The sequence below is a fragment of the Escherichia sp. WS1451 genome, assembly GCF_046487365.1.
In the GTDB taxonomy this organism is placed as follows: Bacteria; Pseudomonadota; Gammaproteobacteria; order Enterobacterales; family Enterobacteriaceae; genus Escherichia; species Escherichia coli.
This window is the reverse complement of the sequence record NZ_JBJQJP010000001.1, coordinates 344398-402068: the sequence shown is the minus strand read 5'-3', so window position 1 is coordinate 402068 and position 57671 is coordinate 344398. Positions and strand designations below refer to the sequence as shown.

Sequence of the window (57671 nt, the reverse complement as noted above, 5' to 3'; positions counted from 1 at the left end):
GTTCGTCACCTCGCTGGGTATTCAGTGGAACCCGTACACCACCCAGATCGAACCGCACGACTACATTGCCGAACTGTTTGATTGCGTTGCTCGCTTCAACACCATTCTGATCGACTTTGACCGTGACGTCTGGGGTTATATCGCCCTTAACCACTTCAAACAGAAAACCATTGCTGGTGAGATTGGTTCTTCCACCATGCCGCATAAAGTTAACCCGATCGACTTCGAAAACTCCGAAGGAAACCTGGGGCTTTCCAACGCGGTATTGCAGCATCTGGCAAGCAAACTGCCGGTTTCCCGCTGGCAGCGTGACCTGACCGACTCCACCGTGCTGCGTAACCTCGGCGTGGGTATCGGTTATGCGCTGATTGCGTATCAATCCACCCTGAAAGGCGTGAGCAAACTGGAAGTGAACCGTGACCATCTGCTGGATGAACTGGATCACAACTGGGAAGTGCTGGCTGAGCCAATCCAGACAGTTATGCGTCGCTATGGCATCGAAAAACCGTACGAGAAGCTGAAAGAGCTGACTCGCGGTAAGCGCGTTGACGCCGAAGGCATGAAGCAGTTTATCGACGGTCTGGCGTTGCCAGAAGAAGAGAAAGCCCGCCTGAAAGCGATGACGCCGGCAAACTACATTGGTCGCGCCATCACCATGGTTGATGAGCTGAAATAAACTCGTATCAGTGCCGGATAGCGATGCTGTCCGGCCTGCTTATTAAGATTATCCGCTTTTTATTTTTTCACTTTACCTCCCCTCCCCCGCTGGTTTATTTAATGTTTACCCCCATAACCACATAATCGCGTTACACTATTTTAATAATTAAGACAGGGAGAAATAAAAATGCGCGTACTGGTTGTTGAAGACAATGCGTTGTTACGTCACCACCTTAAAGTTCAGATTCAGGATGCTGGTCATCAGGTCGATGACGCAGAAGATGCCAAAGAAGCCGATTATTATCTCAATGAACATTTACCGGATATTGCGATTGTCGATCTCGGATTGCCTGACGAGGACGGTCTGTCACTGATTCGCCGCTGGCGTAGCAACGATGTTTCACTCCCGATTCTGGTATTAACCGCCCGTGAAAGCTGGCAGGACAAAGTCGAAGTATTAAGTGCCGGTGCTGATGATTACGTGACTAAACCATTTCATATTGAAGAGGTGATGGCGCGAATGCAGGCATTAATGCGGCGTAATAGCGGTCTGGCTTCACAGGTCATTTCGCTACCCCCGTTTCAGGTTGATCTCTCTCGCCGTGAATTATCTATTAATGACGAAGTGATCAAACTGACCGCGTTCGAATACACCATTATGGAAACGTTGATACGCAATAATGGCAAAGTGGTCAGCAAAGATTCGTTAATGCTCCAACTCTATCCGGATGCGGAGCTGCGGGAAAGCCATACCATTGATGTACTGATGGGACGTCTGCGCAAAAAAATTCAGGCACAATATCCGCAAGAAGTGATTACCACCGTTCGCGGCCAGGGCTATCTGTTCGAATTGCGCTGATGAAAAAATTACTGCGTCTTTTTTTCCCGCTCTCGCTGCGGGTACGTTTTCTGTTGGCAACGGCAGCGGTAGTACTGGTGCTTTCGCTTGCCTACGGAATGGTCGCGCTGATCGGTTATAGCGTCAGTTTCGATAAAACCACGTTTCGGCTGTTACGTGGCGAGAGCAATCTGTTCTATACCCTTGCGAAGTGGGAAAACAATAAGTTGCATGTCGAGTTACCCGAAAATATCGACAAGCAAAGCCCCACCATGACGCTAATTTATGATGAGAACGGGCAGCTTTTATGGGCGCAACGTGACGTGCCCTGGCTGATGAAGATGATCCAGCCTGACTGGCTGAAATCGAATGGTTTTCATGAAATTGAAGCGGATGTTAACGATACCAGCCTCTTGCTGAGTGGAGATCATTCGATACAGCAACAGTTGCAGGAAGTGCGGGAAGATGATGACGACGCGGAGATGACCCACTCGGTGGCGGTAAACGTCTACCCGGCAACATCGCGGATGCCAAAGTTAACCATTGTGGTGGTGGATACCATTCCGGTGGAGCTAAAAAGTTCCTATATGGTCTGGAGCTGGTTTATCTATGTGCTCTCAGCCAATCTGCTGTTAGTGATCCCGCTGCTGTGGGTCGCCGCCTGGTGGAGTTTACGCCCCATCGAAGCCCTGGCAAAAGAAGTCCGCGAACTGGAAGAACATAACCGCGAATTGCTCAATCCAGCCACAACGCGAGAACTGACCAGTCTGGTACGAAACCTGAACCGACTGTTAAAAAGTGAACGCGAACGTTACGACAAATATCGTACGACGCTCACCGACCTGACCCATAGTCTGAAAACGCCACTGGCGGTGCTGCAAAGTACGCTGCGTTCTCTGCGTAGTGAGAAGATGAGCGTCAGTGATGCTGAGCCGGTAATGCTGGAGCAAATCAGCCGCATTTCACAGCAAATTGGCTACTACCTGCATCGTGCCAGTATGCGCGGCGGGACATTGCTTAGCCGCGAGCTGCATCCGGTCGCCCCACTGTTGGACAATCTCACCTCGGCGCTGAACAAAGTGTATCAACGCAAAGGGGTCAATATCTCTCTCGATATTTCGCCAGAGATCAGCTTTGTTGGTGAGCAGAACGATTTTGTCGAGGTGATGGGCAATGTGCTGGATAATGCCTGTAAATATTGCCTCGAGTTTGTCGAAATTTCTGCAAGGCAAACCGACGAGCATCTCTATATTGTGGTCGAGGATGATGGCCCCGGTATTCCATTAAGCAAGCGAGAGGTCATTTTCGACCGTGGTCAACGGGTTGATACTTTACGCCCTGGGCAAGGTGTAGGGCTGGCGGTAGCCCGCGAAATCACCGAGCAATATGAGGGTAAAATCGTCGCCGGAGAGAGCATGCTGGGCGGTGCGCGGATGGAGGTGATTTTTGGTCGCCAGCATTCTGCGCCGAAAGATGAATAAATATGTCCATACTTCACGCATTACGTTAAGCATCCGTTATAATCGGTTGCAGATACCAGCCTGTGGATGCTTAACATGGAATACCAACTCACTCTTAACTGGCCCGATTTTCTTGAACGTCACTGGCAGAAACGCCCGGTGGTGTTAAAACGCGGCTTTAATAATTTTATTGACCCGATCTCTCCAGACGAGTTGGCGGGTCTGGCGATGGAAAGCGAAGTCGACAGTCGACTGGTCAGTCACCAGGATGGCAAATGGCAGGTCAGCCACGGCCCGTTCGAAAGCTACGATCATCTCGGTGAAACCAACTGGTCGTTACTGGTACAGGCAGTGAACCACTGGCATGAGCCGACCGCCGCGCTAATGCGACCGTTCCGTGAACTACCGGACTGGCGTATTGATGATCTGATGATCTCTTTTTCTGTACCGGGCGGCGGCGTCGGCCCGCATCTCGATCAGTACGACGTGTTTATCATTCAGGGTACCGGTCGTCGTCGCTGGCGAGTGGGCGAAAAGCTGCAAATGAAACAGCACTGCCCGCACCCGGATCTGTTACAGGTCGATCCGTTCGAAGCCATCATCGATGAAGAGCTGGAGCCTGGCGATATTCTTTATATTCCGCCAGGATTCCCGCATGAAGGCTACGCGCTGGAAAATGCGATGAACTATTCCGTAGGTTTTCGCGCGCCAAATACGCGGGAACTGATTAGCGGATTTGCCGATTATGTGCTGCAACGTGAACTGGGCGGCAACTACTACAGCGATCCTGATGTTCCACCTCGCGCTCATCCTGCGGACGTTCTGCCGCAAGAGATGGATAAACTGCGTGAGATGATGCTCGAATTGATCAACCAGCCAGAACATTTTAAGCAATGGTTTGGCGAGTTTATATCCCAGTCACGTCATGAACTGGATATCGCGCCGCCAGAGCCGCCTTATCAGCCGGATGAAATCTACGATGCGCTGAAACAAGGTGATGTGCTGGTGCGCCTGGGGGGTCTGCGCGTATTGCGCATTGGCGACGATGTGTATGCCAATGGTGAGAAGATCGATTCCCCGCACCGTCCGGCACTGGATGCGCTCGCCAGCAACATTGCGCTGACCGCGGAGAATTTTGGCGATGCGCTGGAAGATCCGTCATTCCTCGCGATGCTCGCGGCGCTGGTCAATAGCGGATACTGGTTCTTCGAAGGGTAAGTTTGGATTTAAGCCGGATGCGGCATCACATGCCGCATCCCTTTTCGCTTACTTCCGTTGCGCCGTTAACTCGGCAATACGGACGATCACCTGCACCGCTTTTTCCATACCTTCCAGAGTCACAAACTCATGCTTACCATGATAGTTGTAACCGCCAGTGAACAGGTTCGGGCACGGTAATCCCATAAACGACAACTGCGCGCCGTCGGTACCGCCGCGGATCGGTTTCAGTTCCGGTTCAATATCGCAGTCACGCATCGCCTGCTGGGCGATATCGAGAATATGCGGATGCTCAACCACTTTCTCGCGCATATTGTAGTAACTGTCTTCAATCACCAGTTCAATGTAGCAATCAGGATGTAACCCTTTGCCCACTTTTTTGGCGATCTCCATCATTTTACGTTTACGCGCTTCAAACTGTTTACGGTCGAAATCACGGATGATGTAGTGCATATCGGCCCGTTCAACGGTGCCTTTCATGCTCGCCAGGTGATAGAAACCTTCATAGCCTTCTGTCATTTCCGGGCTTTCATCCGCCGGAACTTCCGCATGAATACGTGCCGCCAGCGACAGCGCATTTACCATCACGCCTTTCGCCGTGCCCGGGTGAACATTGTTACCGACAATTTTGATATTGACCGACGCGGCGTTGAAGTTTTCAAACTCCAGTTCGCCTACGCCACCACCATCAACGGTGTAAGCCCAGCGGGCATCGAAGGCGTCAACATCAAAATGCTTCGCCCCTTTGCCCACTTCTTCATCCGGGGTAAAGGCGACGCGAATATCACCATGCGGAATGTTTTTTTGTTGCAATACCGCCAGCGCGGTCATGATTTCTGCAATACCTGCTTTGTCATCGGCACCTAACAAGGTTTTACCATCGGTGGTAATCAGCGTCTGACCCAGTAGCTGATGCAGCACCGGGAACATAACCGGTGATAAAACTTCATCGCCGATACCCAGCGCAATATCGCCACCGCGATAGTTTTCAACAATTTGCGGATTCACATTTTTGCCGCTGCAATCCGGTGAGGTATCCACATGAGAAATAAAGCCAATCGCCGGGATATCGCCAGGGACGTTAGCCGGTAACGTCGCCATCAAAGTGCCCTTCTCACTTAAGGTCACATTGATAAGCCCCATCTCTTCGAGCTGCTCTTTCAGCAGATGCAATAACTTCCATTGGCCTTCCGTGCTGGGAACCTGTCTCACCCCTGCCTTTGATTGGGTATCCAGAGACACGTAGTTCAAAAATCGCTCAAGTAGTTTATCCATGTAGTCACCCTCACTTTTTGTGACAACATTATTAAGAAGCAAGAAAAGACAAATATTGCGTCAGGTCACTTTTACCCCTGCAAGCGGGAATATTTATCAGCATTACCTTAATGAATATAAAGCTAAGCCAGTAATTCACAACAAAGATTGGCGATTCAAGCGGTTTGCCGTAGAATTACCGCCCTCATTAAGAGTCACCAAGGTGGTTAACCACAAACCCCGCATCGGTAAGCCATCCGTTGCGTTTACATGGGACAGAGTAAAAAATTGAATAAACAACCGAGTTCGCTTTCACCGCTGGTGCAATTGGCGGGAATTCGCAAATGCTTTGATGGTAAAGAGGTCATTCCCCAGCTGGATCTGACTATCAACAATGGCGAGTTCCTCACGCTGCTTGGCCCTTCTGGCTGCGGTAAAACAACCGTTCTTCGCCTGATTGCAGGTCTGGAAACTGTTGATTCCGGACGCATCATGCTGGATAACGAGGACATCACCCACGTTCCGGCGGAAAACCGCTATGTGAATACTGTTTTCCAAAGCTATGCACTTTTCCCCCACATGACCGTGTTCGAAAATGTGGCCTTTGGGTTGCGCATGCAAAAAACCCCCGCTGCTGAAATTACGCCCCGCGTGATGGAAGCCCTGCGGATGGTGCAGCTGGAAACCTTCGCTCAACGCAAACCGCATCAGCTCTCTGGTGGTCAACAGCAACGCGTCGCCATTGCTCGCGCGGTGGTTAACAAGCCTCGTCTGTTGTTGCTGGATGAGTCGCTCTCAGCGCTGGATTACAAACTGCGTAAACAGATGCAGAACGAGCTGAAAGCGTTACAGCGTAAGCTTGGCATTACATTCGTGTTCGTAACTCACGACCAGGAAGAAGCACTTACCATGTCGGACAGGATCGTGGTGATGCGCGATGGTCGCATTGAGCAAGACGGCACGCCGCGTGAAATCTACGAAGAGCCGAAAAACCTGTTTGTTGCTGGGTTTATTGGCGAAATCAATATGTTTAACGCCACTGTCATCGAACGTCTCGACGAGCAGCGCGTACGCGCCAACGTTGAAGGCCGCGAATGTAATATCTACGTTAACTTCGCCGTTGAACCGGGGCAAAAACTGCATGTTCTGCTGCGCCCGGAAGACTTACGTGTTGAAGAGATTAACGACGACAACCACGCTGAAGGGCTGATTGGTTACGTTCGCGAGCGTAACTACAAAGGCATGACGCTGGAGTCGGTTGTTGAACTGGAAAATGGCAAGATGGTGATGGTCAGCGAATTCTTCAATGAAGACGATCCTGACTTTGACCACTCTCTCGACCAAAAAATGGCCATTAATTGGGTAGAAAGCTGGGAGGTCGTACTGGCTGATGAAGAACACAAGTAAGTTCCAGAATGTAGTGATTGTCACTATTGTCGGTTGGCTTGTGTTGTTTGTCTTTCTGCCCAACCTGATGATCATTGGCACCAGCTTTTTGACCCGCGACGACACCAGTTTCGTCAAAATGGTCTTTACGCTGGATAACTACACGCGTCTGCTCGATCCGCTCTATTTTGAAGTGCTATTGCACTCGCTGAATATGGCGCTGATCGCCACCCTCGCCTGCCTGGTGCTTGGCTATCCGTTTGCCTGGTTTCTGGCGAAGCTGCCACACAAGGTGCGTCCGCTGCTGCTGTTTCTGCTGATTGTTCCGTTCTGGACCAACTCATTGATTCGTATCTACGGGCTGAAAATTTTCCTCAGCACCAAAGGCTATCTCAACGAGTTTTTGCTCTGGCTGGGCGTTATTGATACACCAATTCGCATCATGTTCACGCCCAGTGCGGTGATTATCGGTCTGGTTTACATTCTGCTACCGTTTATGGTGATGCCGCTGTACTCCAGTATCGAAAAACTGGATAAGCCGTTGCTTGAGGCGGCGCGCGATCTCGGTGCCAGCAAGTTACAGACTTTTATCCGCATCATTATTCCACTGACGATGCCGGGGATTATTGCCGGATGTCTGCTGGTGATGCTGCCAGCGATGGGCCTGTTCTATGTGTCCGACCTGATGGGCGGTGCGAAAAACCTGCTGATCGGTAACGTCATCAAAGTACAGTTCCTCAATATTCGTGACTGGCCGTTTGGTGCAGCCACCAGCATTACGCTGACTATCGTAATGGGCCTGATGTTGCTGGTTTACTGGCGCGCTTCTCGTCTGCTGAACAAAAAGGTGGAACTCGAATGATCGGTCGACTGCTTCGCGGCGGTTTTATGACCGCTATCTACGCGTACCTGTATATCCCAATCATTATTTTGATTGTGAACTCCTTTAACAGCTCGCGCTTTGGCATCAACTGGCAAGGTTTTACCACCAAATGGTATAGCCTGCTGATGAACAACGACAGCCTGTTACAGGCAGCGCAGCATTCACTAACAATGGCGGTGTTTTCGGCGACGTTTGCTACGCTTATCGGTTCACTGACGGCAGTTGCGCTGTACCGTTATCGCTTTCGTGGTAAGCCGTTCGTTAGCGGAATGCTGTTTGTGGTGATGATGTCACCAGATATCGTGATGGCGATTTCGCTGCTGGTGCTGTTTATGCTGCTGGGTATTCAGCTTGGCTTCTGGTCGCTGCTGTTCTCGCATATCACCTTCTGCCTGCCATTTGTGGTAGTGACAGTGTATTCGCGCCTGAAAGGTTTTGACGTGCGAATGCTGGAAGCGGCGAAAGATCTCGGTGCCAGCGAATTTACCATTCTGCGAAAAATCATTCTGCCACTGGCAATGCCAGCGGTAGCGGCGGGCTGGGTGTTAAGCTTTACCCTGTCGATGGACGACGTGGTGGTTTCTTCGTTTGTCACCGGGCCGAGTTATGAAATTCTGCCGTTAAAAATTTATTCGATGGTCAAAGTCGGCGTATCGCCGGAAGTTAACGCGCTGGCAACCATATTACTGGTGCTGTCGCTGGTGATGGTAATTGCCAGCCAGCTTATTGCTCGTGATAAAACGAAAGGTAACACAGGGGACGTTAAATGAAAAAATGGTCACGCCACCTGCTCGCGGCGGGTGCTCTGGCACTGGGCATGAGCGCCGCTCACGCCGATGACAACAACACGCTGTATTTCTACAACTGGACCGAGTACGTGCCGCCAGGACTGCTTGAACAGTTCACCAAAGAAACCGGTATTAAGGTTATCTATTCGACTTACGAGTCGAACGAAACCATGTATGCCAAGCTGAAAACGTACAAAGACGGTGCCTATGACCTGGTGGTTCCTTCAACCTATTACGTCGATAAAATGCGTAAAGAAGGGATGATCCAGAAGATCGACAAGTCGAAGTTAAGCAATTTCAGCAACCTCGATCCAGACATGCTCAACAAGCCGTTTGACCCGAATAACGACTACTCCATTCCGTATATCTGGGGTGCGACGGCGATTGGCGTTAACGGTGATGCGGTAGATCCGAAATCCGTTACCAGCTGGGCCGATCTGTGGAAGCCTGAGTACAAAGGCAGCCTGCTGCTGACCGACGATGCCCGTGAAGTGTTCCAGATGGCGCTGCGCAAACTGGGCTACTCCGGTAACACTACCGATCCGAAAGAGATTGAAGCTGCATATAACGAGCTGAAAAAACTGATGCCAAACGTCGCAGCGTTTAACTCCGATAACCCGGCTAACCCGTACATGGAAGGCGAAGTTAACCTCGGCATGATCTGGAACGGTTCTGCTTTCGTTGCACGGCAGGCGGGTACGCCAATTGACGTGGTGTGGCCGAAAGAAGGCGGCATTTTCTGGATGGACAGCCTGGCGATCCCGGCAAATGCCAAAAACAAAGAAGGTGCGCTGAAATTGATCAACTTCCTGCTGCGCCCCGATGTGGCAAAACAGGTTGCTGAAACTATCGGTTATCCAACGCCAAACCTTGCGGCGCGTAAGCTGTTAAGTCCTGAAGTGGCGAACGACAAAACGCTCTACCCGGATGCTGAAACCATTAAAAATGGTGAATGGCAGAATGACGTTGGCGCAGCCAGCAGCATTTATGAAGAGTATTATCAGAAGCTGAAAGCAGGACGTTAATTCAGCAATCGGGCGGTGGTATTACCGCCCGTTTTTTATTTAGCAAGGATGTGGCTAATGAGTCAGGACAGTAAAGTTTTCTTTCGTATATTCTTCGGTATCGGTCTGGTACTGATCCTCATTTCTGTTGTTATCTTTTATAACCAGTTCACCTATAGCAAAGACGCGATTCATACTGAAGGCGTCATTGTTGATACCGTCTGGCACTCCAGTCATTCTCATCGCACGGGTAAAAATGGTTCGTGGTATCCCGTCGTTGCCTTTCGTCCGACGCCAGATTACACGCTAATTTTCAATTCGAGTATTGGCAGCGATTTTTATGAAGACAGCGAAGGCGATAAAGTTAATGTTTATTATTCTCCAGGACATCCTGAAAAGGCTGAGATAAATAACCCGTGGGTTAATTTTTTTAAATGGGGGTTTATCGGCATTATGGGCGTTATTTTTATCGCCGTCGGTTTATTAATCAGTATGCCCTCCTCTAAAAAGACACGCAGGAAACGGAAGTCCCGCCCATGAAAAAAATCATGATACTGCTCAGTTTACTGATGTTCCTGCCTCTGACGGCAATCAGTAAGCCCTTAATTCCAATAATGAAGACACTTTTTACGGATGTTACCGGTACTGTACCAGATGCTGAAGAGATCGCGCATAAAGCCGAACTTTTTCGCCAACAAACCGGAGTTGTACCGTTTATTGTGGTTTTACCCGACATTAATAATGAAGCCAGTCTCAGGCAAAATGGCAAAGCGATGCTGGCGCATGCGGCATCTTCAATGAGTAATGTAAAAGGAAGTGTTCTGTTACTCTTTACTACCCGCGAGCCACGGTTAATTATGATAACCAACGGCCAGGTCGAAAGCAGTATGGACGATAAACATCTCGGCCTTCTGGTAGAAAATCACACGCTGGCTTATTTACATGCGGATCTCTGGTATCAGGGTATCAATAATGCATTGGCTGTTTTACAAGCACAGATATTAAAACAACCGACGCCACCACTGACATATTATCCGCATCCCGGACAACAGCATGAAAATGATCCACCCGGCAGTACCACGACATTAGGCCTTTTTGCCTGGGCAGTTGCATTCATCGTCTTTGCTGCATTTTTTAACTACACAACGCGCCTTTATTATGCGTTAAAATTTGCAGTGGCGATGGCTGTTGCCAATATGGGTTATCAGGCTTTATGTTTGTATATCGATAACAGCTTTGCGATTACCAGAATATCGCCACTCTGGGCAGGGCTGATTGGTGTCTGTACGTTTATTGCCGCGTTACTATGGACGAGTAAACGGTAAAAGAGGCAGTAAAGTTCGCATGTATTATGCCGGATGCGGCGCGAACGCCTTATCCGGCCCACAAAACCTGCAAATTCAATTAATTGCGCCCCTTCACAGGCCTGACAAGCGTAGCGCATCAGGCAATTTTTCCCGCTTTATAATCCCTTCAGCAACTTTTCAACAAATTCTGGCACCACCTGGCTTGCCGGGCCGTAATATTTCTCGGCAAATTCATTACCGACCTGACTTGGTTCAAGATTCAGTTCCACGGTGTGCGCGCCATGCAGTTTCGCTTCGTGAACAAACCCAGCCGCTGGATAAACATGCCCCGAAGTACCAATGGCAATGAAAATATCGGCCATCGACAACGCCATATAAATTTCATCCATGCCGAGTGGCATTTCGCCAAACCACACTACGTGCGGTCGCAAGGGTGCCGGGAACTGGCAGCAATGGCATTTATCTTCTGGGGTAACGTCTCCGGTCCAGTCGAGAACCTGACCACTTTGTGAACAACGAACTTTCAGCAGTTCCCCATGCATATGAATAACATTGGTGTTACCGGCACGCTCATGAAGGTTGTCGATATTCTGCGTCACCAGCAAAAAGCGATCGCCGAGGGCGTCTTGCAGTTTAGCCAGCGCAAGATGCGCGGCGTTAGGCTGAATTTCTGGCTGCTGCAGCTGTCGGCGACGGGCGTTATAAAACGCTTGCACCAGTTCAGGATCGCGATCAAAACCTTCCGGCGTTGCCACATCTTCAACCCGATGTTCTTCCCACAGGCCATCTGCGGCGCGAAAGGTACGAATACCTGATTCCGCAGAAATCCCTGCCCCTGTCAGTACGAGTACTCTTGGTTTTTCCATTGCTTCCGGCACCACTTTATCTCTGAAAAAAATACGCTGACGCAAACGCTCGCGCAGGCGGCGTTTATTTTTACGAAAACGACTTAACCGATGACCCCGACGCGACAGCATAGCAACCTCTGTTGATTAATCGGTTAGATGTAGGAAGGCCGCACCACGCATTCCCCCCGCATCACCGTGGCGCGCGCGTTCAATGCGCGGAACACGAGCTACAGGTAAGAGATGACGAGGCAGCCTGTCCGCCAGTTGCGTTGTGATTGCCGGGAAATTCGATAAGCCTCCACCAATGACGACCAGGTCAGGGTCAACAATGGTCAGGATATTTCCCAGACAAACCGCTAATAAATCCAGATAACGCTCAACGTGCGCCCTTGCCTGCTCATCGCCTTGATCATAAAGCGCAATGATCTCAGGAGCCTGCAACGGTTGATGATAATAGTGTTGATACAGCCACGCAAAACCGCGACCAGACAGATAATTTTCAATGCAGCCATGCTGACCACAGCCGCAGCGGCGTAACGGGAAATCCAGCCCCATCATGGTTAACGCATCAACCGGCAGACGCATATGGCCAAATTCGCCGGTAATATAGCTTTTACCGGTAATTGGTTTACCGTTGAAAATCAGCCCGCCGCCAACGCCGGTGCCGAGAATCAACCCCATCACCAGTGGATATTGAGTAAATTCATCATCCCATGCTTCAGAAAGGGCAAAACAGTTGGCATCGTTATCAAGGCGTACATCGCGATCAAGACGTGCGCTCAGGTCGGCACGCAGCGGTTTACCGCTGGCAGCAGGGACATTGGAGGCATACAGCGTACCATCTTCTGTTTCCGGCATTCCCGGAATACCGATGCCGACAGAACCTTTACAGCCAAAACGCTTATCAGCTTCGGCTACCAGCTCGCACACTGCATCTAAAAATGCGTCATAGCTGTCACGCGGTGTCGGCACCCGCTTTTCCCACTGCAACTGTCGACCGCTATCAAACACGCCTAGCGCAATTTTTGTTCCACCAATATCAAACCCGTAATACATTGCCGCTCCTTGTTTTAATGTACTGCCTTTACTGGCCGCTAAGGACTCGCGCAGGGTCAATATTACTGGCGCGCCGCGCCGGATACCAACTTGCCAAAAGACTCAGCAACAATGCTGTGACCAGTACGTAGAAGACGTCCAGCCAGTGCAATTCCGATGGCAGGAAGTCAATAAAATAGATATCGCTGGAGAGGAACTGATGACCGATCAGCTTTTCGATCCACTCAATAATAGGGGTAAGTTGCAGTGAAACAACTACGCCGATAATCACCCCACACAGGCTGCCGAACAGCCCTGCCAGCAATCCATACCAGACAAAGATGGCGCGAATTAAACCATCTTTCGCCCCCAGCGTTCTTAATACTGCGATATCGCCACTCTTGTCTTTCACCGCCATCACTAAGGTGGAGACGATGTTGAAACAGGCCACGCCAATCACCAGTACCATCGCCAGATACATAATGGTGCGGATCATCTGGATATCGCGATACATATAGCCGTAAGTACCAATCCAGCTTTTAATATAAACATAGCTGTTGGTCACTTCACCCGCATCGCGTACCAGCTTATTGGCGTTGAAAACATCCGTCATTTTAAGGGCAATACCTGACACGCTGGAACCCATATCAAGATATTGTTGGGCATCCGCCAGCGGGATCATGGCAAAACTGTGATCGAGTTGACCACTCAACTGCAAAATACCGGCAACGTGCAAACGCACACGTTTTGGCTGCATCAGTTTATGCTCGGGATTCGAGTTGGGGATCATAATCGATACCCAATCGCCCTGCTTCACTTTCAGCGCATCCGCCACGCCTTTGCCGATGATAATTTGCTGTTCGCCCGCTTTAAAATTGCGCCACGCATCGCCCTGGACAAACGAGGGTAATGCGCTCAGACGCTGTTCCTGTTGCGGGTTAACGCCCTTCACCTGGATTGCGCGCAGATTGGCACCACTTTCTACCAGTCCGGTGAAATTGATATACGGCGCAGCGGCGGCAATACCCGGCACTTTCTGCACGTTATCCAGTGCTTCCTGCCAGTTAGTCCACGGCTGATCCACCGCTTCGATTTCACCATGCGGCACCACCGCCAGAATGCGGTTATTCAGTTCGCGTTCAAAGCCGTTCATCGCGCTTAAGCCGACGATCAATACCGCCACGCCGAGGGCAATGCCGATGGTAGAAATGACGGAGATCAGCGACACCATGCCGCCGCGCCGCCGTCCGCGACTAAAACGCAGGCCAATTAATAACGATAAAGGCATCGCCATTACTCCGCCCCCATCAGGCTCAGTTCCGCCGTCAGACGACCATCACGCATCTCCAGTTGGCGGCTCATACGTTTCGCCAGTTGCAGGTCGTGAGTAACCACCAGGAAGGCGGTGCCCTGCAAACGATTCAACTCCCCAAGCAACTGGAAGATGCTGTCGGCGTTACGCGCATCGAGGTTACCGGTAGGTTCATCCGCCAGTACCAGACGCGGGTTATTGACCAGCGCACGGGCAATCGCCACACGCTGGCGTTCGCCGCCAGAAAGTTCAGATGGGCGGTGATTCGCACGATGCTCCAGACCCACCGCTTTTAACATCTCCAGTGCACGGCTGTTGATTTCAGCGGGCTTTTTCTTGCCAATCAGCAGCGGCATAGCCACGTTTTCCAGGGCAGTAAAATCCGGCAGCAGGTGGTGAAACTGATAAATAAATCCCAGCTTCTGGTTGCGCAGTTCTGCTTTCGCCGCCGAAGACAGTTTGCTCATCGGTTGACCGTTAAAGATCACATCGCCGGAGGTTGGCGTATCCAGCCCGCCTAACAGGTGCAGCAAGGTGCTTTTACCGGAACCAGAGCTGCCGACGATCGCCATCATTTCACCTTCGCCGACGCTGAAACTGACATTGTGCAGTACATCGGTTTGCACACTGCCTTCCTGATAGCGTTTGCACAGGTTGTCGCATTGCAACAGGATCTTATTCATAACGTAAAGCCTCAGCGGGTTGAGTGGCGGCAGCGCGCCAGGAAGGGTAAAGCGTAGACAGCAGCGCGATAGCCATCGCCACCAGCGCAATAACAATGACCTGTAAAGGCTCGATAGCGACCGGCAGCGCCGCACCATCAAGCAGGACGCCGATTATCGGCATCAGATTATTCAACTGGCTGGCAAGCAGTGCGCCAAGCGCCGCTCCGAGGATCGCACCGATAATCCCAGCGCTGGCCCCTTGCACCATAAAGACCATCATGATTTGTCGCGGAGTTAAGCCTTGCGTTTGCAGGATCGCTACTTCGCCCTGCTTCTCCATCACCATCAGCCCTAGCGAGGTAATAATGTTAAACGCCGCAACGGCGACAATCAGGCTCAGCAGTAAGCCCATCATATTTTTTTCCATGCGTACGGCCTGGAACAGCTCGCCTTTACGGTCACGCCAGTCCTGCCATTTGCTGCCTTCAGGCAGTTTTTGCTGACTTAATGAGTCGACTTTCAGCGGCTCATCCAGCCACAAACGCCAGCCGGTAATATTGCCTGCCGGATAACGCATCAGACGCGAGGCATCCTCAATATTCACCAGCATTTCATAGCCATCGACTTCACTGTTGGCGGCGAAAGTGCCAATCACATTGAACAGGCGCTGACTTGGAATACGCCCCATCGGCGTGAACTGGCTGGCAGATGGTACCATCACGCGGATTTGATCACCGCGATTGACGCCCAACTGTGAGGCAAGCTGTTCACCGAGGATGACATTATATTTCCCCGGCTCGAGGTCAGTTTGTTTCACATTGACCAGATACGGCGTTAGTGGATCTTTTTGCGCCGGGTCGATACCCAGCATCACCCCGACCGCCACGCTGCGCGCGCTTTGCAGTACCACATCACCGGTAGTAATAGGTGCGACGCGATTAACGCCGTCCAGTTTGACTGCCGTTTCCGGGAGTTGCTGCGGGTTAAGAGAGCCATGCTCAGAAGAGAGAATTGCCTGTGGCATCAGGCCAAGGATGTTGTTTTGCAGCTCGCGCTCAAAGCCGTTCATCACTGACAATACTGTGACCAGCGCCATCACCCCGAGGGTAATGCCGATGGTAGAAAGCCAGGAGACGAAACGACCGAAGCGATCCGCTGCACGCCCACGCATGTAACGCAGGCCAATAAATAGAGCGACAGGTTGGTACATGAAATCCGTCTGGTTGCTGTAGCAAAGACACGAGTATATAAGCGAAAGCGGGATGGGTAAACGTCTGAACTGTAAGTGATCGTCAGGGCTAATCTGAAAAGTACCAGCAAATCAATCGACTAAAGGGCCTCATTTTCTCATTGGCCTTGTGGCCTGATCTTTATCTGAAAAATAACCAAATACAGACAGATACGCATTACACCACGCGACTGGCCCCTCAGGATCAACAGCATGTTAAATAAAAAGAGCGTGTTCTCCTGATGAAACAAAAAGAGCTATGGATTAACCAGATCAAAGGGTTATGTATTTGTCTGGTGGTGATTTATCACTCGGTCATTACCTTTTATCCGCATCTCACCACTTTTCAGCATCCGTTATCGGAAGTCCTGAGCAAATGCTGGATCTATTTCAATCTTTACCTTGCCCCCTTTCGTATGCCGGTTTTTTTCTTTATTTCCGGCTATTTGATTCGCCGCTATATCGACAGCGTACCGTGGGGAAATTGTCTCGATAAACGCATCTGGAACATCTTCTGGGTGCTGGCGCTTTGGGGTGTGGTGCAGTGGCTGGCGTTAAGTGCGCTGAACCAGTGGCTGGCACCTGAGCGCGATTTAAGCAATGCCTCCAATGCCGCGTATGCCGATTCCACCGGTGAGTTCCTGCACGGGATGATCACCGCCAGCACCAGTTTGTGGTATCTGTATGCGTTAATTGTCTATTTCGTGGTATGTAAAATTTTTAGCCGTCTGGCGCTGCCACTATTCGCCTTGTTTGTACTGATGAGTGTGGCGGTTAATTTCGTTCCCACGCCGTGGTGGGGAATGAACAGTGTGATCCGCAATTTGCCTTATTACAGCCTTGGCGCATGGTTTGGCGCAACATTAATGACCTGTGTTAAAGAGGTGCCGTTGCGCCGCCATCTGCTGATGGCTTCTTTGCTGACCGTTCTGGCGGTCGGTGCCTGGTTGTGTACTATCTCGCTGCTGTTGTCGCTGGTATCGATTGTGGTGATCATAAAGCTGTTTTATCAATACGAGCAACGTTTCGGTATGCGCTCCACCAGCCTGCTTAATGTGATTGGTTCCAACACCATTGCTATCTACACCACCCATCGCATTCTGGTTGAAATATTCAGCTTAACTCTGCTTGCGCAAATGAACGCAGCACGCTTGTCGCCGCAAGTCGAACTGACACTCCTGCTGGTTTATCCCTTTGTCAGTTTGTTCCTCTGTACTGTTGCGGGCTTGCTGGTAAGAAAACTTTCACAGCGCGCATTCAGCGATCTGTTGTTTTCCCCGCCTTCTCTGCCCGCGGCCGTCAGTTACTCCCGCTAAGCCATCGCCCCAGCCGGGGCGATTCAATTTGCTAAACCATGTCGATTACGGATAATGAACAGCATTGCTTATCAGAGATATGCCCCCATATGTTGAGGCATATCCTAACGAGAATCTGACAACCGTTATGCCTGAACAATATCGTTATACGCTGCCCGTCAAAGCGGGTGAGCAGCGTCTGCTGGGCGAGTTAACTGGCGCTGCCTGCGCGACGCTGGTAGCGGAAATTGCCGAACGTCACGCCGGACCAGTGGTGCTTATTGCGCCAGATATGCAAAATGCTCTGCGTTTGCATGATGAAATTAGCCAGTTTACCGACCAGATGGTGATGAATCTGGCGGACTGGGAAACTCTTCCCTACGACAGTTTTTCGCCTCATCAGGACATTATCTCCTCGCGCCTTTCCACCCTTTACCAGCTACCGACGATGCAGCGTGGCGTACTGATTGTTCCGGTGAATACGCTTATGCAGCGCGTTTGCCCGCACAGTTTTCTCCACGGCCATGCGCTGGTGATGAAAAAAGGTCAGCGCCTGTCACGAGATGCATTACGAACCCAACTGGACAGCGCCGGTTATCGCCATGTTGACCAGGTGATGGAGCACGGCGAATACGCCACGCGCGGCGCGTTGCTGGATCTCTTCCCGATGGGGAGTGAGCTGCCTTATCGTCTTGATTTCTTTGATGATGAAATCGACAGCCTGCGGGTGTTTGACGTCGACAGCCAGCGCACGCTGGAGGAAGTAGAAGCGATCAATCTGCTGCCCGCGCACGAATTTCCGACCGATAAAGCGGCAATTGAACTGTTCCGCAGCCAGTGGCGCGATACCTTCGAAGTGAAGCGCGATCCGGAACATATTTACCAGCAAGTGAGTAAAGGCACATTACCTGCCGGGATCGAGTACTGGCAGCCGCTATTCTTCAGCGAACCACTGCCGCCGCTGTTCAGTTATTTCCCTGCCAATACCTTGCTGGTGAATACTGGCGATCTGGAAAACAGTGCCGAACGTTTCCAGGCTGACACGCTGGCGCGTTTTGAGAATCGCGGCGTCGATCCGATGCGCCCACTGTTGCCACCACAATCGCTCTGGCTGCGGGTGGACGAGCTCTTCTCAGAGCTGAAAAACTGGCCCCGAGTGCAGCTAAAAACTGAACATTTACCGACAAAAGCCGCGAATGCCAATTTAGGTTTCCAGAAACTGCCAGACCTGGCCGTTCAGGCACAACAAAAAGCACCGCTGGATGCGCTGCGTAAGTTCCTCGAGTCTTTCGACGGTCCGGTGGTGTTCTCGGTAGAAAGTGAAGGTCGCCGTGAAGCGCTGGGTGAACTGCTCGCGCGAATTAAAATTGCTCCGCAACGCATTATGCGTCTTGATGAAGCCAAAGACCGTGGGCGTTATCTGATGATTGGCGCTGCCGAACATGGTTTTGTCGATACGGTGCGTAATCTGGCGCTGATTTGCGAAAGCGATCTGCTCGGTGAACGTGTTGCCCGTCGTCGTCAGGACTCTCGCCGCACCATCAACCCCGATACACTGATCCGTAACCTCGCGGAGCTGCATATTGGTCAGCCGGTGGTCCATCTGGAGCACGGTGTCGGCCGCTATGCCGGAATGACCACGCTCGAAGCGGGCGGCATTACTGGCGAGTATTTGATGCTCACCTATGCCAACGACGCCAAACTGTATGTTCCGGTGTCGTCACTGCATCTGATTAGCCGTTACGCGGGTGGCGCGGAAGAAAACGCCCCGCTGCATAAACTTGGCGGCGATGCGTGGTCACGCGCTCGGCAGAAAGCGGCGGAAAAAGTGCGTGATGTGGCAGCAGAATTGCTGGATATCTACGCGCAACGAGCCGCCAAAGAGGGCTTCGCGTTTAAACACGATCGTGAGCAGTATCAGTTGTTCTGCGACAGCTTCCCGTTTGAAACCACGCCGGATCAGGCACAGGCCATTAATGCGGTACTTAGCGACATGTGTCAGCCGCTGGCAATGGATCGTCTGGTGTGCGGCGATGTTGGCTTTGGTAAAACAGAAGTGGCGATGCGCGCCGCTTTCCTGGCAGTAGATAACCACAAGCAGGTGGCGGTGCTGGTGCCTACCACCCTTCTCGCGCAGCAGCATTACGACAACTTCCGCGACCGTTTCGCTAACTGGCCAGTACGCATCGAAATGATCTCCCGTTTCCGTAGCGCCAAAGAGCAGACGCAAATCCTTGCGGAAGTGGCGGAAGGGAAAATCGATATTCTGATCGGTACGCACAAACTGCTGCAAAATGACGTCAAGTTTAAAGATTTAGGTCTGCTGATTGTCGATGAAGAACACCGCTTCGGGGTGCGTCATAAAGAGCGCATTAAAGCGATGCGGGCGAACGTGGATATTCTGACACTTACCGCAACGCCGATCCCACGTACGCTGAATATGGCAATGAGCGGAATGCGTGACCTGTCGATTATCGCCACGCCGCCCGCCCGTCGTCTGGCAGTTAAAACCTTTGTCCGTGAGTATGACAGCCTGGTGGTCAGGGAGGCGATCCTGCGTGAAATTTTGCGCGGGGGGCAGGTTTATTATCTTTACAATGATGTGGAAAACATCCAGAAAGCCGCCGAACGGCTGGCAGAACTGGTGCCTGAAGCGCGGATTGCCATCGGTCACGGGCAAATGCGTGAGCGCGAACTGGAACGGGTGATGAATGATTTCCATCATCAACGTTTCAACGTGCTGGTTTGTACCACCATTATCGAAACCGGGATCGACATTCCTACCGCCAACACCATTATCATTGAACGTGCGGATCACTTCGGTCTGGCACAGTTGCACCAGTTGCGCGGTCGCGTCGGGCGTTCGCACCACCAGGCATATGCATGGCTGCTAACGCCGCATCCAAAAGCGATGACTACCGATGCGCAAAAACGTCTTGAAGCGATTGCCTCGCTGGAAGATCTCGGTGCAGGTTTTGCGCTGGCAACGCACGATCTGGAGATCCGCGGCGCAGGTGAACTGCTTGGCGAAGAACAAAGCGGCTCAATGGAAACCATCGGTTTCTCGCTGTATATGGAGTTGCTGGAAAACGCCGTCGATGCGCTGAAAGCCGGACGCGAGCCGTCGCTGGAAGATCTCACCAGCCAGCAAACAGAAGTCGAGCTGCGGATGCCGTCGCTATTGCCAGATGATTTCATCCCTGACGTGAACACGCGTCTGTCGTTCTACAAACGTATTGCCAGCGCCAAAACGGAAAACGAACTGGAAGAGATCAAAGTCGAGCTTATCGATCGCTTCGGCCTGCTGCCGGATCCGGCGCGTACCCTGTTGGATATTGCCCGTCTGCGCCAGCAAGCGCAGAAACTGGGGATCAGGAAGCTGGAAGGTAATGAGAAAGGCGGCGTGATCGAATTTGCCGAGAAGAATCACGTTAATCCGGCCTGGTTGATTGGTTTACTGCAAAAACAGCCGCAGCATTACCGCCTTGATGGTCCGACGCGTCTGAAGTTTATTCAGGATTTGAGCGAGCGGAAAACGCGTATCGAATGGGTACGCCAGTTTATGCGTGAACTGGAAGAGAACGCGATCGCTTAATGGTAAATCGGGGGCGTTTCTGCGCCCCCATCTGCAACATTTACAAATTCTTTGCACTTCCCTGCACTATCCGACACTGTCACCCTCCATAATTCAGGCTTATCTGTTTATTACAATAACCTTATATTTATTATGGATTTTTGGTGATGATCAAAACGCATTTTTCTCGCTGGCTAACGTTTTTTACGTTCGCCGCTGCCGTGGCGCTGGCGCTACCGGCAAAAGCCAACACCTGGCCGCTGCCGCAAGCGGGCAGTCGTCTGGTTGGTGAAAACAAATTTCATGTGGTGGAAAATGACGGTGGCTCTCTGGAAGCGATCGCCAAAAAATATAACGTCGGCTTTCTCGCTCTGTTACAGGCTAACCCCGGCGTTGATCCTTACGTACCGCGCGCGGGTAGCGTGTTAACGATCCCGTTGCAAACCCTACTTCCAGACGCGCCGCGCGAAGGCATTGTGATCAACATTGCGGAGCTGCGTCTCTATTACTACCCGCCGGGTAAAAATTCGGTAACCGTGTATCCCATCGGCATTGGTCAGTTAGGTGGTGACACGCTGACGCCAACGATGGTGACTACCGTTTCAGACAAACGTGCAAACCCAACCTGGACGCCAACGGCAAACATCCGCGCGCGGTATAAGGCACAGGGAATTGAGTTGCCTGCGATAGTGCCGGCAGGACCGGATAACCCAATGGGCCATCATGCGATTCGTCTGGCGGCCTATGGCGGCGTTTATTTGCTTCATGGTACGAACGCCGATTTCGGCATTGGCATGCGGGTAAGTTCTGGCTGTATTCGTCTGCGGGATGACGATATCAAAACACTCTTTAGCCAGGTCACCCCAGGCACCAAAGTGAATATCATCAACACTCCGATAAAAGTCTCTGCCGAACCAAACGGTGCGCGTCTGGTTGAAGTACATCAGCCGCTGTCTGAGAAGATTGATGACGATCCGCAGCTGCTGCCAATTACGCTGAATAGCGCAATGCAATCATTTAAAGATGCAGCACAAACTGACGCTGAAGTGATGCAACATGTGATGGATGTCCGTTCCGGGATGCCGGTGGATGTCCGCCGTCATCAAGTGAGCCCACAAACTCTGTAAATCCTGGATAAAAAAATCCCCGCGACACGGCATGTCGCGGGGAAAAAATCAGCAGTAGCAGGCATTAATGAGGGTTAATGCTTATTTATAAATTACTGCTGTTCCATGGAGGGTATTCGGACCGGTTACAGAAGTAATACGGAAAGATTTTGCGCCCATCTCATCCGCTTTTTGCGCCAGCTGCTCTTCCAGCGATCCCAGATTTGTCCCCGCGTTAGCACTGATAGTACCGACTTTTTGTTGGCCTTCTGGCGTTGACTGAACTTCGACAGCCGCAAAGCTGGCAAATGACATTGAGCTTAAAATCGCCGCAGCGATGAGGGTTTTTACGTTTTTCATAATAGTGGCCTTATGCAGATGAATGACGTCGCAAGCAATTACTTAACGATCGATAACTAAATGATAGATGTGATCTGGATCACATACAAGATATTTTTTATAACAATCATTAATTAATTTAAAAATCTTTAAATTTCAGTTAAATAGAAAGCAATTATTTTTATGGTTTGTGGACTGGTGAACGGAGGTGATTATTTTTATAATAACCTTTCATTCACAGTCACCAGGTACAACGGCATCATGGCAACTGACTCAACACAATGTGTAAAAAAAAGCCGCGGCCGCCCAAAAGTGTTCGACAGGGATGCCGCGCTTGATAAGGCCATGAAATTGTTCTGGCAGCACGGTTATGAAGCGACTTCTCTTGCGGACCTCGTCGAAGCGACCGGAGCCAAAGCGCCCACGCTATACGCGGAATTTACCAACAAAGAGGGGTTATTTCGCGCCGTACTCGACCGTTATATCGATCGCTTTGCCGCTAAGCATGAAGCACAGCTGTTTTGTGAAGAGAAAAGCGTGGAGTCTGCGCTGGCTGACTATTTTGCTGCCATCGCCAACTGCTTTACCAGCAAAGACACCCCGGCAGGCTGCTTCATGATCAACAACTGCACCACCCTCTCCCCGGATTCAGGAGATATCGCCAATACGCTGAAATCACGCCATGCGATGCAAGAGCGCACTTTGCAGCAGTTTTTATGTCAACGACAAGCGCGCGGGGAAATCCCGACCCACTGTGACGTGACGCATCTGGCAGAATTCCTTAATTGTATTATTCAGGGGATGTCGATCAGCGCACGCGAAGGTGCATCGCTGGAAAAACTGATGCAGATTGCCCGAACGACTTTGCGTTTATGGCCCGAACTGGTGAAATAAGGCGCAAAAAAAGCCCCTCAGCCTGAGCGAATGAGGGGCCAAATTGCAGAGTACAGCCTTGTTATACTTTGTTATTCAAAATCAGTTGCCCGTTGCTATCTAGCGGGATCTGCGTACCCGGATCGCGGTCCATGCGGATTTTGCCCTGCTGATCGCCAATCTTATAGGTCACATCATAACCGAGCATTTTTTCTGACTTGTCATACACCGTTTTACAACGCTGTTGCGTAGTCGTGTAAGTATCGCTTTCCTGGAGAGAGCCCTGGATCTGGTTACCGGCATATCCACCACCCAGCGCCCCCACAACAGTGGCGACATCTTTACCGCGACCACCACCAAACTGATGCCCTATCACGCCACCAGCAACAGCGCCGAGCACCGACCCGGTAATGCGATTTTCATCCTGCACCGGTCGACGATGGGTCACTGTGACGTTGCGACACTCCTGACGCGGTGTTTTAACCGTTTCCTTGATTGGGATTGCAGAAACAACCTGAGCGTATTGCGGGCCACGTTCAAACACGTTCAGACTGGCCACTGCCGCTACGCCCAGCGCAGCTGCGACACCAATCCCGATACCCGCCAACATTGATTTATTCACGGGAACACCTCCTTCTTTGCTGTTATGCCAATCATGCAAGCGAAGGAGAAAAGCAGCTATCAGACAGAAGATGAAAAGCGCGGGAAGAGCAGAAAAAACTGAGGGATTCAGAAGAGTCTGAAAGGATGCCTGATACAACGCGGCTACCCATCGCGCTGTTCCTCAAGGGCGGATGAGGCGTTTATGCCCCATCCGCCAGTACAAGCCGATTAATGCAACTTCAAACGTGGGCGGATAACGCGGTTAATACTCCCCACCAGCATCATTAATCCGGTTTTAAAGTAACCATGCAGCGCAATCTGGTGCATTCGGTACAACGAGATGTATACAAAGCGCGCAATTCGTCCTTCAATCATCATTGAGCCGCGCGTCAGGTTACCCATCAGGCTACCGACGGTGGAGAAGTTCGACAGCGATACCAGAGAACCGTGATCTTTATACTGATAACTTTTCAGCGGCTTACCGTTCATCTGCGCCAGAATGTTGTTCATTGCGCAAGTTGCCATCTGGTGTGCAGCCTGAGCGCGCGGCGGAACAAAGCCCCCTTCCGGACGCGGGCATGACGCGCAATCGCCAATAGCGTAAATGTCTGGATCGCGGGTGGTTTGCAGCGTCGGTTCCACCACCAGCTGGTTGATACGGTTGGTTTCAAGACCACCGATATCTTTCAGGAAGTCTGGCGCTTTGATCCCGGCTGCCCACACCATCAGATCAGCCTCAATATATTCGCCATCTTTAGTATGCAGGCCGCCTTCATCAGCACTGGTGACCATGGTTTGCGTCAGCACGCGAACGCCAAGTTTCGTTAACTCACTATGGGCCGCAGCAGAGATACGTGGCGGCAATGCAGGCAAAATACGTTCGCCCGCTTCTACCAGCGTTACGTTCAGGGCTTCGTTGGTCAGACCTTTATAACCGTAACTGTGCAGTTGCTTGACCGCGTTGTGCAATTCAGCGGAGAGTTCTACACCCGTCGCGCCGCCGCCGACAATCGCAATGTTTACTTTGCCATTCGCGCCCAGGTTGGCGGAGTATTTCAGGAACAGATTCAGCATCTCCTGGTGGAAGCGACGCGCCTGGTGCGGGTTATCGAGGAAAATGCAGTTCTCTTTGACACCTGGTGTATTGAAATCGTTAGAGGTGCTACCCAGCGCCATTACCAGAGTGTCATAGGCGATTTTACGTTCCGGAACCAGCAGTTCACCTTTCTCGTCGCGCAGTTCTGCAATAGTGATTGTTTTCGCTTCACGATCAATATCAATGACGGAACCCAGCTGGAACTGGAAACCATGATTACGCGCATGGGCCAGATAGCTCAACGCATCGACGCCTTCATCAAGCGAGCCAGTCGCCACTTCGTGCAGCAGTGGTTTCCACAGGTGGCTGTGGTTACGATCGACCAGCGTGATTTTGGCTTTTTTCTTGCGTCCCAGCTTATGCCCCAGCTGTGTTGCCATTTCCAGCCCACCAGCACCGCCGCCGACAATCACAATTTTTTTCAATGGCGTAGTCAACGTGACCCCCTTAAATTTATTAACCAATTGTTAATTAATGGTTATTAACATAGCTCTTAATTAACAACAGGTTACAGTAATGAAAATGTTCTTCGCTAATGAGAATAACATGAATGGTGCATTGGTCATACCAAAATTGATGTTAATCAAGTTTTGTTGCTGAAAAGATAGGCGACTTTACCGGGTGAGATCAAAAAACAGAATTTATTGTTTATTATTTGAGCGAATTTGTGAGGAGGGTATAGAGTGAGGTGTGTATGGAGTGCGTTTGGTAGGCCTGATAAGAAGCGCATCAGGCATTGATGCTCGACTGTCGGATGCGGCGTGAACGCCTTATCCGACTCACAGAATCCGGAGCGCATCAGGTACCGGCAAGGTTACCTGATGCGACGAGGGCATTTACCCGAGGGTTTTGAACGCTTTAATACGCTGTAAATGCGGGGAGATATTCTTGAATTTGTGCGTCTGCTCTTCGTCCCAGACAATCTCGTAATAATGATGCAACTCTTCAGATGTCCGCTGGCTGTTAAGCGCTTCATCATTACGCGACAAAATCACCAGGCAACGATCGCGATTCTTTTCGCGGAAGTTGGTCACACACTTAGTGGCAATATCGGCATACTCTTCCGGGCGATCAATCTTGCCTTCCATGTTCTCATAAGGGAACAAATTAGGGTTGAAGATCACCTGGCGGATATCGCAAAGAAAACCAATCCGTTCCGCCCAGTATCCGCCCAGACCAACGCCGCAAATCAGCGGACGCTCGTCGACGTTCAGTTGCAACATTTTGTCCACTTCTTTGAGCAGATGCTGCATATCATGTTTCGGATGCCGCGTACTGTAGCTTATTAGCCGTACATCCGGGTCAATAAACTGCAATTGTAAGACTTTCTCGTGGTTACCCGGACTGTTAGAGTCAAAACCGTGCAAATAGATAATCATCGCTTCCTCACATAAGCCAGGGTTAATGACCTGCCTTCTCTTCCTGCCAGCGTTCATGTAACTGATTCAGACGGGCGCTGATCGCTTTCCAGCGAGCCGAGTCCATCAGTTCCTGTCGCGAAAATGAACCTTTATGATACAAACGTGTAACACGTTCTGCCTTGATCGGTGACAGATTATCTAACACGCTGACGGCCCCTTTACGATTATTGCAGACCAGGATCATATCGCAACCTGCATCCAGTGATGCCTGTCCACGCTCGGCATAACTGCCCATAATCGCTGCGCCTTCCATCGATAAATCGTCAGAGAAAATCACGCCGTCAAAACCCAATTCCTGACGCAAAACGGTTTTCAGCCAGTAGGGAGAACCGCTCGCCGGACGCGGATCAACATCACTGTAGATCACATGCGCAGGCATAATGGCGTCGAGTTTATTTTTGCGGATTAAGGAACTGAAGACCGACATATCTTTAGCGCGAATCTCCGCTTGCGGACGTGGGTCACACGGTGTTTCTTTGTGTGAGTCTGCCGTTACTGCACCGTGTCCTGGGAAGTGTTTCCCAGTAGTTTTCATTCCGGCTTCATGCATACCATCAATAAACCGGCTGGCAATTGCCAGGGCTTTTTCGGGATCGGCATGATAAGAACGCTCGCCAATCGCCGCGCTGATATGCCCGACGTCCAGCACTGGCGCAAAGCTGATATCAATATCCATAGCAATCATTTCGCTGGCCATCAACCAACCTGCCTCTTGCGCCAGTTTTCCGCCTTCTTCCATTCCCAACAGCGCAGCAAATGATTGTGCCGCTGGCAAGCGGGTAAAACCTTCACGAAAACGCTGCACGCGTCCACCTTCCTGATCAACCGCCACCACCAGATGATTGCGCGAAGCTGCGCGGATCTGGCGCACCAGTTCACGTAACTGGGCAGGATCATGATAGTTACGCGTAAAGAGAATCAGCCCTCCCACCAGCGGATGCGCCAGTATTTCACGCTCTTCCGCGTCCAGTTCGTAACCTTCGACATCCAACATTACTGGACCCACACTGCTCTCCTTATTGTTTTATTAATAGCTGCCGCCAGGTGTCATCGGCCAGCCTGATAAATTGTTGATCGCCGGTTTGTCGCCAGCGGTACTCAAACCACCCTGCTTTGAGCATCAGCAGCCAGGGAAACCATCGCCTGACCTGACGCCATAATTGCGCCGGATAAATCTTCGCGCGAGTGGCATAGTCATTGACCAATTGCCGATGCTGGTCAGTATTTTCCACCCACACCGCCGCCAGTTCCAGCGCGATATCACCATCTCCGGCATACTCCCAGTCGATGAGTTTTAACCCTGACGCGCTATGCACTAAATTTCCGGCGTGGACATCCATATGCAATGGACTTAAGCGTAAAGGCCGTGGTTCCCGCGCTTTGCGCAGACGTTTTAACATTCGCAGCCAACCCACTGTCCGCCTCACCGGATCGCTTTGCTGCCAGTACAGTTCCAGTAACGGCAACAGCGTTATTCGCCAGCCAAAACGCGGTTGTTGATGTAGATAATACAGCAAGCCTGCCAGTTCGTTGGTATCCGGCAAATACGTTTTTACCTCGCCGGGCAGATAGTCGACCACCATCCAGTCACGGAGATATAAATGCGGCTTCGGTGCAATGCATGCGGGTAGTTGTGATAAAGCCCGATACTGGCGCAAGAACGCGAACCGCGGCGCATCAGGATCGTGCGGCTGACGCACAACAAAACGCTGGCCCTGATGTTCAATGAGAAAACTCCCGCCACTAAGCCCACTATTAAACGTCGTGACGGGATGAAATTGCGGGAAAAAGCACGACAGCAATTCGTCGCGCGTGATGGGATTATTGCTGCGAAACGGCACCTTTACCTGACCAGATAATTTCGCCCGTCTGCACCAGCATCAGCTGCATTTGTAGGGTCGGAGCGTTAACGTTGCCAGAGGCGCTGGAGTACAGCACGTAATGAGCGCCGACATTGCGGGCAATGCCTATGGCTTTACTACGGGTACCTAAACTGTCCTGCGGCGACAAACCTAACTGTTGCTTCGCCATCGACAGCTGCTGGGCGGAAACCAGGGTAAATTTACCGTTATTAGCCAGCGCATTTCGCAGCGTTTCGGTCGCTTCTGCGGCATTCAGCGAACCGTTAGTACGGTTGTTAACGCTATCAACCAGCAGGACGCTACCCGCAGTCACGCCATCAGCCCCAAGCATCTTACTGACCATCGGCTGCATTGCGCCATTCCAGTCATAATGGCGAATATGCGGCGCAGGCGGTGCAGTTTGATCTTCGTGCTCAATTGGGCCTGGCTGCTGCGGTATCGTCGGCACCGATGGCACTGTGGGGACAGGCTGTTGCGGCTCGGCTGGTTGTTCCGGCGCTGGTTTCACTTCTTCTACCGGCGCAGGTTCACGTTGCCCCACACACCCGGCGAGAAACATCGCCAGCGCGGTAATCAAGGCGTAGCGACTCATTTTTGTCATCAAGATTCACCCCTTACAAATATAGATAAAGTCTGACTTTGTGCGCCCCCAGAAAATTGGCGCTGCCGTATAGCGTTACCGCCGAATGTGCGGGAATGGTAACGCTGCGTGGCCTTTCCAGAGGATGCATCTCCAGCCCTCTGGCGTCATACCAGTAAAAACGATAATGAACGGTAACGGGTTCTTGCCTTTCGTTATAAAGCGTTGAGGATGCTGAAGGTTGAATATCAGACGTCGAAAGGACGGGCTTTTCTGCACTGATGCCCGCAGCCAATAAAGATGACTCCATCACCAGCGATTGCTCATCATTCACCGAAATTTCCGGATGTGAACGACAGCCCACCAGCACTAACAACGCCAGAGACACCAGCCCAAAGCATCCTTTTCTCATCGTTACAGACCTTTATGCGCCAGCATTGGTCCCAGCGGACGGCCACCCAACAAGTGCATATGGATGTGGTAAACCTCTTGTCCGCCATGGCGGTTGGTGTTCATGATCAGACGATAGCCATCTTCGGCAATACCTTCTTGCTCAGCAATTTTTGCCGCTACGGTGATCATGCGTCCCAGCGCCTGCTCATGCTCAGCAGACACGTCGTTCACAGTTGGAATGAGGATATTTGGAATGATCAGAATATGCGTTGGCGCTTGGGGCGAAATATCGCGAAACGCCGTTACCAGATCATCCTGGTAGACGATATCGGAGGGGATCTCACGACGAATAATTTTGCTAAATATAGTTTCTTCTGCCACGACATTTTCCTTTTTCAAATAGCCATGCGTTGCGCCATGCTACGCCGCGCCACACTGCGAGTATAGAGTATGGTCGAGTTAAACCTGCTCTTTCAACCTTAACTCACGATTTCTTAAGCAAAAAATCGTTTTGCTGCCGTATATATCGCCATTATTCCCATTTCTGCCTGCGAATGCGCTGAAAAGACATTCTCTGTTTGGTTTACACGCCAAATATGAATGCGTATATTTCTCATTTGCATTTACATGCAAAATTATTCGCACACTAAATATAACCGCTCATCACCCTCCTCCGGCATGAGTCTGACGACAACATAAACCAAGAGATTTCAAATGCTTTCGACACAATTTAACAGGGATAATCAACATCAAGCCATCATCAAACCGTCACTCCTTGCCGGTTGCATAGCACTGGCACTATTACCTTCCGCCGCTTTTGCTGCACCAGCCACTGAAGAAACGGTGATTGTTGAGGGTTCAGCCACAGCCCCAGATGATGGCGAAAATGATTACAACGTAACGTCTACCTCTGCGGGTACAAAAATGCAGATGACTCAACGTGATATTCCTCAGTCGGTCACTATTGTTAGCCAGCAGCGGATGGAAGATCAGCAGTTACAAACGCTGGGCGAAGTGATGGAAAACACGCTGGGGATCAGCAAAAGTCAGGCGGATTCCGATCGTGCTCTTTATTATTCCCGCGGATTCCAGATCGATAACTATATGGTTGATGGTATCCCCACCTATTTTGAATCGCGCTGGAATCTGGGCGACGCACTTTCTGATATGGCACTGTTTGAACGCGTAGAAGTAGTGCGTGGCGCGACAGGACTCATGACCGGGACGGGTAATCCATCTGCGGCAATTAATATGATTCGAAAACACGCGACCAGTCGTGAATTTAAAGGCGATGTCTCGGCGGAATACGGTAGCTGGAACAAAGAACGGTATGTGGCGGATTTACAAAGCCCACTCACCGAAGATGGTAAAATCCGCGCGCGAATTGTCGGCGGCTACCAGAATAACGACTCATGGCTGGACCGCTACAACAGTGAAAAAACCTTCTTCTCCGGCATTGTCGATGCTGATTTAGGCGATCTTACGACGCTTTCAGCCGGTTACGAATATCAGCGCATTGATGTTAATAGCCCAACCTGGGGCGGTTTACCGCGCTGGAATACTGATGGCAGCAGCAACAGTTACGATCGCGCACGCAGTACCGCACCTGACTGGGCGTATAACGATAAAGAGATCAACAAGGTCTTTATGACCCTCAAGCAGCGGTTTGCTGATACCTGGCAAGCGACACTGAATGCCACCCACTCCGAAGTCGAATTTGACAGTAAAATGATGTATGTCGATGCCTATGTAAACAAAGCGGATGGTATGCTGGTTGGGCCATACAGTAATTATGGACCTGGTTTTGATTATGTCGGCGGCACCGGTTGGAACAGCGGCAAACGTAAAGTTGATGCGCTGGATTTGTTTGCTGACGGTAGTTATGAATTGTTTGGTCGTCAGCACAATCTAATGTTTGGTGGCAGTTACAGCAAACAAAACAATCGTTACATCAGTTCATGGGCCAACATCTTCCCGGATGAAATTGGCAGTTTCTACAACTTTAATGGCAATTTCCCACAAACCGACTGGTCACCACAGAGCCTGGCGCAGGACGATACCACACATATGAAATCGTTATATGCTGCCACTCGTGTCACCCTTGCCGATCCGCTGCATCTGATCCTCGGCGCTCGTTATACCAACTGGAGGGTTGATACGCTGACTTACAGCATGGAGAAAAACCACACCACGCCTTATGCTGGTCTGGTGTTTGACATCAATGACAACTGGTCGACCTACGCCAGCTATACCTCTATTTTCCAGCCGCAAAATGATCGTGACAGTTCAGGCAAATATCTGGCTCCAATCACCGGTAACAACTACGAGCTGGGTCTGAAATCGGACTGGATGAATAGCCGTCTGACCACCACGTTAGCCATCTTCCGTATTGAGCAGGATAATGTAGCTCAGTCCACCGGTACACCTATCCCCGGCAGCAACGGCGAAACCGCCTATAAAGCGGTGGATGGGACAGTCAGTAAAGGTGTGGAATTTGAACTCAACGGCGCAATTACCGACAACTGGCAGCTGACGTTTGGCGCAACACGCTATATTGCAGAAGATAACGAAGGAAACGCCGTTAATCCTAATCTGCCACGCTCCACGGTTAAAATGTTCACCAGCTATCGGTTGCCTGTCATGCCAGAGTTGACGGTCGGCGGTGGTGTTAACTGGCAAAATCGCGTGTATACCGACACCGTGACACCGTATGGCACCTTCCGCGCCGAGCAAGGTAGCTACGCGCTGGTGGATCTCTTCACCCGCTACCAGGTGACGAAAAACTTCTCGTTACAGGGGAACGTCAATAACCTGTTCGACAAAACCTACGATACCAACGTGGAAGGTTCTATCGTCTACGGCGCACCGCGTAATTTCAGCATTACCGGCACGTATCAATTCTGAATAACACCTGTAAAAAAGGCAGCCATCTGGCTGCCTTAGTCTCCCCAACGTCTTACGGATTAGTGGTTACGGATGTACTCATCCATCTCGGTTTTCAGGTTATCGGATTTAGTACCGAAAATCGCCTGAACACCAGAACCAGCAACCACTACGCCCGCTGCGCCCAGTTTCTTCAGGCCAGCCTGATCCACTTTAGACACATCAGCAACGCTGACGCGCAGACGGGTAATACATGCGTCGAGGTTAGTAATGTTTTCTTTACCACCAAATGCAGCAACCAGAGCCGGTGCCATTTCGCTGGTACCTGTCGCTTTTGCATCTTCAGTCGCATCTTCACGACCCGGCGTTTTCAGATCCAGTGCTTTAATCAGCACGCGGAAGATGGTGTAGTAAACAATCGCATAACCGATACCGACGATCGGGAACAGCCACAGTTTGCTGCTGTTACCAGACAGAACGATGAAGTCGATCAGACCGTGCGAGAACGACGTACCGTCACGCATCCCCAAAAGAATACAGATTGGGAATGCCAGGCCTGCCAGAATCGCGTGGATGATGTACAGGATCGGCGCAACGAACATGAAGGAGAACTCGATCGGCTCGGTGATACCGGTCAGGAACGAGGTCAGCGCCGCGGAGATCATAATACCGCCCACTTTCGCGCGGTTTTCTGGTTTAGCAGAGTGCCAGATAGCAATTGCGGCAGCTGGCAGACCGTACATTTTGAACAGGAAGCCACCAGACAGTTTACCCGCAGTCGGGTCACCCGCCATATAACGCGGAATGTCGCCGTGGAAAACCTGACCTGCTGCGTTAGTGTATTCACCAATTTGCATCTGGAAAGGTACGTTCCAGATGTGGTGCAGACCAAACGGTACCAGGCAACGTTCGATGAAACCGTAAATGCCAAACGCAACTACCGGGTTCTGGTAAGCAGCCCACTGAGAGAAGGTCTGGATTGCAGAACCAATCGGCGGCCAAATGAAGGACAGCACAACGCCAGTAAAGATGGCAGCCAGGCCAGAAATGATCGGCACAAAGCGTTTACCGGCAAAGAAGCCAAGATACTCAGGCAGCTTAATACGGTAGAAACGGTTAAACATATACGCTGCAATCGCACCGGAGATAATCCCTCCGAGTACGCCAGTATCCGCCAGGTGTTTAGAGGCGATTTCTTCAGCAGGTAAATGCAGTACCAGTGGCGCAACCACGGCCATGGTTTTAACCATGATGCCATAGGCAACAACTGCGGCCAGCGCGGATACGCCATCGTTATTGGTAAAGCCGAGGGCGACACCGATCGCAAAAATCAGTGGCATGTTTGCAAAGACGGAACCGCCTGCTTCTGCCATAACATGCGATACAACGGCGGGCAGCCAGCTGAAATTCGCGGAACCGACGCCCAGCAGAATACCTGCGATAGGCAGTACGGATACCGGCAGCATCAGCGATTTACCGACCTTTTGCAGGTTAGCAAATGCATTCTTAAACATAATTGAGAGTGCTCCTGAGTATGGGTGCTTTTTTTACGTTCTCACGCGTGGCAAGGGGGGAGAGCCTCGCCGTGTACAGGGCATCTAAGCGCCCTTTATTTATTACACAGAGTAAAATAATTCAGTGCCGATTTGTTTGACGGCTATCACGTTTCAACTTCAGATCATTGGAGAAGTTGCACATTTTGACAAAACATATGTCACAATATTTCAAACGTGGTTATTCACCGCCCAATTTTCGGCGGTGAACTTTACTCGTTTTAGCCATTAATTACGAGCTTTAAAAAAACTCATTCAACGGATGGATTGAAGGCGGGAAGCGTCGATGTGAAACAGACGGGCGAAGTTATCGGTGGTTACCTGCGCCAGTTCTTCAACGGCAACACCTTTCAACACAGCCATGTATTCTGCAACGTCACGAACCATCGCAGGTTGATTCTCTTTTCCTCGATGCGGTACCGGCGCAAGGTAAGGTGAGTCAGTTTCCACCAGTAACCGATCCAGGGGGACATAACGCGCAGCATCGCGCAGTTGCTCCGCATTACGGAAGGTCACAATGCCGGAAAAGGAGATGTAAAATCCGAGATCCAGTAATTTACCCGCCGTTTCTCTGTCCTCTGTAAAACAGTGTAGTACGCCACCGCAATCCGTCACTTTTTCTTCGCGCAGAATTGCCAGCGTATCGGCGCGGGCGTCACGGGTGTGGACGATAACCGGCTTGTTCAGTTCACGACCAATCTGGATATGATGGATGAAGGACTCTTGCTGACGTACTTTAGTTTCAGGCGTGTAATAATAATCCAGCCCGGTTTCACCCAGCGCTACAACGCCCTCTTCTGCCGCCAGACGACGTAAATCTTCTACATCGTAGGGATCATTCTGGTTGAGTGGATGCACGCCACAAGAAAATACGACGTTGTCGCGTTCGCCTACCAGATCCCGCATGTGTAAATAACCCGGTAATGTTGTGGCGACTGCCAGACAAAATTTCACATCGCGTGCGGCGGCTTTCGCCAGAACGTCATCCACGTCCTTATGCAAAGATTCATAATCCAGACCATCGAGATGGCAGTGTGAGTCGACTAAAAACATGATGTCTCTCTTAAAGATGAGGAACCGGTAGCACAACGCCCGGTTGCAGGTAATGCTCAATACGCAGTAAAAGATCGGTGATGAGAAGCTCGCGGTTAATACCTGTGACAGACATTAACTGTTCACGAATGTGGCAAACATCCCCCAGTATAGCCTGCAGGCGCGAGGGAGATAGATGGTTTGCCAGTTCGACGACCAGGCCCGGCACATCAACATTGGTCACCTGCGCAGCGCCATGATGGCGTTTTAGCGCATCCATCAGCAACGTTGCCAGCCAGTGTAAACGCGCCGGAGCTTGTTCATGATTAAGGGCCGCTAGCAGCGAATACCAGTCGCCCGATGGCACGCTATATGCCAACGCCTGACACAATGTTTCACGAGCCTGCCAGTTATCTCCCTGAAACAACGCCAGTGCCGCGCCAGGCGAACCGGCGCTTAAGCGCAATGCGGCAAGTAATGCATCCTGTGACATTGTCACTTCGCGTGAAAGCCAGGTCACGGCGTACTGTTCCGGCGGCGGCGCAAGGTAATGTAACCGACAACGACTACGTAATGTTGCCAGTAAACGTTCAGGCTCGCGGGTAGCCAGGAAAAACCAGGTTTCTGCTGGTGGCTCTTCAAGCGTTTTCAGCAATGCGTTAGCCGCGGCGTCGGTCAGTAAGGCAGCATCGGTTACCCAGACAACTTTCGCACCACCTAAACGTGCGTGCTCATTTAACTTTTCGGTGACTTCACGTACCGCATCAATGCCCAGCGCATTTTTCCCTTTCTCGGGAGCCAGGGTGTAATAATCGGGATGCGTACCAGCCTGCATCAACTGACATCCACGACAGTGACCGCAACTTTTGTGGCCCTGCGGTTGTTGGCAGAGTAAATAACGGCTCAGGGCGTAGATTAAAGCATCCTCGCCCATACCCGGTAACGCCTGAATGAGTAGCGCATGGTGACCTCTTCCGGCCTGATAGCTGGCTACCAGTTTTTCGAAATCAGGTCGTAACCATGGATACCATCTCATGCGTCCAACTCCTTCACCCAATTGGTCACGGTAGTGCGGATTGCATCCATCACGGACTCCAGCGGCTGGGTGGCATCAATGGTATGAATGCTTTTATCTTGTGCTGCCAGTTCCAGATAGCGGGCGCGGGTGCGATTAAAGAAATCGAAAGACTCTTGCTCAATACGATCCAGCTCGCCGCGAGCACGCGCACGTTTTAAGCCAACTTCCGGGGTAACATCGAGATAGAGCGTTAAGTCGGGGCGAAAATCCCCGAGAACAGCATCACGCAATGTTGCCAGCATATGTTGGTCAATACCACGTCCGCCGCCCTGATACGCCTGAGTGGAGAGATCGTGGCGATCGCCAATCACCCAAGTGCCGTTAGCCAGCGCTGGTTTGATGACCGTTTCTACCAGTTGAACGCGCGCGGCATAAAACATCAGAACTTCGGCTTTATCGGTAATGACTTCATCGCCTACCGATTTGATATCCAGCACCAGGCTTCTTAACTTTTCGGCAAGTTGCGTACCGCCAGGTTCCCGAGTGAAAACCATGTCGCGGATACCCAGTTGCTCGAGCGTCTCAACCACCACGTTACGCGCGGTAGTTTTGCCTGCGCCTTCCAGCCCCTCAATGACGATATACTTACTGCGCATTTTTTTCCTTAAGCACTTTCAGATAATCCTGCACAGACTTGTTATGACTGGCAAGATTGGTATTAAACGTGTGACCACCTTTACCATCGGCCACAAAATAGAGATACGGCGTTTTTGCCGGATGCGCAGCAGCCTTCAGCGAATCCGCCCCCGGCGTAGCTATTGCACCTGGCGGCAAACCGGTAATGGTATAGGTGTTATACGCTGTCGGCGTTTCCAGGTCTGCACGAGAAAGTTTGCCATTATAACGCTCTCCCATCCCGTAAATCACGGTCGGGTCGGTCTGCAGGCGCATACCAATGCGTAACCGGTTGATAAATACCGAGGCAACCTGATCGCGTTCACTGGCAACGGCGGTTTCTTTTTCGATAATTGATGCCATCGTCACCAGCTGGTTTTTATCTTTATAGGGCAGACCGTCCGCACGCCCTTCCCAGGCGCTATCGACCGCTTTCACCATTTTCTTGTGCGCTCGCTTGAGTAACGCGACATCGGTGGTATTGGCGGTATACATCCAGGTGTCTGGCCAGAACCAACCTTCAATCCACTCTGGGTTTTCCAGTTCAAGTGCCTGCGCTACGGTGGCGTACTTATCGTCGCTCAGCGTATGCTTGATATACGGGGCCTCACGCAATTGCTTGAGGTAATCGCTCAGACGCATCCCTTCTACCAGTCGCAGAGGGAACTGTGCTTCTTTACCGCTTTCCAGCAATTTCAGCATCTCGCGCACGGTCATCTGCGGTGTAAAGCGGTAAGTCCCGGCTTTAAAGTGAGAAAGATCCGGTTCGATACGCAGCAGCCATTGAAAAACCCGTGGGCGATTGATGATCTTATCGGCATAAAGCTGTTCACCTAGCGCCAGACGTCCGGTCCCTGGCTTCAGGGTAAATATCGTCTCTTCTTTGATAAGCAATTTGCTGTCGGCAAGATGGCGAACCTTCCAGACGCCCACACCAGCGGCGATACCCAGTACCACCAGCAATAACAAGATAATCAATAACACTTTTTTCATGACTAATTCGGGCGCTCACAAAGTGGGGCTAAATATTCATATAACGTTGCTGACGAAAAGGAGACATCGCCACAGGCACGTACGGGCATCACTGGCATTAACGCATTACAAATAACCATCTCATCTGCCTGCAACGCCTCCTCCAGCGAGGCTTGCACTTCGACAAGCTGATAAGAGGATTGTGCCAGTAAACGGATACAGAATTGTCGCATAATGCCGTTAACACCTGCCTGATCCAGTCGCGGCGTATAAACTACGTTGCCCTTCCGCCAGAACAAATTAGCCGCACAGCATTCCGTAACCCACCCTTCGCTGTCAAGGACCAGCGCCTCATCAGCGTTTGTCTGCTCAAGATGAGAGCGGATCAATACTTGCTCAAGCCGATTAAGATGTTTAATACCTGCAAGATGAGGATTGCGCCCCAGCCGCACCGGGCTTAGCGCCAACGTCATCCCCTCGTTACGCAAACGGTCGTAATGTGCGGGATAAACCGTAACGGAGAGAATCCGCGTTGCCGGTCCGCTGTTCAATGTGCTGTATCCTCGCCCGCCACTACCGCGACTGATCACCACTTTCAGCACACCATTTTGCTGTTCTGCTGCCAGCGTTTTCATCTCTAGTTCAAGCTGAGGCCAGAAGTCACAGGAAATCATCAACCGCTGACAAGCATCCTGTAGTCGCTGGATATGCGCCGATAACAAACTGACTTTACCGTCGATAACTCTGGCGGTGGTAAAACAACCATCACCAAACTGCGTTGCCCGATCGCTTACTGCCAGCGATTCCTGCTTATGACCGTTAATTAAGAACATACCGGCTCCTTATCAGAGAATTGTTAGTGTGGCAGCATGTTCACTACGGAACAAGTCGGAATAAAAGCTAAGAAAAAAGGCCCGCAAGCGGACCTTTTATAAGGGTGGGAAATGACAACTTAGATCTTTTTAAAGATCAAAGAACCATTAGTGCCACCGAAGCCGAAGGAGTTACACAGCGTGTATTCCATTCCGCTTACCTGGCGCGCTTCGTGCGGTACGAAATCCAGATCGCAACCTTCATCCGGGTTATCCAGGTTGATGGTTGGCGGAACAGCCTGATCGCGCAGCGCCAGGATGGAGTAGATAGATTCTACTGCACCCGCCGCACCTAACAGGTGACCGGTCATAGATTTCGTGGAGCTTACCAACACACGGCTTGCAGCTTCACCGAAGATGGTTTTCACCGCCTGCGCTTCAGCTTTATCGCCAGCCGGCGTAGAAGTACCGTGCGCGTTAACGTAGCCAATCTGACTCGCTTCAATGCCTGCATCACGCAGAGCATTTGCCATCGCCAGAGCTGCGCCTGCGCCATTTTCTGGCGGTGACGTCATATGATAAGCATCGCTGCTCATACCAAAGCCGACGAGTTCAGCGTAAATTTTCGCACCGCGTTTTTTCGCGTGTTCGTACTCTTCAAGTACCAGCATACCGGCACCATCGCCCAGTACGAAACCATCACGCTCTTTATCCCACGGGCGGCTCGCCGCTTGCGGGTTATCATTGCGGGTAGATAATGCACGTGCCGCGCCAAAACCACCAACGCCCAGCGGCGTACTGGCTTTCTCTGCGCCACCTGCAACCATCACGTCAGCATCGCCATACGCGATAATACGCGCAGCATGGCCAATGTTGTGCACGCCGGAAGTACAGGCGGTCGCGATAGAGATGCTTGGGCCACGCAGGCCATACATGATAGTCAGATGACCTGCCACCATGTTCACAATCGTTGACGGAACGAAGAATGGGCTGATCTTACGTGGACCACCGTTCATCAGAGATGTGTGGTTTTCTTCGATCAGTCCGAGGCCGCCAATCCCGGAGCCAATTGCGGCACCAATGCGGGTTGCGTTCTCTTCCGTTATTTCAAGGCCAGAATCCTGCATGGCCTGAACGCCAGCGACAATTCCATATTGAATGAAGGCATCCATCTTGCGCTGTTCTTTGCGCGAGATAATGTCCTCACAGTTAAAATCCTTTACTAAGCCAGCAAATTTCGTTGCATAGGCGCTAGTATCGAAATGGTCGATTAGGCTGATGCCACTCTGACCGGCAAGCAGAGCTTTCCAGGTAGACTCTACGGTATTGCCGACAGGAGACAACATGCCCAGTCCGGTCACAACTACACGACGCTTAGACACGTTTGTCCTCCAGGGAGGGAAAAAATGATTCTAGTGGGACAAAAAGATAAAACTCAGGCGGTCGAACGACCGCCTGGAGATGTTCACTTACGCCTGGTGGCCGTTGATGTAATCAATGGCAGCCTGAACGGTGGTGATTTTCTCAGCTTCTTCGTCCGGAATCTCAGTATCAAACTCTTCTTCCAGAGCCATTACCAGCTCAACGGTGTCAAGAGAATCCGCGCCCAGGTCTTCAACGAAAGAAGCATTGTTGGTAACTTCTTCCTGCTTAACGCCCAGCTGTTCGCCGATAATTTTCTTAACGCGTTCTTCGATAGTGCTCATACTCTTAAATTTCCTATCAAAACTCGCTTTCGCGATGGTTTTCGTAGTGTATAAAATGTTGAAAAATTTGCAACTAAATCCCGGCAGGTCTTACCACGATTTTACGTTATTTTGAGGCCTTACCCCCCAATAACGCAAATCATTTTGCACTAATTATTACTCATAACCACGCAGACTGCGCGCAACATGAGCATTTTGTGCAAATCGCGGTCAGACCATGTACATCCCGCCGTTCACATGCAAAGTTTCACCCGTGATGTAAGCTGCTTCGTCGGATGCCAGGAATGCAACCGCGTTGGCGATTTCCTGTGCGCCGCCGAGGCGACCCGCAGGAACCTGCGCCAGGATACCCGCACGCTGGTCATCGCTCAGCGCACGTGTCATGTCCGTTTCAATAAAGCCCGGAGCAACAACGTTTACAGTAATACCGCGTGACGCAACTTCGCGCGCCAGTGATTTACTGAAGCCGATCAAGCCCGCTTTCGCCGCAGCGTAGTTGGCCTGACCGCCATTTCCCATGGTACCAACCACAGAACCGATAGTGATAATACGACCATGACGCTTTTTCATCATAGCGCGCATTACCGCTTTTGACAGACGGAAAACAGATGAAAGGTTGGTTTCGATAATATCGTTCCACTCTTCATCTTTCATTCGCATTAACAGGTTATCACGAGTGATACCGGCATTATTGACCAGGATATCCACTTCACCAAATTCTGCGCGAATTTTTTCCAGAACAGATTCGATAGATGCCGGGTCGGTCACATTCAACATCAGACCTTTGCCGTTGGCACCTAAATAATCACTGATCGCCTGAGCGCCATTTTCACTGGTCGCTGTGCCAATAACTTTCGCGCCACGGGCTGCGAGCGTTTCAGCAATTGCGCGGCCAATTCCGCGGCTTGCACCGGTTACCAGTGCGATTTTTCCTTCAAAATTCATGATTTTCCTCTTTTAAAGCTCGAGCGCCGCTGCCATCGCTGAAGGTTCGTTCAGCGCCGAGGCGGTCAGGGTGTCGACAATGCGTTTCGTCAGGCCAGTAAGCACTTTGCCCGGGCCGACTTCATAGAGATGTTCTACGCCTTGCGCTGCCATGTATTCAACAGACTTCGTCCACTGAACCGGGTTATACAACTGACGTACCAGTGCGTCACGGATGGCATCACCATTGGTTTCGCATTTCACATCAACGTTATTCACAACAGGAACTGTTGGTGCGTTAAAGGTGATTTTCGCTAATTCTACTGCCAGTTTGTCGGCTGCTGGTTTCATCAGCGCACAGTGAGACGGTACGCTCACTGGTAACGGTAGAGCGCGTTTTGCGCCCGCAGCTTTACAGGCAGCGCCAGCACGCTCAACTGCTTCTTTATGACCGGCAATAACCACCTGTCCCGGAGAGTTAAAGTTTACCGGAGAAACGACCTGACCTTCTGCAGCTTCTTCACACGCTTTCGCAATAGACGCATCATCCAGACCGATGATTGCCGCCATAGCGCCCGTTCCTTCCGGTACGGCTTCTTGCATAAACTTACCGCGCATCTCAACCAGACGCACCGCATCAGCGAAATCAATCACGCCAGCGCATACCAGCGCGGAGTATTCCCCCAGGCTGTGACCGGCCATCATTGCCGGTGCTTTACCGCCCTGCTGCTGCCATACGCGATACAGCGCAACAGATGCAGTCAACAGCGCTGGCTGGGTTTGCCAGGTTTTATTCAGTTCTTCAGCTGGCCCCTGCTGGGTCAGCGCCCACAGGTCGTAGCCCAGCGCCGCAGAAGCTTCAGCAAACGTTTCTTCGACAATTGGATAGCTCGCCGCCATATCAGCCAGCATTCCAACGGTTTGAGAACCCTGTCCAGGGAACACAAATGCAAATTGCGTCATGTTTTAATCCTTATCCTAGAAACGAACCAGCGCGGAGCCCCAGGTGAATCCACCGCCAAAGGCTTCAAGCAGAACCAACTGCCCCGGCTTAATGCGCCCGTCGCGTACAGCTTCATCCAGAGCGCACGGGACAGAGGCCGCAGAGGTATTACCGTGGCGATCCAGCGTCACCACGACATTGTCCATCGACATACCGAGTTTTTTCGCCGTTGCACTGATAATACGCAGGTTAGCCTGATGCGGAACCAGCCAGTCCAGTTGAGAACGGTCAAGATTATTCGCCGCCAGCGTCTCATCAACGATGTGCGCCAGTTCTGTTACCGCAACCTTGAAGACTTCGTTGCCCGCCATCGTCAGATGAATTGAATTCTCTGGATTCACACGGTCAGCATTAGGCAGCGTCAGCAACTCACCATAGCTACCGTCGGCATGCAGATGGGTGGAGATGATTCCCGGCTCTTCAGAGGCAGCCAGCACCGCAGCGCCCGCGCCATCGCCAAAAATAATAATAGTCCCACGATCGGTTGGATCGCAGGTGCGCGCCAGTACATCGGAACCGACGACCAGAGCATACTTCACCGCCCCAGATTTCACGTATTGATCGGCTACGCTTAATGCATAGGTGAAACCTGCGCAGGCTGCTGCAACGTCAAATGCCGGGCAACCTTTAATGCCCAGCATGCTTTGAATCTGACAAGCGGCGCTCGGGAAAGCGTGCGTCGCAGAAGTCGTTGCCACAACGATCAGGCCAATCTGGTCTTTCTCAATACCCGCCATCTCAATTGCGCGTGTCGCCGCTTCAAAGCCCATGGTTGAAACGGTTTCGTTTGGCGCGGCAATGTGGCGTTCGCGGATACCGGTACGAGTGACAATCCACTCGTCAGAGGTGTCCACCATTTTTTCCAAATCGGCGTTTGTCCGCACTTGTTCGGGCAGATAGCTGCCAGTACCAATAATCTTCGTATACATGTACGCTCAGTCACTTTTCGGTTATATACCGTCACTTGCAAACTGCGAGTTCGCTGGCAGCGTCCTGCTACCGCAGAGTTCCGCTTTTGCCACCGTCCAGCAGCTCAAAACCAGCTGGGTATACAGATTCCAGGCGAGCGGCAATTCGCTGAGGAACTTGTCGCTGCACCGCCTGCACTGCCTGTTCAATCGCGACCGCAAAAGCTCGCTGATTGGCTGCACCATGACTTTTTATCACCGTGCCGCGCAATCCTAACAGACAGGCGCCGTTATACTGGTCGGGGTTGAGGTGACTGAATCGCCTCGTCAGGCTCTTTTGTAGCCAACGCTTTAATAACAGTAGCCACCACGACCGTTTTTTCCCTTCACCCTGAGATTTCAGCAGAGAAAGGAACATCCTGACAACACCTTCCATCGTCTTTAATGTGACATTTCCTGTAAAGCCGTCACAAACCAGCACATCTGTCTTGCCAGTTAACAACTCATTGGCTTCAAGATAGCCGATATAATTGATAGAAGGGATTGTTTTAAGCACCGCTGAGGCATCCCGAATACTGTCGAGACCCTTTACTTCTTCTTCACCAATATTGAGCAACGCCACGCGAGGATTAGGAATTTCCACCACCTCTTCAGCCAGAACTGAGCCCATAATGGCAAATTGCACCAACATTGTACTGTCACAATCGACGTTGGCCCCTAAATCGAGGACCACCGTTTTGCCCTTTTGCTGATGCGGTAATACCGTCACCAGCGCCGGACGCTCAATCCCCTCCAGGGGCTTGAGTAATAATTTTGCCAGCCCCATCAGCGCCCCGGTATTACCGGCACTGACACAGGCTTGCGCTCGCCCCTCTTTCACCAGCTCCAGGGCCACGCGCATTGAACTCCCACGACTGGCGCGGATAGCTTGCGAAGGCCGGGCATCACTGGCGATAACTGACTGCGCAGGAATAATCTGCAGACGCGAACGTTGTTCAAAGTCAGCTTTAGCAAGTAATGGCGTGATGGCGTCGGGATTGCCGACTAAAAGAAGAGTGAGTTGCGAATTAGAATTCAGTGCCTGCAATGCTGCAGGCACTGTCACGGAAGGGCCAAAATCCCCTCCCATGACATCTAACGCCAGGGTTAGACGTGTCAAGGTATCGTCGCCGCCCGGTTTGGTCTTTCCCCAGTTGCCTGGGGAAAATCCTCACTAAGCTTCATCACGCAGACGCGTGATTACTTAGCGATGACCTTGCGGCCGCGGTAGTAACCGTCGGCAGTGATGTGGTGACGCAGGTGTTTTTCACCAGAAGTTTTGTCTACAGACAGGCTGGTGACTGCGGTCAGCGCGTCATGGGAACGACGCATGCCACGTTTGGAACGGGTTGGTTTATTCTGTTGTACGGCCATGGACCTTACTCCTCAATTACGGTTTATCCCCGATCCAACGGGGAGCACCAATTACTTACGCTTTAAGCTGGCTAATACGGCAAATGGGTTTGGCTTTTGCGCTTCTTCAGGCAGTTCACCAAAGACCATGTCCGCTTCGGACACTTCACAGTGTTCAGAATCATGCACCGGAACTACCGGCAAGGCGAGGATGATTTCATCTTCAACCATTGCAAGCAGATCGATTTCACCGAATTCGTTAACCTCAATCGGTTCATACGCTTCCGGCAGTGCTTCAGCCTGTTCGTCTGAACGCACAGGACTAAAACAATACGTTGTGTAGACCTGATGAGTAAACGGCTTCCCGCAACGCTGACACTCGAGCGTTACCGTCACCTTCGCATCGCCGTTTAACACTGCGAGACGTTGGTTATCGATAGCGAACGACATGGAGCATTCCACATCACTGTCCACACTGACTACGGATTCGGCGACGCGCTCAACCTGATCAGGAGTATAGATACCCTGGTAATCAAGGCGTTTTTGAGCCGTACGAACCGGATCGAGAGTCAGGGGTAATTTTACCTTTTGCATAGGGCGCGCATATTAACTTTGTAACGTCATAGAGTCAAAGAAAAAGGCAGCCTGTGGTTGCCTTTTGCCAATAATTCGCACACATTGCGGGTTACTGCTTTATTTTCGTTCAGTGCTGATAACGAACATCAACCTGCAAAACGAAGCGCATAGTTTAAAATGGCTATCATCAATACGCTATATCTGATGGAAAAAAATATGCCTAAACTTATTTTAGCCTCCACTTCGCCCTGGCGTCGCGCTCTTCTGGAAAAACTGCAAATCTCTTTTGAATGTGCAGCACCAGAGGTCGACGAAACCCCACGCAGCGACGAATCACCGCGACAGTTGGTGCTTCGACTGGCACAAGAAAAAGCGCAATCTCTGGCGTCACGTTATCCGGATCATTTAATTATTGGTTCAGACCAGGTATGTGTTCTTGATGGCGAAATCACCGGTAAACCGTTAACGGAAGAAAATGCCCGTCTGCAATTACGCAAAGCCAGCGGCAATATCGTCACCTTCTATACTGGACTGGCGTTGTTTAATTCGGCGAATGGGCATCTGCAAACAGAAGTGGAGCCTTTTGACGTCCATTTCCGTCACCTGAGCGAGGCGGAGATTGATAATTACGTGCGTAAGGAGCATCCCCTGCACTGCGCGGGTAGCTTTAAGAGTGAAGGATTTGGCATTACGCTGTTTGAGCGTTTAGAGGGGCGAGACCCTAACACGCTGGTTGGTTTACCGCTAATCGCGCTGTGTCAGATGTTACGTCGGGAAGGGAAAAACCCGCTGATGGGATAGTTGTTTGCGCCGGATGCGGTTACGTCGCATCCGGCAATCGGTGCTGGCGGCCTGATGCGGCGTGAACGCCTTATCAGGCCAACCGCCCATTATCATGCTTATATGCTCGTATTAGCGCGCGTTACGCAGTTTTTGCAAACAACGCTTCAAACCATCATCCATCGGCGCTTCGATACGCATCACCTCTCCGGTCCCCGGATGGGTAAACTTCAACGCTGCGGCGTGCAGGAACAGACGATTTAATCCCGTGCCGGCTTCAGTGAGCTGTCTGTCAAATTCACGGTCACCGTAGCGATCGTCAAAGGCAATCGGATGACCCGCATATTGTGTATGCACACGGATCTGATGAGTACGCCCTGTTACCGGGCTACAACGCACCAGGGTGGCAAATGCATAGCGTTCTTCCACTTTAAAGCGTGTTTCCGACGGTTTGCCTTCCTGACTCACACGCACAATACGTTCGCCGCTTTGCAGAATATTTTTCAATAACGGCGCTTGAACGCTCTTCACATGCGACTGCCACTGACCGCGCACCAGCGCCAGGTAATCTTTTTGCATCCCTTTTTCACGTAATTGCTCATGCAGAGAACGCAACGCCGAACGTTTTTTCGCTACCAGCAACACACCTGAAGTGTCCCGGTCGAGACGATGAACCAGTTCAAGGAACCGCGCTTCCGGGCGCAACGCCCGCAAACCTTCGATAACGCCGAAGCTTAAACCACTGCCGCCATGTACCGCCGTACCGGAAGGTTTATTCAGCACCAGGATATGGTCATCTTCATATAAGATGACGTCCGCCAGCGCTGCCACCTTTTGCAGATGTGGCGAAACCGCCTCTTCTTCCCGTTCAGCAACGCGAACCGGTGGGATACGTACCTCATCACCCGCTTCGAGTTTATATTCAGGCTTAATACGTTTTTTGTTCACCCGCACTTCGCCTTTACGCAAAATACGGTAAATCATACTTTTTGGTACACCTTTCAATTGGGTACGCAAAAAGTTATCGATACGTTGCCCCGCTTCGTCAGCGGTGATAGCAACAATTTTTACGGATGGAGTCTCTGTTTTCATGGTGGGCGATTCTAATTAGCCAACAGGATTCGCGCCACTCATTTTTCTATGCTTATATTTAGTTTTGCACCTTATTACTTCACTACGTGATCACTTTATTGATGGTTATTAAACCAATCACCAGCAAGAAGTGAAAAAACTGTGAGTAAGCGGGTGATAAATGGTAAAAGTCATCTTGCTATAACAAGGCTTGCAGTGGAATAATGAGGCCGTTTCCGTGTCCATCCTTGTTAAAACAAGAAATTTTACGGAATAACCCATTTTGCCCGACCGATCATCCACGCAGCAATGGCGTAAGACGTATTGATCTTTCAGGCAGTTAGCGGGCTGCGGGTTGCAGTCCTTACCGGTAGATGGAAATATTTCTGGAGAGTAATACCCAGTCTGTTTCTTTGATAATTGCGCTGTTTTTCCGCATGAAAAACGGGCAACCGACACTCTGCGCCTCTTTGAGCTGACGATAACCGTGAGGTTGGCGACGCGACTAGACACGAGGCCATCGGTTCACACCCGGAAAGGCGTTACTTTGCCCGCAGCTTAGTCGTCAATGTAAGAATAATGAGTAAGTTACGATGAAAAGAATGTTAATCAACGCAACTCAGCAGGAAGAGTTGCGCGTTGCCCTTGTAGATGGGCAGCGTCTGTATGACCTGGATATCGAAAGTCCAGGGCACGAGCAGAAAAAGGCAAACATCTACAAAGGTAAAATCACCCGCATTGAACCGAGTCTGGAAGCTGCTTTTGTTGATTACGGCGCTGAACGTCACGGTTTCCTCCCACTAAAAGAAATTGCCCGCGAATATTTCCCTGCTAACTACAGTGCTCATGGTCGTCCCAACATTAAAGATGTGTTGCGTGAAGGTCAGGAAGTCATTGTTCAGATCGATAAAGAAGAGCGCGGCAACAAAGGCGCGGCATTAACCACCTTTATCAGTCTGGCGGGTAGCTATCTGGTTCTGATGCCGAACAACCCGCGCGCGGGTGGCATTTCTCGTCGTATCGAAGGCGACGACCGTACCGAATTAAAAGAAGCACTGGCAAGCCTTGAACTGCCGGAAGGCATGGGGCTTATCGTGCGCACCGCTGGCGTCGGCAAATCTGCTGAGGCGCTGCAATGGGATTTAAGCTTCCGTCTGAAACACTGGGAAGCCATCAAAAAAGCCGCTGAAAGCCGCCCGGCTCCGTTCCTGATTCATCAGGAGAGCAACGTAATCGTTCGCGCATTCCGCGATTACTTACGTCAGGACATCGGCGAAATCCTTATCGATAACCCGAAAGTGCTCGAACTGGCACGCCAGCATATCGCTGCATTAGGTCGCCCGGATTTCAGCAGCAAAATCAAACTGTACACCGGCGAGATCCCGCTGTTCAGCCACTACCAGATCGAGTCACAGATTGAGTCCGCCTTCCAGCGTGAAGTTCGTCTGCCATCCGGTGGTTCCATTGTTATCGACAGCACCGAAGCGTTAACCGCCATCGACATCAACTCCGCACGCGCGACCCGCGGCGGCGATATCGAAGAAACCGCGTTTAACACCAACCTCGAAGCTGCCGATGAGATTGCTCGTCAGCTGCGCCTGCGTGACCTCGGCGGCCTGATTGTTATCGACTTCATCGACATGACGCCAGTACGCCACCAGCGTGCGGTAGAAAATCGTCTGCGTGAAGCGGTGCGTCAGGACCGTGCGCGTATTCAAATCAGCCATATTTCTCGCTTTGGCCTGCTGGAAATGTCCCGTCAGCGTCTGAGCCCATCACTGGGTGAATCCAGCCATCACGTCTGCCCGCGCTGCTCCGGTACCGGTACCGTGCGTGACAACGAATCGTTGTCGCTCTCTATTCTGCGTCTGATCGAAGAAGAAGCGCTGAAAGAGAACACTCAGGAAGTTCACGCCATTGTTCCTGTGCCAATCGCGTCTTACCTGCTGAATGAAAAACGTTCTGCAGTGAATGCGATTGAAACTCGTCAGGACGGCGTGCGCTGTGTGATTGTGCCAAACGATCAGATGGAAACCCCGCACTACCATGTGCTGCGCGTGCGTAAAGGGGAAGAAACTCCAACCTTAAGCTACATGCTGCCGAAGCTGCATGAAGAAGCGATGGCGCTGCCGTCTGAAGAAGAGTTCGCTGAACGTAAGCGTCCGGAACAACCTGCGCTGGCAACCTTTGCCATGCCGGATGTGCCGCCAGCGCCAACCCCAGCTGAACCTGCCGCGCCTGTTGTAGCCCCAGCACCTAAAGCTGCAACGGCAACACCAGCATCTCCTGCACAACCAGGGTTGTTGAGCCGCTTCTTCGGCGCACTGAAAGCGCTGTTCAGCGGTGGTGAAGAAACCAAACCGGCCGAGCAACCAGCACCGAAAGCAGAAGCGAAACCGGAACGTCAACAGGATCGTCGCAAGCCTCGTCAGAACAACCGCCGTGACCGTAATGAGCGCCGCGACTCCCGTAGTGAACGTACAGAAGGCAGCGATAATCGCGAAGAAAACCGTCGTAATCGTCGCCAAGCACAGCAGCAGACTGTCGAGACGCGTGAGAGCCGTCAGCAGGCTGAGGTAACGGAAAAAGCGCGTACCACCGACGAGCAGCAAGCGCCGCGTCGTGAACGTAGCCGCCGCCGTAACGATGATAAACGTCAGGCGCAACAAGAAGCGAAGGCGCTGAATGTTGAAGAGCAATCTGTTCAGGAAACCGAACAGGAAGAACGTGTACGTCCGGTTCAGCCGCGTCGTAAACAGCGTCAGCTCAATCAGAAAGTGCGTTACGAGCAAAGCGTAGCCGAAGAAGCGGTAGTCGCACCGGTGGTTGAAGAAACTGTCGCTGCCGAACCAATTGTTCAGGAAGCGCCAGCTCCACGCACAGAACTGGTGAAAGTCCCGCTGCCAGTCGTAGCGCAAGCTGCACCAGAACAGCAAGAAGAGAACAATGCCGATAACCGTGACAACGGTGGCATGCCGCGTCGTTCTCGCCGCTCGCCTCGTCACCTGCGCGTGAGTGGTCAGCGTCGTCGTCGCTATCGTGACGAGCGTTATCCAACCCAATCGCCAATGCCGTTGACCGTAGCGTGCGCATCTCCGGAACTGGCCTCTGGCAAAGTCTGGATCCGCTATCCAATTGTACGTCCGCAAGATGTACAGGTCGAAGAGCAGCGCGAACAGGAAGAAGTACAAGTGCAGCCGATGGTGACTGAGGTCCCTGTCGCCGCCGCTGTCGAACCTGTTGTTAGCGCACCGGTTGTTGAAGAAGTGGCTGAAGTTGTAGAAGCCCCCGTTCAGGTTGCCGAACCGCAACTGGAAGTGGCTGAAACGACGCATCCTGAAGTAATTGCCGCCGCGGTAACTGAACAGCCGCAGGTGATTACCGAGTCTGATGTTGCCGTAGCCCAGGAAGTTGCAGAACACGCAGAACCGGTGGTTGAACCGCAGGAAGAGACGGCTGATATTGAAGAAGTTGCCGAAACTGCTGAGGTTGTGGTTGCTGAACCTGAAGTTGTTGCTCAACCTGCCGCGCCAGTCGTCGCTGAAGTCGCAGCAGAAGTTGAAACGGTAGCCGCGGTTGAACCAGAGATCACCGTTGAGCATAACCACGCTACCGCGCCAATGACGCGCGCTCCGGCACCGGAATATGTTCCGGAGGCACCGCGTCACAGTGACTGGCAGCGCCCTACTTTTGCCTTCGAAGGCAAAGGTGCCGCAGGTGGTCATACGGCAACGCATCATGCCTCTGCCGCTCCTGCGCGTCCGCAACCTGTTGAGTAATAATTAGCTCAAGTAATCAAGCCCTGGTAACTGCCAGGGCTTTTTTATTTCAGGGGTAGCATCTTTGCTGTAATGACATTAGCGTTACATGTGCTGTATAATTATCATCCACGCAAAGCCGAAGGATATATTTATGCCAGCAGCCAATAACATTCCAGCCAGGCGCGAATCTTTAAACTTGCGCATAAAACCCGCAGAACGCGATCTTATTGACCGGGCCGCTAAAGCCCGAGGAAAAAATCGCACCGAATTTGTCCTTGAGGCCGCCAGAGCCGCAGCTGAAGAGGCGCTCATTGAGCAGAGAATTTTCAGGATCGATTCTGATGATTACCAGCTATTTTTGAATCGTCTGGATCAGCCCCCCGCGCCCAATGCTGCATTACGCAAAACCATGCAAACACCCGCGCCGTGGGAGCAAAAAAAATGATTCAGGCCCCCGAGCCACTCATGGCAAGGCATCAATTCACCTCTTTTTGCTCGGGAGTAGAAACGATGGATAACTGGCTAAAGCAGAGAGCCCTAAAAAATCAGCTTGCCGGCGCATCACGTACATTTGTTAGCTGTGATACGTATAGCAACGTTTTGGCATATTATTCGCTTGCTTCCAGCGCCGTTGAAACGTATGTCGCGACAGGACGATTTCGCCGAAATATGCCAGAACCGATCCCTGTTGTAGTACTTGGTCGTCTGGCAATAGATAAATCATTACAGGGTCAGGGCATCGGTCGTGCGATGGTCAGAGATGCCGGTCTACGAGTACTACAGGCGGCTGAAGTCATTGGTATTCGCGGAATGTTGGTCCATGCGTTATCAGACCAGGCCCGTGAGTTTTATCTGCGAGTGGGGTTTGAACCATCGCCTGTCGATTCTATGATACTGATGGCAACATTGGCTGATTTGCAGGAATGTCTTAAATAGTTCGTTATGTCTCATGCAAAAAAATGCCCGCCCCGGCGATCCCAGAGCAGGCAGACAAAACATACCCAGTTTCATGATATGTTTTAAAGCGAAATTATTTGTTGAGCTGGAAGAGCGACAATCCCTGCATATCGGTAAATGCTTTATACGACGCCTGCAATGCCGTTTGCTGCATGATGTAAGATGAAATAGTTGCATTCCAGTCCACATCAACCAGATCGCTCATCTGCTGCGTTTGCCCTAAAGCGCGATCGCTACCTAATGAATCCAGCGACTCCAGTTCGTTCAGCTGCGTGCCTAATTCCGCGCGAACAGTCAGCACATTGTTCAGCGAGTTTTTCAGTCCGCGGTTGGTTTTATCCAGTGCCGCAGCGGCGGTTTCTTTATCCGCTTCGCTATCCGCGACCGGCGTTTTCAGGGCTGCGATGGCGCTATCCAGCATGGCAAAAAGATTGGTTTCAGAAGCGCTACCGTCTGGTTCCGCTACCGCGTTGCTGGTAATACTGTCGAAAATTTTGTCCCCCGTGTGCCCTATCACCATCGAACGCGAAGCATCGACCTGTTGTTTAATACTTTCTGCTCCGCCTTCGTATTTGCCATCCACCTCGCTAAACGGTGCGGATTCTGTTTTATAACCGGCAAAAATGTAGCGCCCGTTACCGTCAGTGGTGTTCGCCAGATTCAGCAACTGGTCACGAAGCCCCTGAATATCCGTAGCCAGCGAGGCCCGGTCATCGTCACTCAAGGTGCCATTGCTGGCGTAGACAATTTTTTCCTGAGCATTCTGGATAGCAGTGGTGACCTGGCTAAGTACACTCTCTTCCAGTGACACTTTTTGAGTGGCGAAAGTACGCGCCAGCGTGTACTGGCTGTTTTGCGCCTGTGCCTGGGAGAGAACAACAGCTTGTGATGCAGCAATGGGATCATCTGAAGGGTTAACGACTCGCTTACCCGTCGACATCTGTTCACCGTACTTCATCCATTCTGCCTGAGAATTGGTGATGCCGCGCATGTTTTGCTGGTACATCATCTGGGTACTGAAACGCATTTTATCTCCCCTTAGCGAATGTTAATCAGCGCATCAAAAATCGCGTTTGCCGTCTGCAGAACCTGCGCATTCGCCAGATAATACTGCTGAAAACGTTGCAGATTTCCGTACTCCTCATCGAGATTGACACCGGAAATCGACTGCTGCTGATTGGAAAGCTGCGTCACCACATTACCTTGCGTGGCGCTACTGGTTTTCAACGTCGCGGTTTTATTACCGATATCACTCACTAACGAGGCATAAGCGTCGTTAAAGGATTTCGCACCGCCCACCGTTTTACTGTTGCTTTGCAGATCCAGCAGGGCCTGACCGTTGCGGTTGTCGCTATCACCCACATCTTCTTCGCTCGCCATGGCGATTTTCGCTTCGTCAGTGATTAATACATCCATGTTGACGATGGCGTCACTTACCGGTTTCAACGTGAAGCTGTCGTTAACGGCAGGCGTTCCTGTAAACGTCAACTCCAGACCATCAAATGCCACTTTACCGTTGGCATCCGGCGTCACCGTAAAAGTGGTATTGCTGGCAAGGCGGGTGACCTGCCACTGATTATTATCGAACGAGATTTTGTAATCTGTCGCCAGTACCGCGGAGGCATCAGTTACCGTTGCACCGATCGCAACGTCACCTTTGTTTTTCGTGTTTTGCAGAACCGCGGGCTTACCGATAGCAAAGAAATCTTCACCGGCATCGCCGTTAGCATCAAATCCGGCTTTGTGTTGGGTGTTGAAAGCCTCGGCAAATGCCAGCGCCAGTTGTCCGAGCGTATTACGCGTCTGGTCCAGATCCTGAGAACGGAATGTCAGAATGCCGCCCAGCGACCCGGTATTCAGCAATTTCTCCGGGATCTCAATATTGCCAGCCGTCCCATCAATATAAGCGACAGTCGTACGAGAAGGGTCGGCGCTGGAAGGAACTGCCGCCAGCTGCCGCGCCGTACTTCCCTGAACCAGTGAGTAGCCATTGGCCATCGTGATGTTATAAGTGCCACCATCCTGAACGCTGACTTCTACGCCAACAATCTGGTTTAATTCGCTCACCAGTTGATCGCGTTGATCCAGCAGATTGTTAGGTGACGCCCCTGCCCCCACGCCTGTCAGGCGGGAGATCTGATCGTTCAGGCTGGCGATTTGTTTAGCGTAATTGTTGATCTGATCAACGCTGGCACCTATCGCGATATTGACCTGTTTGTCCTGGTCGCGCAGATATTGATCGGTGGTTTTAAACTGATTCACCAACCCTTCTGATTTCCCAATCAGCGCCTGGCGCGCTGCCGGGTCTTCCGCGTTACTCACCAGCGTTTGCAGGCTGGTGAAGAAATCCTGCATCTGTGTTGCCAACGAAGAGGTACTGGTGGAGAGCATATTGTCGATTTTCGACATCTGCTCATAGCGGGCAGTCAGGCCGCTACTTTGCGTCTGCGCAGCACGTAACTGGTTGGTAATAAACGCATCATACTCACGCTGCACACCAGAAACGTAGACGCCATTGCCAACCCAGCCGCCAGCGCCCAACGTGCTATTGGCCTGCGCCATAATAGTGGTTTGGCGGGTATATCCGGCAACGTTATAGCTGGAGATATTATTACTTGCCGTATTTAACGCCGCCTGGGCCGCGTTCAGTCCGCTCATGGCGTTATTGATCAAGCTGGACATGGAGGTTCCTTATAAGCCTTCAATTACAGAGTATTATCGGCAGCGACCCGCCGGACTTGAGTTATTCAGAACAGATTATCAATGTTCATGCTGTAGGTTTTGCTCACCTTGTCGCTTATCGATTTCATCTGCTGAATCATGCTGGTGAGTTTGCGGGCATAGTGAGGATCGGTGGCATAGCCCGCGTCCTGTAGGGCCTGCGCCCCCTGCTCCGCACTCGCGGCGGTCGTCACGGCGGCGTAGCGCGGGTTACGCGTTAACAGCCCAACGTAATCCGACAATGCTTCCAGATACGAGCTGTAGACCCGAAACTTCGCTTTTACTTTCTTCGCTTCGCCATTTTCATATTCAGTCGTGGTGATTTCAGTGACTGGCCCTTTCCAGTTGCCAGAGGCTTTGACGCCAAACAGGTTATAGCTCGGCTCGCCGTTTTCACGGCGGATTTGCCGTTGTCCCCAGCCAGATTCCAGCGCCGCCTGAGCGAGGATCAAATGATGTGGCACACCGCTTTGCTGGCTTGCCAGTTGGGCGGGCAACGAGAGTTGCGCGAGGAATGCTTTACTGTCACCCGGCAGCGAATCATCGTAGTTACGTGGTACGGCCTTTTGCACCAGCTGCGAAAGCGTCTGATTTTGATAACGCACCACGGTTTCGAGCGGGAATTTCATCGGTGCTGCTGGCATGGACTCCTCTGGCAATGGTTGTTCTGGCGTCATCTGTTTAACCATCATCTCTGCCAGCCCCAGACCTTTGCCCGCCGTCATCTGTTGGGCAATCTGCTGGTCATACATACTGGTATACAGGCGAGTGTGCTCGCTGCTGAACAGGCCATCTTTTGGTAAAGCGTCGCGCATGCTTTTCAACATCATCTGCACGAACATCCCTTCCACCTGGCGGGCCACCGGACGGATATTTGCCGCCGGATCTTCGCCCGCTTTCGCCTTAAGTTCGTTGAGCGATTGTGCATCCCAGGCCGCACTTGCCAGTAGTTTGCTGTCGCTGATCATCAGATGATTTCCAGTTTTGCCCGCAGACATCCCGCACTTTGCATTGATTGCAGTATGGACATCAGATCCATCGGCGTAGCGCCCAGCGCATTGAGCGCACGCACCACGTTATTGAGGCTGGCGCTGGAACGTACGCTTTGCAGCGAACCGCCGCTCTGGCGTAAATCGATCTGCGTTTGTGGAGTAACCACAGTCTGCCCGCCACCAAACGGTGTATCTGGCTGGCTGACATTGGCCTGCCGATTTACCGTAACCGAGAGATTCCCCTGCGCTACCGCGCAGCTGTCGAGGGTCACTTCGCGATTCATCACCACCGAACCAGTGCGCGAGTTAATCACTACTTTAGCGTCCTGCGGGGTAACATTAACCTGCATATTCTGGATATCGGCAAGGAAACGGACCTGGGAACTGTTGCCACTCGGTACGCGCACCTGAATAGTCCGCGCATCTAACGCGGTGGCGCTGCCATATCCACGCACGCGGTTGATGGTGTCAGCGATTTGCTGCGCCATACTGAAATCTTCGTCGTTAAGTTGCAAATTAAGGGTATTCCCGACGCCAAACTGGCTGGGCAATTCACGTTCAATAACCGCACCATTGGTGATCCGTCCACCGTTCAGTTGGTTCACCTGAACACTGCTACCGCCAGCGGAGGCCCCTGCGCCGCCAACCAGAATATTGCCCTGCGCCAGCGCATACACCTGACTGTCAACGCCCTTAAGCGGTGTCATCAATAACGTACCGCCACGCAGACTTTTGGCATTTCCCATAGAAGAAACCACCACGTCAATGGTTTGCCCCTGGCGTCCAAACGGCGGAAGTGACGCCGTCACCATTACCGCAGCGACGTTTTTTAGCTGCATATTGGTGCCCGTCGGAACGGTAATTCCCAGCTGTGAGAGCATGTTATTAAGCGTTTGTGTGGTAAACGGCGTCTGAGTTGTCTGGTCACCTGTACCATCAAGCCCCACCACCAGGCCATAGCCAATCAGTGAGTTTTGCCTTACCCCCTGAACACTGGTGAGATCGCGAATACGCTCAGCCTGAGCTGCCGTGATAACCAGTAGAAGAATTAATGCAGAGAGAAATTTAATCACCACAGCCTCACTTACATTGGCGACAGGTTAAGGAAGAAACGCTGCAACCAGCCCATATTTTGCGCTTCGTTAATGTAGCCATTGCCTACGTATTCAATGCGCGCATCCGCCACCTGAGTAGACGGTACGGTATTGCTGCCGCTGATGGTGCGTGGATTAACCACGCCAGAGAAGCGAATAAATTCGGTACCCTGATTAATGGCAATCTGTTTTTCACCCACCACATGTAGGTTGCCGTTGACCAGTACCTGGTCAACCGTCACCGTCAACGTGCCGCTAAAGGTATTGCTGGCATTGGCCCCGCCCTTTCCGTTGAACGTGTTACCACCGGAGGCTTCGACATCGGCACGAGCGTTACCAAACAGCCCCTGCAAATAGCGCGGCACAGTATCAAAGCCAAAATTAGTTTTACCGTCACGGCTGGCATTCGCAGAGGAGCTTTTGCTGGCGCTGACGTTCTCCTGCAACACGATGGTCAGCGTATCGCCAATATTGCGTGGTCGACGATCTTCAAACAGCGGTTGATAGCCATAGTTAATCGGCTGAGCAGACTGGAAAATAGACCCGTTGGCGACGGGCGTCGGACCGGGAACCGGTTGTGCACTGGTCGCCCCCTGCACCAGCGGCGTGGAGGGTATCCAGGCGCAGCCGGTTAGTGAAAGCACCAACAAGCTGGAAATGGCATAAGTATGCGCAGCGTTTTTTTGCATGGCTATCATCTTCAAAAATCAGTAAACCGGTGAATCTGCCACCGGTTATGCCTTAGAGTTGCGTCAGTTTTTGCAGCATCTGATCGGTGGTGGATACCGCTTTACTGTTGATTTCGTAAGCGCGTTGCACCTGAATCATATTGACAAGTTCTTCCGCCACGTTGACGTTAGACGTTTCAACATACCCTTGATACAGCAGTCCCGCGCCGTTCAGGCCCGGCGTGCTTTCGTTCGGTGCACCGGAGGATTGCGTTTCGGTGTAGAGGTTTTCGCCAATACTCTCCAGTCCGGTATCATTCATAAAGGTGGTGAGATTGAGCTGCCCAACCTGAACCGGAGCTGCCTGGCCTTGTTGGGTTACGCTGACCACGCCATCACGACCGATGGTGATACTTAACGCATTCGCCGGAATGGTGATCGCTGGCTGCACCTGAAAACCACCAGCCGTCACCAGCTGCCCGTTCTGATCCACCTGGAAAGAGCCGTCACGGGTATAGGCTGATGAGCCATCTGGCAACATCACCTGGAAAAAGCCCTGCCCTTTAATCGCGACATCTTTGCTGTTATTGGTTTGCGACAGGTTGCCCTGGCTGTGTAAGCGTTCAGTGGCGACCGGGCGTACACCCGTGCCGATTTGTAATCCGGAGGGTAAGGTGGTTTGTTCGGAAGACTGTGCCCCCGGCTGGCGAATGGTTTGATACAGCAGATCTTCAAACACCGCGCGCTGACGCTTAAAACCGTTGGTACTGACGTTTGCCAGGTTGTTGGCAATGACGTCCATATTGGTTTGCTGGGCATCCAGGCCCGTTTTGGCGATCCATAATGAACTGATCATAAAATGTCCTTTAGTGGATTGCTGACAAGCAGAGCAGAAGCACGCGGCGGTGCGCATTTCCCCTCACCCTAACCTCTCCCAAAATGGGCGAGAGAATAGTCCGCGCGCTTTTATTGCAATGTCATCAATCGATTAATTAACTCATCGACAGCAGTTGGTTGGCACGGCCTGCGTTATCATCGACGCTGCTGATCACCTTCATCTGCATTTCAAAACGCCGCGCGCTGGCAATCATGTCGCTCATTGCCGCAACGGCATTGACGTTACTGCCTTCCAGAACTCCCGACATCAC

The 57671-nt window shown here is 51.5% G+C and carries 56 protein-coding genes (2 of these 56 only partly in view); 19 read left to right on the top strand and 37 right to left on the bottom strand.

Annotation, left to right across the window (positions count from 1 at the left end):
• The 4 genes from purB to roxA all read left to right on the top strand — a co-directional run.
• Nucleotides 1-676, top strand: the final stretch of a protein-coding gene (gene purB / locus ACJHX7_RS01950) for an adenylosuccinate lyase (protein WP_000423742.1). It extends 695 nt beyond the left edge of the window; only the last 676 of its 1371 coding nucleotides appear in the window; its start codon lies beyond the left edge, outside the window; it ends in the stop codon at nt 674-676.
• 168 nt (nt 677-844) lie between these two features.
• A complete protein-coding gene (gene phoP / locus ACJHX7_RS01945) occupies nt 845-1516 on the top strand; it encodes a two-component system response regulator PhoP (protein WP_001265481.1) in 672 nt (223 codons plus the stop codon).
• Nucleotides 1516-2976 (top strand): two-component system sensor histidine kinase PhoQ, encoded by a 1461-nt coding sequence (gene phoQ, locus ACJHX7_RS01940; protein ID WP_000735412.1) that lies wholly within the window; start codon nt 1516-1518, stop codon nt 2974-2976. Before phoP ends, phoQ begins: the two co-directional genes overlap by 1 nt.
• A gap of 75 nt (nt 2977-3051) precedes the next feature.
• The gene (gene roxA, locus ACJHX7_RS01935; RefSeq protein WP_001295435.1) at nt 3052-4173 is read left to right on the top strand and encodes a [50S ribosomal protein L16]-arginine 3-hydroxylase; all 1122 of its coding nucleotides are present in this window, start codon (nt 3052-3054) and stop codon (nt 4171-4173) included.
• Nucleotides 4174-4221: 48 nt separating this feature from the next.
• Here roxA and pepT read toward each other — a convergent pair whose 3' ends face one another.
• Entirely contained in the window at nt 4222-5448 is a 1227-nt protein-coding gene (gene pepT / locus ACJHX7_RS01930) for a peptidase T (protein WP_000359446.1), read from the bottom strand.
• Between the two features lie 249 nt (nt 5449-5697).
• On the opposite strand from pepT, the gene potA reads away from it, so the two are divergent.
• From potA to ACJHX7_RS01900, 6 genes are read left to right on the top strand one after another with little or no spacing between them, the layout of a single operon-like run.
• A complete protein-coding gene (potA, locus tag ACJHX7_RS01925; RefSeq protein ID WP_000531594.1) occupies nt 5698-6834 on the top strand; it encodes a spermidine/putrescine ABC transporter ATP-binding protein PotA in 1137 nt (378 codons plus the stop codon).
• Nucleotides 6818-7675, top strand: coding sequence for a spermidine/putrescine ABC transporter permease PotB (gene potB, locus ACJHX7_RS01920; protein ID WP_044863733.1), 858 nt, complete (start codon nt 6818-6820; stop codon nt 7673-7675). Before potA ends, potB begins: the two co-directional genes overlap by 17 nt.
• The gene (gene potC, locus ACJHX7_RS01915; protein ID WP_000580316.1) at nt 7672-8466 is read left to right on the top strand and encodes a spermidine/putrescine ABC transporter permease PotC; all 795 of its coding nucleotides are present in this window, start codon (nt 7672-7674) and stop codon (nt 8464-8466) included. Before potB ends, potC begins: the two co-directional genes overlap by 4 nt.
• Nucleotides 8463-9509, top strand: a complete 1047-nt coding sequence (gene potD / locus ACJHX7_RS01910; RefSeq protein ID WP_000759309.1) for a spermidine/putrescine ABC transporter substrate-binding protein PotD — start codon at nt 8463-8465, stop codon at nt 9507-9509. Before potC ends, potD begins: the two co-directional genes overlap by 4 nt.
• A 57-nt stretch (nt 9510-9566) precedes the next feature.
• Nucleotides 9567-10028, top strand: coding sequence for a DUF3592 domain-containing protein (locus ACJHX7_RS01905; protein ID WP_001313748.1), 462 nt, complete (start codon nt 9567-9569; stop codon nt 10026-10028).
• Nucleotides 10025-10813: a TPM domain-containing protein gene (locus tag ACJHX7_RS01900; protein ID WP_000723293.1), complete on the top strand. Its 789-nt coding sequence runs from the start codon at nt 10025-10027 to the stop codon at nt 10811-10813. Before ACJHX7_RS01905 ends, ACJHX7_RS01900 begins: the two co-directional genes overlap by 4 nt.
• Before the next feature lie 137 nt (nt 10814-10950).
• On the opposite strand, the gene cobB is transcribed toward ACJHX7_RS01900, so the two are convergent.
• From cobB to lolC, 5 genes are read right to left on the bottom strand one after another with little or no spacing between them, the layout of a single operon-like run.
• On the bottom strand, nt 10951-11772 hold the full coding sequence (gene cobB / locus ACJHX7_RS01895) for a Sir2 family NAD+-dependent deacetylase (RefSeq protein ID WP_000952736.1): 822 nt from the start codon (nt 11770-11772) through the stop codon (nt 10951-10953).
• Between the two features lie 15 nt (nt 11773-11787).
• Nucleotides 11788-12699 carry an N-acetylglucosamine kinase gene (nagK, locus tag ACJHX7_RS01890; RefSeq protein ID WP_000291251.1) on the bottom strand — a complete coding sequence of 304 codons (912 nt, stop codon included), beginning with the start codon at nt 12697-12699 and terminating at the stop codon, nt 11788-11790.
• A gap of 28 nt (nt 12700-12727) precedes the next feature.
• On the bottom strand, nt 12728-13972 hold the full coding sequence (gene lolE, locus ACJHX7_RS01885) for a lipoprotein-releasing ABC transporter permease subunit LolE (protein WP_094029794.1): 1245 nt from the start codon (nt 13970-13972) through the stop codon (nt 12728-12730).
• Nucleotides 13972-14673, bottom strand: a complete 702-nt coding sequence (lolD, locus tag ACJHX7_RS01880; RefSeq protein WP_001033695.1) for a lipoprotein-releasing ABC transporter ATP-binding protein LolD — start codon at nt 14671-14673, stop codon at nt 13972-13974. Before lolD ends, lolE begins: the two co-directional genes overlap by 1 nt.
• Nucleotides 14666-15865 carry a lipoprotein-releasing ABC transporter permease subunit LolC gene (gene lolC / locus ACJHX7_RS01875; protein ID WP_000284714.1) on the bottom strand — a complete coding sequence of 400 codons (1200 nt, stop codon included), beginning with the start codon at nt 15863-15865 and terminating at the stop codon, nt 14666-14668. Before lolC ends, lolD begins: the two co-directional genes overlap by 8 nt.
• A 260-nt stretch (nt 15866-16125) precedes the next feature.
• Between lolC and ACJHX7_RS01870 the strand changes: the two genes are divergently transcribed.
• From ACJHX7_RS01870 to ldtC, 3 genes are all read left to right on the top strand, one after another.
• A complete protein-coding gene (locus tag ACJHX7_RS01870; RefSeq protein WP_094029795.1) occupies nt 16126-17199 on the top strand; it encodes an acyltransferase family protein in 1074 nt (357 codons plus the stop codon).
• 127 nt (nt 17200-17326) lie between these two features.
• Entirely contained in the window at nt 17327-20773 is a 3447-nt protein-coding gene (gene mfd, locus ACJHX7_RS01865; protein WP_094029796.1) for a transcription-repair coupling factor, read from the top strand.
• A 143-nt stretch (nt 20774-20916) separates the two neighbouring features.
• On the top strand, nt 20917-21879 hold the full coding sequence (gene ldtC / locus ACJHX7_RS01860) for a L,D-transpeptidase LdtC (RefSeq protein WP_075861944.1): 963 nt from the start codon (nt 20917-20919) through the stop codon (nt 21877-21879).
• A gap of 81 nt (nt 21880-21960) precedes the next feature.
• On the opposite strand, the gene bhsA is transcribed toward ldtC, so the two are convergent.
• Entirely contained in the window at nt 21961-22218 is a 258-nt protein-coding gene (gene bhsA, locus ACJHX7_RS01855) for a multiple stress resistance protein BhsA (protein ID WP_000800153.1), read from the bottom strand.
• A 240-nt stretch (nt 22219-22458) separates the two neighbouring features.
• On the opposite strand from bhsA, the gene comR reads away from it, so the two are divergent.
• Nucleotides 22459-23091, top strand: coding sequence for a TetR family copper-responsive transcriptional repressor ComR (gene comR, locus ACJHX7_RS01850; RefSeq protein WP_001356845.1), 633 nt, complete (start codon nt 22459-22461; stop codon nt 23089-23091).
• Nucleotides 23092-23152: 61 nt separating this feature from the next.
• On the opposite strand, the gene ACJHX7_RS01845 is transcribed toward comR, so the two are convergent.
• The 8 genes from ACJHX7_RS01845 to hinT form a co-directional block, all read right to left on the bottom strand.
• The gene (locus tag ACJHX7_RS01845; protein ID WP_001571254.1) at nt 23153-23692 is read right to left on the bottom strand and encodes a glycine zipper 2TM domain-containing protein; all 540 of its coding nucleotides are present in this window, start codon (nt 23690-23692) and stop codon (nt 23153-23155) included.
• A gap of 209 nt (nt 23693-23901) precedes the next feature.
• A complete protein-coding gene (gene ndh / locus ACJHX7_RS01840; protein ID WP_022645532.1) occupies nt 23902-25206 on the bottom strand; it encodes an NADH-quinone dehydrogenase in 1305 nt (434 codons plus the stop codon).
• 399 nt (nt 25207-25605) lie between these two features.
• Nucleotides 25606-26148 carry an alpha/beta hydrolase YcfP gene (ycfP, locus tag ACJHX7_RS01835; protein WP_000587933.1) on the bottom strand — a complete coding sequence of 181 codons (543 nt, stop codon included), beginning with the start codon at nt 26146-26148 and terminating at the stop codon, nt 25606-25608.
• 22 nt (nt 26149-26170) lie between these two features.
• Nucleotides 26171-27196 (bottom strand): beta-N-acetylhexosaminidase, encoded by a 1026-nt coding sequence (gene nagZ / locus ACJHX7_RS01830; RefSeq protein ID WP_032171120.1) that lies wholly within the window; start codon nt 27194-27196, stop codon nt 26171-26173.
• 10 nt (nt 27197-27206) lie between these two features.
• The gene (thiK, locus tag ACJHX7_RS01825) at nt 27207-28031 is read right to left on the bottom strand and encodes a thiamine kinase (protein ID WP_022645531.1); all 825 of its coding nucleotides are present in this window, start codon (nt 28029-28031) and stop codon (nt 27207-27209) included.
• On the bottom strand, nt 28012-28653 hold the full coding sequence (lpoB, locus tag ACJHX7_RS01820; protein WP_000164439.1) for a penicillin-binding protein activator LpoB: 642 nt from the start codon (nt 28651-28653) through the stop codon (nt 28012-28014). Before lpoB ends, thiK begins: the two co-directional genes overlap by 20 nt.
• A gap of 13 nt (nt 28654-28666) precedes the next feature.
• Nucleotides 28667-29044 (bottom strand): YcfL family protein, encoded by a 378-nt coding sequence (locus tag ACJHX7_RS01815; protein WP_094029797.1) that lies wholly within the window; start codon nt 29042-29044, stop codon nt 28667-28669.
• A gap of 2 nt (nt 29045-29046) precedes the next feature.
• Entirely contained in the window at nt 29047-29406 is a 360-nt protein-coding gene (gene hinT / locus ACJHX7_RS01810; protein WP_000807125.1) for a purine nucleoside phosphoramidase, read from the bottom strand.
• A 333-nt stretch (nt 29407-29739) separates the two neighbouring features.
• Between hinT and fhuE the strand changes: the two genes are divergently transcribed.
• A complete protein-coding gene (gene fhuE, locus ACJHX7_RS01805) occupies nt 29740-31929 on the top strand; it encodes a ferric-rhodotorulic acid/ferric-coprogen receptor FhuE (RefSeq protein ID WP_094029798.1) in 2190 nt (729 codons plus the stop codon).
• Nucleotides 31930-31988: 59 nt separating this feature from the next.
• Here fhuE and ptsG read toward each other — a convergent pair whose 3' ends face one another.
• From ptsG to yceD, 14 genes are all read right to left on the bottom strand, one after another.
• Nucleotides 31989-33422, bottom strand: a complete 1434-nt coding sequence (gene ptsG, locus ACJHX7_RS01800) for a PTS glucose transporter subunit IIBC (RefSeq protein ID WP_000475719.1) — start codon at nt 33420-33422, stop codon at nt 31989-31991.
• A gap of 294 nt (nt 33423-33716) precedes the next feature.
• A complete protein-coding gene (locus ACJHX7_RS01795) occupies nt 33717-34514 on the bottom strand; it encodes a metal-dependent hydrolase (RefSeq protein WP_000480245.1) in 798 nt (265 codons plus the stop codon).
• Between the two features lie 10 nt (nt 34515-34524).
• Nucleotides 34525-35529, bottom strand: coding sequence for a DNA polymerase III subunit delta' (gene holB, locus ACJHX7_RS01790; protein ID WP_001267967.1), 1005 nt, complete (start codon nt 35527-35529; stop codon nt 34525-34527).
• Nucleotides 35526-36167 carry a dTMP kinase gene (gene tmk, locus ACJHX7_RS01785; RefSeq protein WP_001257007.1) on the bottom strand — a complete coding sequence of 214 codons (642 nt, stop codon included), beginning with the start codon at nt 36165-36167 and terminating at the stop codon, nt 35526-35528. The genes holB and tmk overlap by 4 nt, the downstream gene beginning before the upstream one ends.
• Nucleotides 36157-37179: a cell division protein YceG gene (yceG, locus tag ACJHX7_RS01780; protein WP_000756838.1), complete on the bottom strand. Its 1023-nt coding sequence runs from the start codon at nt 37177-37179 to the stop codon at nt 36157-36159. The genes tmk and yceG overlap by 11 nt, the downstream gene beginning before the upstream one ends.
• A gap of 2 nt (nt 37180-37181) precedes the next feature.
• Nucleotides 37182-37991 (bottom strand): aminodeoxychorismate lyase, encoded by an 810-nt coding sequence (gene pabC, locus ACJHX7_RS01775; RefSeq protein WP_000478679.1) that lies wholly within the window; start codon nt 37989-37991, stop codon nt 37182-37184.
• Nucleotides 37992-38110: 119 nt separating this feature from the next.
• On the bottom strand, nt 38111-39352 hold the full coding sequence (gene fabF, locus ACJHX7_RS01770; RefSeq protein ID WP_000044679.1) for a beta-ketoacyl-ACP synthase II: 1242 nt from the start codon (nt 39350-39352) through the stop codon (nt 38111-38113).
• A gap of 87 nt (nt 39353-39439) precedes the next feature.
• On the bottom strand, nt 39440-39676 hold the full coding sequence (gene acpP, locus ACJHX7_RS01765; protein WP_000103754.1) for an acyl carrier protein: 237 nt from the start codon (nt 39674-39676) through the stop codon (nt 39440-39442).
• Between the two features lie 210 nt (nt 39677-39886).
• Nucleotides 39887-40621, bottom strand: coding sequence for a 3-oxoacyl-ACP reductase FabG (gene fabG / locus ACJHX7_RS01760; protein ID WP_001008535.1), 735 nt, complete (start codon nt 40619-40621; stop codon nt 39887-39889).
• Nucleotides 40622-40633: 12 nt separating this feature from the next.
• On the bottom strand, nt 40634-41563 hold the full coding sequence (gene fabD / locus ACJHX7_RS01755) for an ACP S-malonyltransferase (RefSeq protein WP_000191372.1): 930 nt from the start codon (nt 41561-41563) through the stop codon (nt 40634-40636).
• A gap of 15 nt (nt 41564-41578) precedes the next feature.
• A complete protein-coding gene (gene fabH / locus ACJHX7_RS01750; protein ID WP_000288132.1) occupies nt 41579-42532 on the bottom strand; it encodes a beta-ketoacyl-ACP synthase III in 954 nt (317 codons plus the stop codon).
• A 67-nt stretch (nt 42533-42599) separates the two neighbouring features.
• A complete protein-coding gene (gene plsX / locus ACJHX7_RS01745; protein WP_000197578.1) occupies nt 42600-43670 on the bottom strand; it encodes a phosphate acyltransferase PlsX in 1071 nt (356 codons plus the stop codon).
• A gap of 80 nt (nt 43671-43750) precedes the next feature.
• Nucleotides 43751-43924: a 50S ribosomal protein L32 gene (rpmF, locus tag ACJHX7_RS01740; RefSeq protein WP_000290727.1), complete on the bottom strand. Its 174-nt coding sequence runs from the start codon at nt 43922-43924 to the stop codon at nt 43751-43753.
• Nucleotides 43925-43975: 51 nt separating this feature from the next.
• Nucleotides 43976-44497, bottom strand: a complete 522-nt coding sequence (gene yceD, locus ACJHX7_RS01735; protein WP_001174481.1) for a 23S rRNA accumulation protein YceD — start codon at nt 44495-44497, stop codon at nt 43976-43978.
• A gap of 198 nt (nt 44498-44695) precedes the next feature.
• Here yceD and yceF point away from each other — a divergent pair, with 198 nt between their 5' ends.
• Complete coding sequence (gene yceF / locus ACJHX7_RS01730; protein WP_001125202.1) at nt 44696-45280, top strand: 7-methyl-GTP pyrophosphatase; 585 nt, start codon at nt 44696-44698, stop codon at nt 45278-45280.
• Between the two features lie 111 nt (nt 45281-45391).
• Here yceF and rluC read toward each other — a convergent pair whose 3' ends face one another.
• Nucleotides 45392-46351, bottom strand: coding sequence for a 23S rRNA pseudouridine(955/2504/2580) synthase RluC (gene rluC / locus ACJHX7_RS01725; protein ID WP_000846342.1), 960 nt, complete (start codon nt 46349-46351; stop codon nt 45392-45394).
• A gap of 572 nt (nt 46352-46923) precedes the next feature.
• On the opposite strand from rluC, the gene rne reads away from it, so the two are divergent.
• The 3 genes from rne (at nt 46924) to ACJHX7_RS01710 (ending at nt 51027) form a co-directional block, all read left to right on the top strand.
• Nucleotides 46924-50109, top strand: a complete 3186-nt coding sequence (gene rne / locus ACJHX7_RS01720; protein WP_077516769.1) for a ribonuclease E — start codon at nt 46924-46926, stop codon at nt 50107-50109.
• 133 nt (nt 50110-50242) lie between these two features.
• The gene (locus tag ACJHX7_RS01715) at nt 50243-50536 is read left to right on the top strand and encodes a DUF1778 domain-containing protein (RefSeq protein WP_001110446.1); all 294 of its coding nucleotides are present in this window, start codon (nt 50243-50245) and stop codon (nt 50534-50536) included.
• Complete coding sequence (locus tag ACJHX7_RS01710; RefSeq protein ID WP_000613626.1) at nt 50533-51027, top strand: GNAT family N-acetyltransferase; 495 nt, start codon at nt 50533-50535, stop codon at nt 51025-51027. Before ACJHX7_RS01715 ends, ACJHX7_RS01710 begins: the two co-directional genes overlap by 4 nt.
• 94 nt (nt 51028-51121) lie before the next feature.
• Here ACJHX7_RS01710 and flgL read toward each other — a convergent pair whose 3' ends face one another.
• The 7 genes from flgL to flgF all read right to left on the bottom strand — a co-directional run.
• The gene (gene flgL / locus ACJHX7_RS01705; protein WP_001212763.1) at nt 51122-52075 is read right to left on the bottom strand and encodes a flagellar hook-associated protein FlgL; all 954 of its coding nucleotides are present in this window, start codon (nt 52073-52075) and stop codon (nt 51122-51124) included.
• An 11-nt stretch (nt 52076-52086) separates the two neighbouring features.
• Nucleotides 52087-53730 carry a flagellar hook-associated protein FlgK gene (gene flgK / locus ACJHX7_RS01700; RefSeq protein ID WP_094029801.1) on the bottom strand — a complete coding sequence of 548 codons (1644 nt, stop codon included), beginning with the start codon at nt 53728-53730 and terminating at the stop codon, nt 52087-52089.
• 65 nt (nt 53731-53795) lie between these two features.
• Nucleotides 53796-54737 (bottom strand): flagellar assembly peptidoglycan hydrolase FlgJ, encoded by a 942-nt coding sequence (flgJ, locus tag ACJHX7_RS01695; protein ID WP_012311956.1) that lies wholly within the window; start codon nt 54735-54737, stop codon nt 53796-53798.
• Nucleotides 54737-55834: a flagellar basal body P-ring protein FlgI gene (gene flgI / locus ACJHX7_RS01690; RefSeq protein WP_000589300.1), complete on the bottom strand. Its 1098-nt coding sequence runs from the start codon at nt 55832-55834 to the stop codon at nt 54737-54739. The genes flgJ and flgI overlap by 1 nt, the downstream gene beginning before the upstream one ends.
• Before the next feature lie 11 nt (nt 55835-55845).
• Nucleotides 55846-56544: a flagellar basal body L-ring protein FlgH gene (flgH, locus tag ACJHX7_RS01685; RefSeq protein WP_001295442.1), complete on the bottom strand. Its 699-nt coding sequence runs from the start codon at nt 56542-56544 to the stop codon at nt 55846-55848.
• A 52-nt stretch (nt 56545-56596) separates the two neighbouring features.
• Nucleotides 56597-57379, bottom strand: coding sequence for a flagellar basal-body rod protein FlgG (flgG, locus tag ACJHX7_RS01680; RefSeq protein ID WP_000625837.1), 783 nt, complete (start codon nt 57377-57379; stop codon nt 56597-56599).
• Nucleotides 57380-57515: 136 nt separating this feature from the next.
• Nucleotides 57516-57671, bottom strand: the end of a protein-coding gene (flgF, locus tag ACJHX7_RS01675; RefSeq protein ID WP_000349305.1) for a flagellar basal-body rod protein FlgF. 600 nt of this gene lie beyond the right edge of the window; the window shows 156 of its 756 coding nt (coding positions 601-756); its start codon lies off the right edge, out of view; the stop codon is at nt 57516-57518.

Bases quoted from the DNA above. Each gene is read 5' to 3' on its own strand.
- flgK (WP_094029801.1), bottom strand. From the start codon at position 53,730: ATGTCCAGCTTGATCAATAACGCCATGAGCGGACTGAACGCGGCCCAG.
- lolC (WP_000284714.1), bottom strand. From the start codon at position 15,865: ATGTACCAACCTGTCGCTCTATTTATTGGCCTGCGTTACATGCGTGGG.
- pepT (WP_000359446.1), bottom strand. From the start codon at position 5,448: ATGGATAAACTACTTGAGCGATTTTTGAACTACGTGTCTCTGGATACC.
- fabG (WP_001008535.1), bottom strand. From the start codon at position 40,621: ATGAATTTTGAAGGAAAAATCGCACTGGTAACCGGTGCAAGCCGCGGA.
- ACJHX7_RS01795 (WP_000480245.1), bottom strand. From the start codon at position 34,514: ATGTTTTTAGTCGACTCACACTGCCATCTCGATGGTCTGGATTATGAA.
- flgH (WP_001295442.1), bottom strand. From the start codon at position 56,544: ATGCAAAAAAACGCTGCGCATACTTATGCCATTTCCAGCTTGTTGGTG.
- ACJHX7_RS01900 (WP_000723293.1), top strand. From the start codon at position 10,025: ATGAAAAAAATCATGATACTGCTCAGTTTACTGATGTTCCTGCCTCTG.
- acpP (WP_000103754.1), bottom strand. From the start codon at position 39,676: ATGAGCACTATCGAAGAACGCGTTAAGAAAATTATCGGCGAACAGCTG.
- nagK (WP_000291251.1), bottom strand. From the start codon at position 12,699: ATGTATTACGGGTTTGATATTGGTGGAACAAAAATTGCGCTAGGCGTG.
- ACJHX7_RS01870 (WP_094029795.1), top strand. From the start codon at position 16,126: ATGAAACAAAAAGAGCTATGGATTAACCAGATCAAAGGGTTATGTATT.
- potD (WP_000759309.1), top strand. From the start codon at position 8,463: ATGAAAAAATGGTCACGCCACCTGCTCGCGGCGGGTGCTCTGGCACTG.
- cobB (WP_000952736.1), bottom strand. From the start codon at position 11,772: ATGCTGTCGCGTCGGGGTCATCGGTTAAGTCGTTTTCGTAAAAATAAA.
- fabH (WP_000288132.1), bottom strand. From the start codon at position 42,532: ATGTATACGAAGATTATTGGTACTGGCAGCTATCTGCCCGAACAAGTG.
- yceD (WP_001174481.1), bottom strand. From the start codon at position 44,497: ATGCAAAAGGTAAAATTACCCCTGACTCTCGATCCGGTTCGTACGGCT.
- phoQ (WP_000735412.1), top strand. From the start codon at position 1,516: ATGAAAAAATTACTGCGTCTTTTTTTCCCGCTCTCGCTGCGGGTACGT.
- rluC (WP_000846342.1), bottom strand. From the start codon at position 46,351: ATGAAAACAGAGACTCCATCCGTAAAAATTGTTGCTATCACCGCTGAC.
- ptsG (WP_000475719.1), bottom strand. From the start codon at position 33,422: ATGTTTAAGAATGCATTTGCTAACCTGCAAAAGGTCGGTAAATCGCTG.
- potA (WP_000531594.1), top strand. From the start codon at position 5,698: ATGGGACAGAGTAAAAAATTGAATAAACAACCGAGTTCGCTTTCACCG.
- flgL (WP_001212763.1), bottom strand. From the start codon at position 52,075: ATGCGTTTCAGTACCCAGATGATGTACCAGCAAAACATGCGCGGCATC.
- ACJHX7_RS01715 (WP_001110446.1), top strand. From the start codon at position 50,243: ATGCCAGCAGCCAATAACATTCCAGCCAGGCGCGAATCTTTAAACTTG.
- mfd (WP_094029796.1), top strand. From the start codon at position 17,327: ATGCCTGAACAATATCGTTATACGCTGCCCGTCAAAGCGGGTGAGCAG.
- lolD (WP_001033695.1), bottom strand. From the start codon at position 14,673: ATGAATAAGATCCTGTTGCAATGCGACAACCTGTGCAAACGCTATCAG.
- fhuE (WP_094029798.1), top strand. From the start codon at position 29,740: ATGCTTTCGACACAATTTAACAGGGATAATCAACATCAAGCCATCATC.
- holB (WP_001267967.1), bottom strand. From the start codon at position 35,529: ATGAGATGGTATCCATGGTTACGACCTGATTTCGAAAAACTGGTAGCC.
- ACJHX7_RS01710 (WP_000613626.1), top strand. From the start codon at position 50,533: ATGATTCAGGCCCCCGAGCCACTCATGGCAAGGCATCAATTCACCTCT.
- pabC (WP_000478679.1), bottom strand. From the start codon at position 37,991: ATGTTCTTAATTAACGGTCATAAGCAGGAATCGCTGGCAGTAAGCGAT.
- rne (WP_077516769.1), top strand. From the start codon at position 46,924: ATGAAAAGAATGTTAATCAACGCAACTCAGCAGGAAGAGTTGCGCGTT.
- potB (WP_044863733.1), top strand. From the start codon at position 6,818: ATGAAGAACACAAGTAAGTTCCAGAATGTAGTGATTGTCACTATTGTC.
- potC (WP_000580316.1), top strand. From the start codon at position 7,672: ATGATCGGTCGACTGCTTCGCGGCGGTTTTATGACCGCTATCTACGCG.
- roxA (WP_001295435.1), top strand. From the start codon at position 3,052: ATGGAATACCAACTCACTCTTAACTGGCCCGATTTTCTTGAACGTCAC.
- lpoB (WP_000164439.1), bottom strand. From the start codon at position 28,653: ATGACAAAAATGAGTCGCTACGCCTTGATTACCGCGCTGGCGATGTTT.
- ACJHX7_RS01815 (WP_094029797.1), bottom strand. From the start codon at position 29,044: ATGAGAAAAGGATGCTTTGGGCTGGTGTCTCTGGCGTTGTTAGTGCTG.
- bhsA (WP_000800153.1), bottom strand. From the start codon at position 22,218: ATGAAAAACGTAAAAACCCTCATCGCTGCGGCGATTTTAAGCTCAATG.
- comR (WP_001356845.1), top strand. From the start codon at position 22,459: ATGGCAACTGACTCAACACAATGTGTAAAAAAAAGCCGCGGCCGCCCA.
- yceG (WP_000756838.1), bottom strand. From the start codon at position 37,179: ATGAAAAAAGTGTTATTGATTATCTTGTTATTGCTGGTGGTACTGGGT.
- flgG (WP_000625837.1), bottom strand. From the start codon at position 57,379: ATGATCAGTTCATTATGGATCGCCAAAACGGGCCTGGATGCCCAGCAA.
- yceF (WP_001125202.1), top strand. From the start codon at position 44,696: ATGCCTAAACTTATTTTAGCCTCCACTTCGCCCTGGCGTCGCGCTCTT.
- flgJ (WP_012311956.1), bottom strand. From the start codon at position 54,737: ATGATCAGCGACAGCAAACTACTGGCAAGTGCGGCCTGGGATGCACAA.
- ycfP (WP_000587933.1), bottom strand. From the start codon at position 26,148: ATGATTATCTATTTGCACGGTTTTGACTCTAACAGTCCGGGTAACCAC.
- fabD (WP_000191372.1), bottom strand. From the start codon at position 41,563: ATGACGCAATTTGCATTTGTGTTCCCTGGACAGGGTTCTCAAACCGTT.
- phoP (WP_001265481.1), top strand. From the start codon at position 845: ATGCGCGTACTGGTTGTTGAAGACAATGCGTTGTTACGTCACCACCTT.
- ACJHX7_RS01905 (WP_001313748.1), top strand. From the start codon at position 9,567: ATGAGTCAGGACAGTAAAGTTTTCTTTCGTATATTCTTCGGTATCGGT.
- rpmF (WP_000290727.1), bottom strand. From the start codon at position 43,924: ATGGCCGTACAACAGAATAAACCAACCCGTTCCAAACGTGGCATGCGT.
- lolE (WP_094029794.1), bottom strand. From the start codon at position 13,972: ATGGCGATGCCTTTATCGTTATTAATTGGCCTGCGTTTTAGTCGCGGA.
- tmk (WP_001257007.1), bottom strand. From the start codon at position 36,167: ATGCGCAGTAAGTATATCGTCATTGAGGGGCTGGAAGGCGCAGGCAAA.